We start from the raw sequence: 41,384 nt of genomic DNA, 5'->3' as shown, positions 1-41,384 counted from the left end.
GCGTCGTCGGCGGCGGGTTGATGATGGCGGCGGGCCTGTGCGGGGTGACGCGCGGCAACTTCCTGCTGGTGTTCGTCGCCCAGGGCGGGATCCTGGCGGCGGTGGTGTTCGGGCTGCGTGCGCTGGTCGAGGCGGCCCAGCGCGCGCTGTGACCGTCACGGGGCGGCCAGGAATGCGGCGATCTCGGCGCGGCGCGCCATGACGTCGCTGAAGCCGAGCTCGAGCAGGCGGCGCGTGTAAGCTGGCTCGAAGGCCAGGTACGAGAGGAGGTCCCAGCCGCGCTCGCCGGTGGCGCCGATGCCTCGCAGGAGGTAGCGGATGAACCGCGGGAACTCGTCGTACTGGTCGACCGCGAGGCGCCCGAGGTCCTGCGAGGGCTGCAGCGCGAGCACGGGGATCGGGCGCAGGCGGCCCGGGATGTCGGCGTGGCGCGTGCGGGGCACGTGGGCGATGGTCTGATTGATGCGCTCGAGCAGCTCGAGGTCGGCCTCGAGCGAGTCGAGGAACACGGCGTTGAGCAGGACGCCGACGATGTCGGCGACGGCGAGCCGCTCGCTGCGCGCCTCGTCGTTGAGCCGGAGGGTTTGATCGGCGGTGCGGGCGTAGCGGATCCCGATCGCCAGCAGGCGATCGGCGCCGAGATGGATCGCGGGGCTGGTGGGCGCGTGCATGCGCACGCAGCCGTCGCCGAAGGGGACGCCGTCGATCGGCACCGGCGGGAAGAACATCGGGATCGCGGCAGAGGCGAACACGTGCTCCAGGCGCAACTTCGTGCGCCGGCCGAGGCGAGTGCTCCGGACCCACGGTCGGGCGTCCGCGTCGGCCTCGAAGAAGCTGACGGCGGTGCCGGTGAGGTAGTTGGTGGCGGTGACGGCGAGCCCGCGCAGGCGGCCCGCGCTCAGGTGCTCGCCGATCCGCGCCAGCGGCAGACGGTCGGCCAGCAGGCCGCGCAGCGGCGCGGTGTCGAGGAGGAAGTTGGTCGGGCTCGCGCCGAAGAGGCCGCCGAGGCTGAGATCGCGGACCCAGCTGCTGCCGATCGCGGCGAGTCGGCGGGTGTCGGTGCGATACACCTGCTGGGGTGTGAGTCGGTGCCAGAAGTCGCGCAGCATCCGCCCGGCGCGGGGGAAGTCGTCGGCGTGCGCGGCCAGATACGCGGCGTTGATGGCTCCGGCGGAGACCCCGGCGATCACCCGGAAGGGCAGCTCCCGCACGCCGGCGACCTCGGCGAGAGCGTGTATGGCGCCTGCCTGGTAAGCGGCTCGCGCTCCGCCGCCGGTGAGGACGAGCCCGTAGGTGGCCACGTCGGCAGGCTAGCACCGGGGCGCGACGTGCGGGCATACTCCTGGCGCGTTGATCGATCCCACGAAGCCCGCCGAATCGGACGCGCACGGGCTGCGCGCCGCGTTTCACCAGCACTTCGGCGCGATCCGAGCGGCCGCCCGCCTGTTCGGGATCCCGTCGCCGCTGCTCGACGACGTCGCGCTGCAGACGTTCGTGATGGCCCACGGCCGCGGAGAGGACCTGCATGATCCGATCATTGGGCGCGCGCGGCTGATCACGCTGACGCGACGGGTCGCCGAGTGGTACCGCGAGGAGCTGCCGGCCACGGTCGCCGACGTGCCGCCGGAATTCCCCGGCGCGGAGGTGCTGGGGCGCTTCATCGCCGGTCTCACGCCGCAGGCGCGCGAGGTGTTCGTGCTGTCCGAGCTCGGTGGCCTGCGGGTCCCCGAGATCTCGGCCGAGCTCGGCGTCGGCTTCGAGGCGGCGCGGGCCCAGGTGGTCGAGCTCGTCCGCGACTTCGCGGCGGCCACGGCCGCGGCCGGTGCGGAGGAGGTGTTGCACGATCTGGTGCGCGCCCTCGATCCGCCGCCCGTGCAGCGCGAGTTGCAGCTCGCCGCGCTGGCGGCTCGCCTGGCGCCGCGGGCGCTGACGCCCGATGGCGCCGAGCCTGCGCATTCGCAGTGGGTGATGCCGATCAGCCTGCGGCGAGCCGAGAGCGGGCCGACGGCGGCGGCCGCCGCCGAGGACGCCGGAAGAGCGCAGATGACTGCAGGGACAGGTCCTTCGGGACAGCCTGGGGGCGAGGTCGCGGGAGGTGCGGGTCCGGGGCCAGGGTCGGCGCCAGGCAGTCCGATGGCCCCTGGGGCAGGTCCTTTGGGCCAGGGAACTGCTTCGCCGGGCGCTCCCGAGTCGCCGGGCGGTCCGTCGATCGTGCTGGCCGGTCTGGATCCGGGCGCACTGGTGGTCCCGTCGAGCGGGCAACCTGTCGTGTCCGGCCTCGGACCGGGGGCGCTGGTCGCTCCTCCTGGGCCGCCGATCGTCGTACCAGGGGCGGCCGCGTTGAACTCTGGCGCAGGGTCGCCGGGGCCTGGGGCGCAGATGGCCGCGGGGACAGGTGGCGCAGCGCCCAGCTGGCAGCCGCCGCCGGGAGTGCCGGGGCCTGGGGCGCAGATGGTCCCGGGGACAGGTGCAGCGCCGGTGTGGGGTCCGCCGCCGGGAGTGCCGGGGCCTGGGGCGCAGATGGCCCCGGGGACAGGTGGCGCGGCGCCGGCGTGGGGTCCGCCGCCGGGAGTGCCGGGGCCTGGGGCGCAGATGGCCGCGGGGACAGGTGCGCCGCCTGTGTGGGGACCTCCGCCGGGAGTCGCGCCGGCGGCACCGCCAGCGGGTGCGTGGGGGCCGGCAGGAGGTCCGGGGAATTCGGGTCCTGCGCCGCTGGCAGGGCAGGGGGGGGCGCCTGCAGGCGCGCCGCCCATCGTCGTTGCGCCGGGGCTGGCGGGGCCTGCAGCAGGGGTGCCGCCAATGGCCGCGGGGACAGGTCCTTTGGGCCAGGTGGCGGGTCAAGTGATGGCGCCCGGGACAGGTCCCTGGGGACAGGGACCGCCAGCCCCGGGTCAGGGGATCGCGCCGGGACCAGGTTTCGTCGGGCACCCGCCGCAGGGGCCGCTCGCGGGACAAACGCCGGGCGCAGGGACAGGTCCAGCGGGAGAACTGCCACCGGGGTCCGCGCCGGGTTGGGCGGCTTCGCAACAGGCGCCGGTCGGGGCGGCCGGTCTGGGACATCCGCAGCAGGCGCCGTTCGCGGGGGCAGGTCCTGTGATTGCGCCGCCGTTCGCGGGGGCAGGTCCTGTGATGGCGCCGGGGACAGGTCCTGGGGGACATCCGCAGCAGGCGCCAGGTCCTGTGATGGCGCCGGGGACAGGTCCTGGGGGACATCCGCAGCAGGCGCCAGGTCCTGTGATGGCGCCGGGGACAGGTCCTGGGGGACATCCGCAGCAGGCGCCGTTCGCGGGGGCAGGTCCTGTAATGGCGCCGGGGACAGGTCCGATCGGACAGCCGGCGCAGCCTCCGGTCGCCGCGCCGGGGCCGTGGGGACCTCCACCCCAGATGGCCGTGCAGGGCCCCTGGGGGCACCCCCAGAGCGGTCCGGCCGTTCGCCAGGCGCCGGCGGCTCCGCAACGGTCGCGCTCGATCGTGGCCGACCTGGACGTGCCCGAGCGCGATCTGACGGAGCGGCCGCGGCGGCTGGTGCCGGGGTCGTTCGCGCTGGTGTTGGTGAGCCTGCTGGTGCTGGGGCTCGCAGGCGGTGGTGGGTATCTCGCGTGGCGTCAGACGCAGGTCGAGCCGACGGTCGAGGCGCCTGTCGAACCGGAGCCCGCGCCGGTGGAGCCGCCGCCGGTCGAGGTGCCCGAGCCGGAGACGTTGCCGCCGGGGCCGGAGACGCCGCCTGCGCCGACGCCCACGCCGACCCCGCCACCGACGCCGCCGGCGACGAAGAGCGGCAAGGCGACGAAGTCCGACAGCGGCGGGACGAGCGGCAAGAAGCAGCCGGCCGAGAAGTCGAACTCGGGGACGAAGTCGGGGTCGGGCGGGGTCAAGAAGATCGAGCCGGTCGACGACCCGCTGGCGAAGCGCAAGGAGCAGGCCGAGGCGGCCGATCCGGGACGCGTGCTGGTCGAGCTCGAGTTCCTCAGCGCGATCGACAAGGCGCTGAAGGCCGGCAACTTCGCCCAGGCGCTGGCGTACGTCGAGCAGCACGATCGGGAGCTGCCGGGCGGACAGCTGGTCGACAAGTTCGACGAGCGACGGATCCGGGCGCTGTGCGGGATGGGACGCGCGAGCGAGGCGCAGTCCAAGGCGGCGCAGATCCTGGCCAAGCGGCCGGCGTCGAAGGTGAAGGCGGCGCTGGCCGATTCCTGCAAATGAGGGGACGTCGCCGGCGACGCCGCTGTCCCGAAGACCATGGTACTTGGGGCAAATGTGCAGCGGCGCCGCGGCCGTACGGGTGCATCACGGCCTGCCTCTCAGGACAGGTAATGTCGCCTCGCCGGGCGAATGGCGCCTTGAATCAAGGCGGCTTTTCGGACAGGTGTCGACGTTACGCCTGAGACGCGCGGGGACCGCTCCCGTGGAGATGCCGAGGTCCGCCCGATCCCGCTGCGGCGGTTGCCGGCTGGTGGCGCGACGAGCCAGCCGAGCTCGTGAGGCGGCCTGACGGTTATTCGCCGCATACAACGAAGCCGCGCCGTCCGCCGGTGAGGCGGAGGCGCGGCTTTTCTCGTCGGTGGCGAAGCCGCGCCGTCCGCCGGTGAGGCGGAGGCGGCTCTTCTCGTCGCAGCGGGTCTCAGGCGCGGCGGCGCGTGGCGCCCGGCTTGGCCTCGGCGGCGCCTTCGCGGGCGGGAGCGGCCTTGCCGGCGGGGAGCTTGGCCGAGATGTCCTTCATCAGGTCGCCGAGGCTGCCGAGGCCCTTGCCGCCGCCACTGGCCTTCTTGGCCTCCTTGGCGAACGACTTGAACGCGGAGCGCTCCTCGGCGGCGGCGACGCCCTGGATGCTGAAGCGCAGCTTGCCCTCGCCGCCGCCGCGACCGAGGACGACGACCTCGACGTCCTTGCCGACGGGGAAGGCGCGCTTCGGATCGGCGTTGGGCGGCAGGCCGAGCTCGCTGGTGGGGACGAGGCCGCGGCCGATCTCGGTGTCGACGAACACGCCGAAGTTGGTCACCTGGCCGACCTTGCCCTGCAGCACCTGCTCGGCGGCGGCGGTGCTGGTGGTCTCGGTCGACTGATCGGCCGCCTTCATCGACAGGCTGATCTTGAGGTCGGTCGGGCTGGTGCCGCGCGGCTCGACGGCGAGCACGCGCACCTTGACGGTCTCGCCGATCTTGATCACGTCGGCGATCTTGTCGACGCGGCCGTGGCCGAGCTCGGAGATGTGGATCATGCCCTCGATGCCGCCGAGGTCGACGAAGGCTCCGTAGGGCTGGATGGTCTGGACGATGCCCTCGAGCTCGGCGCCGACGACCAGGCGCTCGCGCACGGCCTTGGCCTGGTTCTCGCGCTCGTCCTTGAGGACGGCCTTGCGCGAGACGATGACCGATCGGCCGCCGTCGCGGATCTCGATGACCTTGAAGAACTGCTTGGTGCCGACGAAGCGCTCGAGGTCCTGGGCGAAGCCGAGGTCGACCTGCGAGGCCGGGCAGAACGCGCGCACGCTGCCGAGCTCGACCTCGAGGCCCGCCTTGACCGCCTTGGTGACGGTGGCCTCGACCGGCACGCCGCTCTGCAGCGCGAGCTCGAGCGCCTGGGTGTCGATGCCGCCCCTGCCGATCGCGACCACCAACTGGACGCCGTCGGCCGACACGGAGGCCACGGTGGCCCGCAGCTTGTCGCCGACCTTGACCTTGAGGTTGCCTTCCTTGTCGAGGAGCTGGGCGCGATCGATGCGCCCCTCGCTCTTGGCGCCGATGTCGAGGAACACGCTGTCGGCGCCGATCTCGACCACCGGACCCTCGACGAGCTGTCCGGGGCGCACGCGCTTGCTCAGCCTGGCGCGGGTCTGCGCGCCCTGGGCTTCGAACATCGCGGCGAAGTCTTCATCTTGCTGCTGGGCCATGGGGGGCCAAGCTTGGCAAAGCCGACCCCGCGGGACAAGTGCCGGGGCCTCACAAGTCGGCGCCGCCGGTGCGCGCCGTGAGCTGGGCCTAGCCCGGGCGCTTCTTGCCGGTCGTCTTGACCTCGAGCACGGGCGAGATGGGCTTGAGGTCGGGGAACGGCGGCAGGCCGTCAGTGACGGTGAGCGGGCGCCAATTCTGGACCACGTCGATGTAGCCGTCCTTGGTCAGCCGGATCTCGTGCGAGCGGTTGTCACCGACCGGGACGGTGATCTCACACGGCGAATTGCACTGGAATTCGCCGTCCACGTGGACCTTGGCGCCGTCGACGTTGGCCTTGATGAGGGCGCGGTTCTTCGGCAGACCCTCGGAGCCGACCGGCTGCGTGGCCTTGGTCTCGGCGGGCGGCGGCGTGGCTTCGGCGGGGTCGTCGCCGCCGCGCGTGACGAAGACGACCACGGCGAGCAGGACGGCGACGCCGGCGCCGATGCCGATGAACAGGTTGCGGTTCGACTCCTGATTCGGCATCGCGCCGGTCAGCGTGACCCGCTGGGGCCCGCCGGCGCCCACGGCCGCGAACGGCCCGGTGTGCTGGCTGCCGCTGAGCTCGGGGATGTGGACGACCCGGCCCTCCTCGGCGGCCCGCACGGCGCCGATCGCCTGACCGATGAGCTCGGCGAAGCGACCCGCGCTCTGGATCCGCTTGGTGCGATCCTTGCGGAGCGCCAGCTGGAGCAGCTTCGCGGTGAACTGTGAGCCGTTGCGCGGGGTCGGCACCTTGGCCCGCACGTGCTTGAGCATCGTCGCCATCGGGCTCTCGGCCGAGAACGGCGGCTTGCCCTCGATCATCTCGTAGAGGATGCAGCCGAGGGAATAGATGTCGGTGCGGTGGTCGAGGTCCCCGCCGTTGCATTGCTCGGGGGACATGTACTGCGGCGTGCCGAACACCTCGCCGGCCCGGGTGAGGCGCATGGCGTCGACGCCGCCGGCGATGCCGAAGTCGAGGACCTTGACCACGGTGCTGACGCCGACGGTCTCGATGAAGATGTTGTCGGGCTTGAGGTCGCGGTGGAAGATGCCGTTCTCGTGGGCCTCGCTGAGGCTCTCGGCGATCTGCTTGGCGAACTGCAGCGCCTGCAGCTCGGGGATCTTGCCCTGCTCGAGCCGCTCGCACAGGCTGGTGCCGGTGAGCAGCTCCATCACCATGTACGGCCGGCCGTCCTCGCACTCGCCGTGCTCGAACACGCGGATGGTGGAGGGGTGGCGCAGCTGGGCCGTGACCTCGAGCTCACGGCGGAAGCGGATGATGAACTTGTTGTCGGTGAGGCACTCGCGGCGGACCAGCTTGATCGCTACCCGGCGATCGACGCGGTGGTCGTGGGCCTCGAACACGACGCCCATGCCGCCCTCGCCGATCACGCCCAGGAGCTCGTAGCGGCCGTTGATGACGCGGCCGACGTCTTCGTTGAAAGTGACCTCGAGCGTCGACGAAGAAGCGGCGCTGTTGGCCATCTCGCTCTTGCTGAGCAAGGCGTTCGCGGGGCGGCTCTTCGGAATCGGGGGCATTCGTCGACTGGCTCGGGAGTGTATCGTCTTGTCGGCCACGCCACCATCGGCGCGAGGCAGAGGCTCAATTTCGCCAGCGGGGGCGCCGCCACTCAGCTGCCGTGGAAGCTGATGAACGGGTCCGGCGGGCTGTCCTGGCCGGCCTTGAGGTCGAGATGCAGGTGATTGGCGTGTGCCCGGTCGTGATCCGGTGTAAGGAGGGTGTGCACGAGCCCGCCCTGACTGGCGAGGCACACCAGGCCGAGGAGGAGGTCGGCGGCCGGCGCCCCGGCGGGCGGCGGGGCGCCAGGGCCGGCCTCCCGCGGCCCCGGGCAACGACGCAGGGTCCGCCGCGGATAGTGCTCCTCGACCTTCGCGGCCGGGTCACTCCCACGTCGCACCGCGTAAAGATCGAGCGCGAGGCCGAGGTTGTGCTGACTCCTCGGCTTCTGCTGCACGATCTTGCCCCGGCGCAGCGCGGAAAAATATTGCACCTCGGTGACGCCCCGGGCATGCAGCCACTCCGCCAGCGGCACCACAGCGGCGACGAGGCGACAGTCCCAAATTGCGTGGGCGTCGCGCTCGAGATCGGAGGTCCACGGGATCGTGAAGGTGACACCCGCGATCGGGCCGCGGAGTCGCACGGGGATCGCGACCTCGGGCGCCTCGTCGCGTTTGAGCGCGATGAACTCGACCTCGCGCTCGCGCAGGTAGTCGTGGCAGCGCGCGGCGTTCATCGCCATCAGCGCGGTCGCGTGAGGCGTCTGCGCCGGGGCCGCGGGCGTCCACGCGGGCGCCGCCGCGCCCGCGGCCGCCGGCTCCGGACGCGCCGGAGCGCCGGGGCGCGCAGCGGGCCGCGCGGCGGGCCGCTTCGCAGTCTGTCCCTGAGGACCTGTCTCCTTGCACCTGGCACTTGCGACCTGTACCAGAGCGCGGTTGCCGGCGTAGCCGTCGCTGCAATCGGGCGGGCGCGCGGCGGGCAAGCGCCACCGCGGCGCGTTCGACCAGCCGAGGCGGCCTCCCGCTGCGGCCTCGACGTCGGCGGGCACGAGCAGGGCGCCGACGAGAGCGACACTCAAGGTGGTCGCAAGGGCGCATCTGTGTGCATGTGTCATACCTCGCGCGATTGTGAGGCAAGCCGCGACCTCAAGCAAAAAAAACCCCGCCCGGGGCCTTCGGGTCGGGCCTAAGCTGACCGCCGAGGTCGCCCGGAAGCCATGGCCAGCGTCGATTCCAAGCAAGAGACCCCTGTAAACCCGGCTGCCAACGATGAAAACGCGCGCTACGTCGCGCGGCACAAGATCCGCGTGGTGACGGCGGCGGCGCTGTTCGACGGCCACGACGCCGCCATCGGGGTGATGCGGCGGGTGCTTCAGGCGGGCGGCGCCGAGGTGATCCATCTCGGTCACAACCGCGGCGCGGAGGAGGTGGTCGACGCGGCGATCCAGGAGGACGCGCAGGCGATCGCGGTCAGCTCCTACCAGGGCGGCCACATCGAGTACTTCAAGTACATGGTCGACCTCCTGCGCGCGAAGGGGGCCGGACACATCACCGTGTGGGGCGGCGGCGGCGGCGTCATCGTCCCGCGCGAGATCGAGGAGCTGCACGCGTACGGGGTGCGCCGGATCTTCAGCCCCGAGGACGGGCGGCGCCATGGGCTCACGGGGATGATCGACATGATCCTCGCGGGCGCCGACTTCGCCACGGCGCCGGCCGACCCGCTCGCCGAGCTCGCGGCGCTGTGCCAGCCGGGGGCGCTCGCTGCGGCCGATCACAAGAGTCGCCTGGCGCGGCTGATGACGGCGGTCGAGGCGGCCGTGGCCGCGGGCGGCGGCGACCCGCTGCTCACGGCGGTGCGCGCGGACACGGGGCAGGCGCGGGCGCCGGTGCTCGGCATCACGGGCACCGGCGGCGCGGGCAAGTCGTCGCTGACCGACGAGCTGCTGGCGCGGCTGCTGCGCGATCACCCCGACCGCCGGATCGCGGTGGTGTCGGTCGATCCGACGCGTCGACGCACCGGCGGCGCGCTGCTCGGCGACCGCATCCGCATGAACGCGCTGCGCGACCACCGGGTGATGATGCGCAGCCTGGCGACGCGAGCGGCGGGGGTCGAGCTGTCGCGCGCGACCGACGACATCGTCAAGCTGCTGCAGCGCGTCGGCTACGATCTGGTGATCGTCGAGACGTCGGGCATCGGTCAGGGTGACGCCGAAGTCACGCGAATCGCCGACCTCTGCCTCTACGTCATGACCGCCGAGTACGGCGCGCCCAGTCAGCTCGAGAAGATCGAGATGCTCGACGTGGCGCATTTCGTGGCGGTCAACAAGTTCGAGCACAAGGGCAGCAAGGACGCGCTCCGCGACGTCCGCAAGCAGGTCCGGCGCAACCGCGAGATCCCGTATTCGGTGGCAGACGACAAGCTGCCGGTGTTCGGCACCGTCGCCAGTCGATTCTTCGATCGCGGGGTCAACGGCCTGTACGCGGCGCTGTGCGCGGCGCTGAGCGAGCGCCGGGCGGACGCGCCGTGGGTGTGCTCGATCCCGGCGGCGCAGCGCGCGGTGGTCTCCGACACCAGTGATTTGATCCCGCCGGAGCGCCAGCATTACCTGGCGGAGATCGTCAGGCAGGTCCGCGGATACAAGGCGCGGGTCAAGCGACAGGTCCAGCTCGCGCGCGAGATCGGGGCGCTGACGACGGCGCAGCGGCTGCTGGCCGACGAGGTCGATTCACCGGTGTTCGCGCGCAAGCTCGAGGAGCTGCGCGGGCAGCTCGACAGCGACACGCGGCGGGCGCTCGAGGAGCTGCCGAAGCTGTTCGCGGCCTACCGCGAGCCGGAGTTCGTGGTGAAGATCAGGGCCGCGACGGTGCGCTATCCGACCCAGGTGCAGACGCTGTCGGGCACGACGCAGCCGCGCGTGGCGGTGCCCGGCGACGACGAGCCCGGCGCGCTGGTGCGGTTCGCGTTGCTCGAGAACCTGCCGGGGTACTTCCCGTTCACCGCCGGCGTGTTCCCGTTCAAGCGCGACGGCGAGGATCCGAAGCGGATGTTCGCCGGCGAGGGCGGGCCGGCGCGCACCAACGAGCGCTTCCATTACCTGTCGAGCGGCGAGCCGGCCAAGCGGCTGTCGACCGCGTTCGACTCGGTGACGCTGTACGGCTGGGACCCCGACGAGCGGCCGGACGTGTTCGGCAAGATCGGCGAGAGCGGCGTCAGCGTGTGCACGCTCGACGACGCCAAGCTGCTCTACAGCGGCTTCGACCTGTGCGATCCCGCGACGTCGGTGAGCATGACGATCAACGGACCGGCGCCGATCCTGCTGGCGTTCTACATGAACACCGCGATCGATCAGCAGGTCGAGCGCGAGGAGGCGAACATCGGCCGCCCGGTGACCGAGGAGGAGCGGGCGGCGATCGCCGATCGCACGCTGCAGGTCGTCCGCGGCACGGTGCAGGCCGACATCCTGAAGGAGGACCAGGCGCAGAACACCTGCATCTTCTCGATCGAGTTCGCGCTGCGGATGATGGGCGACATCCAGCAGTACTTCATTCAGAAGAAGGTGCGTAACTACTACTCGGTGTCGATCAGCGGCTATCACATCGCCGAGGCGGGGGCCAACCCGATCACGCAGCTGGCGTTCACGCTGTCGAACGGCTTCACGTTCGTCGAGTACTACCGGGCCCGCGGCCTCGCGGTCGACGAGTTCGCGCCCAACCTGAGCTTCTTCTTCTCGAACGGCCTCGACAGCGAGTACACGGTGATCGGCCGCGTCGCCCGCCGGATCTGGGCCATCGCCATGCGCGACCTCTACGGCGCCGACGAGCGCAGCCAGAAGCTCAAGTATCACATCCAGACGTCCGGTCGTTCGCTGCACGCGATGGAGATCGACTTCAACGACATCCGCACCACGCTGCAGGCGCTTTTCGCCTACTACGATCACTGCAATAGCCTGCACACCAACGCGTACGACGAGGCGATCACGACGCCGACCGAGGCGAGCGTGCGGCGGGCCATGGCGATCCAGCTCATCATCACCCGCGAGCAGGGCCTGGCGAAGACCGAGAATGTGCTGCAGGGCAGCTATATCGTCGACGAGCTGACCGAGTTGGTGGAGGAGGCGGTGCTCGCCGAATTCCTCCGACTCGACGAGCGCGGCGGAGTGCTGGGGGCGATGGAGCGACAATACCAGCGAGGCAAGATCCAGGATGAGAGCCTGCTCTATGAACAGCGCAAACATTCGGGCGATCTCCCGATCATCGGTGTCAACACCTTCATCAACCCCAACCGGTCGGGCGACGAGGAGGCGGCCGGCCTCAACTTGACGCGCGCGAGCCACGCCGAGAAGACGGCTCAGATCGACCGTCTACGGGCGTTTCAGGCCCATAACGCGGAGGCGGCCCCGGCGGCGCTCGAGCGGCTGCGGCACGTCGCGTTGTCGGGTGGCAACATCTTCGCGGCGCTGATGGAGACTGCACGAGTCTGCAGTTTGGGACAGATCTCCAGGGCGCTGTTCGAAGTGGGCGGCGAGTATCGTCGGTCGATGTGAGGACTGAGGATGCAGGTCAGGTGGGATGAAATTGATGTGATTGTGCAAATAGAGCCCACCCTGTTCCAAAGTCTTGTGCTAGCCTAGAGGCCATGTCCAAGTACGACGTGTCCCTGGTGTCCGCGGTCGAAGGCCGCAAGCGCCAGATCCTCGTGGATCTGTTGCGCCAGAACTCCGAGCTGACCCTCGGGGAACTGCATCAATTGTCTCGCGGTGAGCTCGGCAAGCTGCTCAGCACGATCACCGTCCAGGATCTCTTGCAGGGCACGGCCCGTGAGGCCGCCCCAGCCGCGGTCTCTCGCCCGGGGCGGCCAGGCCGCAAGCCGGTGGCGAAAGCGCCCGCCGAGTCGAAGGCGAAGGAGCCCGCCGCGGCGCCCGCCAAGGCGGCCAAGGGCGCCAAGGCTGAGCCCGCTGCCGAGGTGAACACGCGTACGCCGGCGGGCCGCGAGGCGTTCGACAAGGGCGTGTTCGAGGCGCTGAAGGCCATCGGCGGCCCCGCGGGCGCCGGAGAGATCCAGCGCCGCGTGGGCGGCACCAACATGCAGGTGCGCTCGGCGGTCAACCGGCTGATCGAGGCCGGCCAGGTCACCTGGACCGGCAAGGCGCGCGGCACTCGTTACCGCGTGGCGTGAGCCGGACAGTCCTGCTCGGACCACTGGAGCCGGTCGGCGAGTCGCTGGAGCGACCGCCGATCGGCTTCGTTGCGCAGCAAGTTGCACACGTGGCGCCGGTCGTGGTTGCGCTACGCTGACGACGTGGGACGCCTGACCCGAACCCTCGTCCACCTGTCCACCTTCGCCGGATTGGCCGTGCTGCTGGTCGGTTGTTCGCGCGAACCCAAGGGAACGACCGCGGGTATCGAGACGACGTCGACGGCGACGCCGACCGGCAGTGACAGCGAGACCTCGACCGGCAACCCCACCGGCGCCACCACGTCGACGGCGACGTCGGAGCCGACGCCGACCACGACGATGAAAGACGATATCGGCGGCATCGGCGGGCAGTGCAACCTGTTCGCGCAGGACTGTCCGCCGGACCAGAAGTGCACCGCGTGGAACGAGGACGGCGGGCCGTTCCCCAACGGCACCCGCTGCGTGCCGGTCGACCTCAACCCGGCGCTGCCGGGCGAGGACTGCCTGGTGCCGGGCAAGTTCGGCGACGGCATCGACAACTGCGACAAGGGCTCGATTTGCCTCGACCTCGAGAACACCGGCAAGGCGACGTGCGTGGCCTACTGCACCGGCACGATGGACGCGCCGGTGTGCCCGCACGCCGAGGACCGCTGCGCGTTCCTGTTCGAGCCGACGGTCCCGGTGTGCTTCAGCAAGTGCGACCCGCTGCTGCAGGACTGCAGCCCCGGCGAGACGTGCGTGCCCAACGAGGCCGCGCTCGGCGCCCCGCACTTCGTCTGCATGCCGCGCGTGTTCCCCCAGCTCGGCAAGTACGGCGATTCGTGCTACGCGCTGTCCGGCTGCGATCCGGGCAACCTGTGCATCTTCGGCGAGAACCTGCCGTCGTGCAAGACGCCGTACTGCTGCTCGGTGTGGTGCGACCTCGATTCGCCGGACAGCTGCAAGGAGTTCGATGAGACGCTCAGCTGCGTGCCGTGGTTCGAGCCCGGCGCGGCCACGCCCGGCTACGAGAACGTCGGTATCTGCGGGATCATGCTGTAGGCGTCACAGCGCCTGCGGGTCCTCGATCGCCGCGGGCGCGCAGTCGGGCGGCGCCGTGCGCGGGTTGCAGCGCGACGGCGTCCCGCCCGGGAGCTCGAACACGTAGTCGTATTTGTCGCCCTTCGGCGGCGGGTAGTCGGTGCTGATGAAGTGGGCGCCGCTCGCCAGCGCCGCCTCGGCGCGGGCCGTGTCGCCCTGGCTCGGCTCGACGTTGTCGGCGTCGGCGCGCGTGCGTACGAGGTGGCCGGCGGCCGCCACCGCCTCGATCTGCGCCGCCTCGGCGATCGGGTCATTGAGCGAGTGGACCGCCGCGAACGGCAGCGAGACGTCGCCGAATGCGTCGGGGAACAGCAGCCGCCCTGCCGTGGTCGTGCCACCCGCCGTGTACGCGTCGCGCCACTGCCCGCCGTCGTGGAGGACCAGCAGCAGCTTGCCGCGCGCGTCGTCGAGGGCCGGCCAGCCGTTCGCGGCGAGGCCGTCGCGCAGGTTGACCGCGGCGCCCTGCACGTCGTCGGGCACGACCAACCGCTCGCGCGGCCACACCGCCAGGATCTGCGACTCGAGGGTCGCCAGCAGCGCCTGCGCGTCGGCGGGCTGAAACGGGCTCTTGAGCTCGAGCATCACGTACAGCGGGTGATGGGCGAGATGTCCGTCCGACCATGTCTTCAAGGCCATCAAGCAGTCGACCAGGGTGGCGCAGGTCGACGTGGTGTCGAGGAGCTCGAGGTGATAGACGTCGATCGGCGCGTCGACGGCGGTGAAGTAGAGGTCGAGCTCGAACTTGCGGGCGCCTTGCTGCGCGAGCTGCTGGTCGAGCGGCAGGTGCGTGTAGTCCCACTCCTTGACGAGGGCGCCGGGGGACACGTGATAGCTGTTGTGGGTGCCGAGCGCTTGCAGGTGATTGATCCGCAGGCGCTCGTCGAATAGGCCGGTGGTGGTGCTCTCGCCGGTGGTCGGCGCGGCCTCGCCGGTGGTCGTGGTGACCTCGCCGGTGGCCGTGCTCGTGGTCGCCGCGGCGCTCGTGCCGGTGGTCGCGTCGGTGGTGGCGGCGGGTTCGCTGCAGGCGGCGAGGATCGAGGCGAGACAGCACAGCGGCACGAGTCGCGTCATGGCGCGATCGTAGCTGCGTCAGAACACGCAGTCGAGGGTGGCCTCGTGGACCACGGGGACGTCGACGCCGCCGCTCTGGAACGTCAGGTCGAGGCGGTACGGCTGATTGCAGAAGGCGCAGCCGGGGGTGGGCGGACCCTGCTGTTTCATCTGCTCCTGATCGAGCGACTGGCCGGCGCCCACCGGGCCGCTCTGGTCCGGCGCGACGGTGATGTCGTGGACGCTCGGCATGTTGTCGGGCGACAAGGTGATGGTCGCCTTCGTCAGCTCGGCGGAGGTCGCTGCGAGGCCCTGCGAATTGTCGTAGGTGACGGTCCAGAAGCCGAGGATGTTGTCGGGTTCGACGATCGGCATACAATTGGCGTAGATGGCGATGTCCTTCAGGGTGATCGCCAGCGCGTCGCCGCTCGGGGCCCCGGTGGTGCTGTCCGAAGGGTCAGTCGAGCCGGTGTCGCCATCGGTGGTGTCGCCGGTGGTCGTCGTGGTGGTCGTGGTCGTATCGGTGGCGTCGGTGGAGGTCGGCGCCGGGGTCGAGGTCGAGGTGGTGTCGAGCCCAGTGGTCTCGCCGATGCTGTCGCCGGTGGTGTCGGTCGTGGCGCCGGTCGTGGGCTCGGTGGCGGTCCCGGTCCCGCTGGAACCACCGGTGGTCGAGTCGGTGGTCGACCCGGTTCCGGTCGAGGCGCCGCCGTCGTCACCGCACGCGGCAATGAGGAGTGGGGCGATTAGGCCAAGCAGCGTGAGGGGTTTCATGGTGGCGGAGGGTGGCAGCCGTGACCGGGCCCCGCAAGCGCACGCCGCTCGGACCGTTGTTCCGCTGGAGATCGCCCCGGGTCGCGCCCGCGCGTCGACGCACTCGATCGCGGCGTCCGCGTGTGTAAGCATGAGCCCCGCCTCCGCGTTTGCGTGGCGTTTCCGCTCCCCCCTTTCACCCGAATGTGAATCGAGCGCTCCATGCGTGACCACGCCAACAAGCGACAGATCCGGCGCACCGGCCCGGCGGGCCTCTTCGCCGCGATGTTCTTCCTCCCGGCTTGCACTCCGAAGACTCCGCCTCCTGCGGCCGACACCGGGGCGACCCCCGAGGCTGCCGGGCAACCTGCCAGGCTCGACCTGTGGGCGGGCGTACCGGCGATCGAACCCGAGGCGAGCGATATCGCCGGCGAGTTGACGCCGACCGCCGGACCCAAGCCGCCGCCGAGCGTCAGCGAGAAGATCGAGCTGCCGTTCCCGCCGCCGGCGCCGCCGAGCAAGCAGACCCAGGACCTGGTCGAGGAGGGCCCGCTGAAGGTCCTGCGCACCAGCCCGACGGAGAAGGCGCCGGGGCTGGTCGGCTCGGTGAGCGCGGTGTTCAACCAGCCGATGGTCCCGCTGGCGTCGATCGACGACCTCAAGCTCGAGCGCTCGCCGCTGACCATCGAGCCGCTGCCGAAGGGCAAATTCCGCTGGCTCGGCACGCAGATGATCGCGTTCGAGCCCGAGGGCCGCATGCCGTACTCGACCACGTACACGGCCAAGGTCGTGTCCGGCGAGACGTCGACGCTCGGGACCAAGCTCGCCAAGGAGGTGAAGTGGCAGTTCACCACGCCGGGCCTCGAGGTCGAGACGCACTGGCCGGGCGAGTTCGGCGACGCCACGCTCGACACGCCGATCGTCATCCAGTTCAACCAGGCGATCGACCGCGACAAGCTGCTCGCGGCGCTGCGCGTGCGCGGCGGGGGCGGGGAGGTCAGCGTCAGCGCGGTGGCGCCGGAGCAGTGGGAGGGCCTGCCCGAGCCGTTCCGCTCGCAGGCCACGCGCGGCCCGAAGGAGCGCGTGATCGTGCTGCGGCCGACCGGCGCGCTCGCGGCCAACACGCTCTACACCGTCGAGATCCCGGCCGGTGTATACGGCGAGGGTCCGAACGCGAGCAAGGCGATCAAGCTCAAGGTGCGCACCTTCCCGCCGCTGACGCTGAGCGGCCCGCGGTGCTCGCAGCAGTACTACTGGGAGTGCAACCCGCAGGGCGGCATCCAGATCAGCGCGTCGACGCCGATCGTCAGCGACCCGGGCTTCGAGAAGAAGGTCCGGGTCACCCCTGAAGTGCCCGACCTCAAGGTCACGGTCGGCGGCGGGATCCACCTCGCCGGCGGGTTCCGCGGGCTCGGCACCTACACGATCGAGGTCGATGCTGGCCTGAAGGACATCCACGGCCAGGAGCTCAAGGCGCCGTACCGCAAGACGGTCACGCTGCCGGCGCTCGACGCCTCGCTGCAGTGGGCCGACCGCCCGGTCGACCCTGCGGTGCTCGAGCCGAGCCACTCCGGCGTGCTCGAGGCGCGCGCGACCGGCCTGACCTCGGTGGAGGTCCGGGCGAGGTCGTTCGAGCCGGCCGAGATCCGCAAGGTCCTGATCGACCGCCACGTCCGCTACGACGGCGAGTGGCCCGAGCCGCTCAAGAGCCCGACGTGGGACAAGATGTTCGACGTCAAGGACTCGCGGGTCGAGGCGTCGATCCTGCCGCTCGACGCCAAGGCGCTCGGCGCCGGCGCGGGCAAGTTCGTGCTGCTCGGCGCGCGCTCGAACCAGCTCGGCGGCAGCGGCTGGCACTACCGCCAGTCGCTGTCGCAGGTGGTCCAGATCACCCGCCTCGGCGTGACCGCGGCGCTCGACAGCGACAGCGGCGTCATCCTCGTCACCGACATCGAGACCGGCGCGCCGATGGCGGGCGTCGAGCTCGCGCTGCACAACATGGCGCTCGACGGTCCGGTGTGGTCCGGCAAGTCGGGCCCCGACGGCCTGGCCGAGCTGACCCACGGCACGATGTACGATCAGCCCTACATCCTCGCCCGCCACCAGGGCGAGGCCGCCTACATCCCGCTGCAGCAGACCGCGGACAATTCGTGGGGCTCGTGGATGAACGGCAACCGCGAGGACGAGCCGCGGATCTTCTTCTACAGCGATCGCCAGCCGTACAAGCCGGGCGAGACGGTGCACATGCAAGGCATCGTGCGCGAGGAGACGCGCGGCCCCGCGGGCAAGGTCCAGCTGTGGCGCGCCGGCACGACCGCGAGCTACACGGTGACCGGCCCGCGCGGCCACGAGGTCGCCAAGGGCGAGCTGAAGATCGGCCAGTTCGGCACCTTCAGCTTCGACATCCCGATCCCCGCCGACGGCGACACGGGCAGCTATCAGCTGCACGTCAGCTCGCCGGGCGGGCTGTTCTCGAACGAGCGCGCCTTCTACCACTCGTTCGAGGTCCAGCAGTTCCGCGCGCCGGAGTTCGAGGTCAAGGTCGAGCGCCCGGCCGAGGCCCCGCTGCTCTACGGCGACACGCTGCAGGCCGACATCAAGGCCAGCTACCTCCACGGCGCGCCGATGGTCGGCGCCGCGGCGACGTACACGCTGCGCCGCCAGGACTCGCCGTACCGCCCGCCGGGCAGCGAGAACGAGGCGTTCACGTTCGGCCAGGGCGGCTCGGAGTGGTGGATGCAGGGCGGCGGGTTCGGCTACGGCGGCTTCGGCCGCGGCAAGATCGGCTTCCCGACGCCGTACGGCAGCGGCATGCTGGTGCGCCAGGGCAGCGGCCAGACCGACGCGCGCGGCCTCCTCAGCGTGAGCCACGTGCTCGCCGCGGTCGAGACGCCGTGGGGCCAGAAGACGCCGGTGCCGCCGGCCGGGCCGAAGTCGGAGGAGCCGCCGGGCGCGTCGACGTACACGCTCGAGGCCAACGTCACCGACGAGAACCGCCAGGCGATCGCCGGCCGCGCGACCTACGTGGTCCACCCCGCGAGCGAGTACGCCGGCGTGCGCGCCGATCGCTCGGTCTACCGCGCGGGCGAGCGCGCCCGCCTCGAGGCCGTGGTCGTCGACGTCGACGGCAAGCGGATCGCGGGCCGCGACGTCGCGGTCAAGCTGGTGCGCAAGGAGACCTCGCGCGCCGCGGTGCAAGAGGGCGGCGCGTGGCAGTACAAGTACGAGACCGTCGACGTCGAGGTCGGCAGCTGCGCGCTGGTCTCGGCCGACGCGCCCGTCCATTGCGAGGTCGTGGTCGACAAGGCCGGCAGCTACGACATCCGCGCGCTGATCACCGACCCCAAGGGCCACAAGTCGCTGTCGAAGCACCCGTTCTACGTCTACGGCGAGGACGCGGTGGTGTGGCAGCAGGACCAGCACCGCGTCGACATGGTGCCGGACAAGCGCACCTACGAGCCCGGCGACAAGGCCACGGTGCTGGTGCGCTCGCCGTTCGACAAGGCGCGCGGTCTGGTGGTCATCGCCCGCGAGGGCATCGTCTCGCACCACACGATCGAGGTGGAGGGCGGGGCGGCGACCATCGAGGTGCCGATCGACGAGGCCCAGATCCCGCAGGTGCGCGCGTCGATCCTGCTGGTGCGCGGGCGCGTCGACGTGCCCGGCGCGCCGCCCGGACAGGACCTCGGCCGCCCGGCGTTCGCCGTCGGCCAGGTCGACCTCAAGATCGCGCCGACGCGCAAGCAGATCGCGCTCGAGGTCCTGCCCGAAAAGACAGAAGTGGCGCCGAAGGACACGCTGAAGCTCAAGATCAAGGCCAGGGACGCCGGCGGCGCGCCGCAGAAGGCCGCCGTCGCGGTGATGGTCGTGGACGAGGGCGTGCTCAGCCTGATGGGCTTCCAGACCCCGGACCCGCTGGCGTTCTTCCACCACGAGCGCGACCCCGGCGTCAGCCTGTTCGACATGCGTCAGTTCCTGGTGGCGAAGAAGGAGCAGGAGCCGCCGGCCCCGCCGCCGCCGCCCGACGAGGCGCAGATGGCTCCGACCGACGGTGATGTGTGGGGCGGCCTCGCCCTCAACGGCGTGGGCCGTGGGGGCGGCGGCACCGGCTCCGGCTACGGCGCGATGGCCGACAAGGGCGGGGCCATGCCTGCGGCCGCGCCCGCACCGACGATGCCGATGGCCGAGGCCAAGGTCGCCGAAGAGAGCGAGGAGCGGGCCGTCCCACAAATGGCCAAGCGCGCGCGCCAGGCCACCGCGACGGCGGCGCTCGACGCCAGCGTGGCGATGAACCAGCCGATCTCGCTGCGCTCGCTGTTCGCGACCACCGCGTACTTCAACGCCGAGGTCACGGTCGACGCCAGCGGCGAGGCGACCGTCGAGATCCCGATGCCGGAGAACCTGACCAGCTTCCGCATCATGGCGGTCGCCGTCGACCCCGATCAGGCCGATCGCTTCGGCTCGGGCGAGGCCTCCGTCAAGGTGCGCAAGCCGATCATGCTGCGGCCGAGCCTGCCGCGCTTCGCCAACTTCGGCGACAAGTTCGAGGCCTCGGTGATGGTCGACAACCAGACCAGCGAGCCGCAGGCGATCCTCGTCGGCACGCGCGGCAGCAACGTCGTCATCTCGGGCGAGCCCACGCAGGGCGTCGAGATCCCGGCCGGCGAGTCGCGCGAGGTCCGGTTCCCGATGGCCGTCGATCGCGTCGGCACCATGCGCCTGCAGTTCGCCGCGCTGTCGAACGGCGGCCGCGACGCCACCGAGCTGGCGCTGCCGGTCCACTATCCGGCCACGCGCCAGGCGTTCGCCGACTACGGGGTCACGAGCGACAGCATCTCGCGCGCGATCAAGGTCCCCGAGGACGCGCTGAAGGCGTTCGGCGGGCTCGAGCTGAGCATGAGCTCGACCGCGCTGACCGGCCTCGAGGACGCGGTCGACTACCTCATCGGCTACAAGTACGAGTGCACCGAGCAGCTGGCCAGCCGCCTGCTGCCGATCTTCGTGCTCGGCCCGGTGCTCGAGCAGTTCCCGATCGCCAGCGTCAGCGACCTGGCCAAGCGGCAAGCGCTCGGCGCCGAGGGCGTCGCGCGGATCCAGACGCGGCAGAACTGGGACGGCGGCTTCCGCTACTGGGACGAGGCCGCGCGCAGCTCGCCGTACCTGACCGCGTGGGTGACCTTCGCCTGGCTCGAGGGCAAGAAGGCCGGGTTCAAGGTCGACGACGGCGCCATCGATCGCGCGATGGCCTACCTCGACAACTTCGTGCGCAACGGCGAGGCGACGCCGTGGGGTCGCTACTACGATCACACCAGCCGGGCCTTCGCGCTGTGGCTGATGAGCCGCGACGGCCGCGGCAGCGACCTGTTCGAGCGCGTCTACGCCAAGCGCAAGGAGATGCCGCTGTACGCCCACGCGCTGCTGCTGGCGACGGCGCAGCGCTACGGCATGACCGGCCCGCGCGACGCGCTGCTGAAGGAGTTCAAGGCCAAGGTGGTCGAGAACGCCAGGACCGCGCACTTCGCCGAGAGCGCGCGCGAGGGCGACGACGGCTACGGCCTGCAGGTGCTCATGCACTCCGACGTGCAGACCGACGCGATCGCGCTCATGGCCCTGCTCGAGGTCGCGGCCGACGACCCGCTGCTGCCGAAGGTGATGGCGGGGATCCTCGACAGCCGCGACCCGCAGAAGGGCGGGCAGTGGGGCACCACGCACGCCAACGCGTGGGCGCTGCTGGCGGCCAGCCGCTACTTCACGACCATCGAGAAGGACGTGCCCGACTACGTCGCGCGCGTCTGGCTCGACACCGCGTTCGCCGGCGAGCGCGCGTTCAAGGGCCGCAGCATGGCGGTGGTCGAGCAGCAGATCCCGATGCAGAAGCTCGTCGAGCAGAAGCCGCGCGAGCTGCTGCTGAGCAAGGAGGGCCCGGGCCTCTTGTACTACCGCCTCGGCCTCCGCTACGCGCCCGCCGACCTGGCCATGAAGGCCGAGTCGCAGGGCTTCACCGTGCACCGCAGCTACGAGCCGCTGGCGCAGGGCGGCGACAAGCCCGACCCCGAGTCGGTCAAGAAGCTGGACGACGGCACCTGGCAGATCAAGGCCGGCGCGCTCGTGCGCGTCAACCTCACGCTCGTCGCCAAGGACCGCGCCAACTTCGTCGTCATCGACGATCCGCTGCCGGGCGGCTTCGAGGGCCAGAACGCCAAGTTCTCCACCACCCTGCGCGACGTGGAGGGCGGGGTGGAGAGCCAGTCGGTCGACAGCAGCGTCCCGTTCTTCGGCGAGCTCGGCGGCTGGTGGTGGTGGCGCCCGTGGTGGCGCTTCGACCACACCGAGATGCGCGACGATCGCATGCTGCTGTTCTCGAACCACATGCCGGCGGGCGTCTACACGTACAGCTACACCGCGCGCGCGACCACGATCGGCGAGTTCGAACTGCCGCCCGTGCGCGCCGAGGCGATGTACATGCCGGAGCTGTTCGGCCACGGCGCCTCGACCAGGGTGCGCGTGGTCGAGTGACCTCGTCCGCGTCCGGTCCCGCCCGGCGGCTCGCTCGCCGGCGGGACTGGTCGCGGTGCCCACCTCGTGCAACTCTCGGAGGACGATGACCGCGCCGCGCTCGCTCGTCCTCCTCCTCGCGCTCGCCGGCTGCGGCGGGCACGGCCGCGGCGGCAAGCGCGACGTCGCGCCGCCCGACGCCGCCGGCGAGGCCGCGCAGGTCAAGCTGTTCGACGACATGAGCGTCGAGAGCCGCACCGGCGGCGGCACCGGCAGCGCCGAGGCCCCGATCCCGCGCTGCGGCCCGCGCGACTCCTATCAATACGTCGCCCGTGAGTTCCGCTGCCCGGGCGGCGGCAATCCGTTCGACGGCGACGCCCAGGCCGCCTCCGCCGCGCGCACCGGCAGCCTCGGCCCCGACGCCCGCGGGCACATGATCGACGTGTACGAAGTGCCATGTCCCAAGGGGAAGGTGGAGGTGTTCGTCGACATGTACGGCTGCCCCGAGATGGAGGCGCAGCTGCTGCGCGATCGCAACCTCGCCGACCCACTCGAGCTCGACGTCCACTTCGCCGCCGGCCGCTACGACGAGGTCCGCACCCGCTGCATCGCCCTCGCCGACGAGGCCGAGCGCCGCGGCAGCAGCGAGGACTCGCCGTCTCTCAGCGTGTATCACTGCGGGATCTTCACGCCCGCGCTGCTGGTGCGCGCCGGCCTCACCGACCAGGCGGTGGTGGCCGCCGGGCAGACCTGTCAGTCGTACCCGCCGGTGTCGCCGCGCAGCAGCGTGCGCGTCGAGGTCCTGATCGGCATGGTCGACGCGATCGCCCGCATGTGGGCCGGCGACAAGGTCCCGGCCAGGGAGGGCGGCGAGCGCCTCCAGGCGTTGCTCCCGCAGCTGCTGCGCGCCTGCGCCGTCGATGCCGACACGTTCATGCGCGCCTTCGAGGCGGCGAGCGGTCCGTGACCGCGCGAGCACGCCGCGATCCGGGCGCCCGCTCGCGCGCGGTCACTGGCAGCCGCCGTCCCACTCGTGCGCGCCGATGCTGAGCGGCAGCGTGCGCGGGAGGCCGTCGATGTCGTCCGGCACTTCCGCGGTGATGTCGCGACCGCCCTGCGTCACCGTGCACGGGCTGAGGGCGTCGAGGACCATGTCGTCGTCGGGGCCGACGATGGTCTGCGCCAGCTTGAGGTTGTCGGCGGCGTTCGCCAGCCCGTCCTCGAACTCCATCACCGTCTTCCACTGTCGCATCGGGCTGCTCCCGTAGAGGGTCCAGTTGCAATCGAGCACGTTGTTGCGCGCGTTCTTCGGCACCGACCCGCCGCTGTTCGAGAAGACGCAAGTCGCGGAGATGTTTTCCGACTCGATCAGGTTGTTGTCGACGGTCGGCGTCGCGTTCATGCCCAACCAGATCCCGTAGGGGGTGCCGATGTCGACGTCCTGCAGGTAGATGCTGTTACCCAGGACCTTCGCCGCGCCGCCTTCCAGATAGATCCCGTACGCCTTGCCCAGCACGCCGGACATGTCGATCACGTTGTCGGCGATCAGGCCGTTGGAACTGACCGCCGTGACGGCGAACGAGGGCCTCGGGACGTCGACGACGTCGAAGCGGAAGCGGTTGGCGACGATGTTCGGGTCGCCGAAGTCGACGCGGATGCCGACGATCCGGGTCGAGGCGACGTCCTCGGTCGGTTCGATGACGTTGTTGCGGATGGTGGCGTCGCCCGCCACGAACAGCGCGGCCCGGTGCTCCCCGCGCGAGACGCCGACGTGGAAGCCGTCGAGCACCGTGCCGCCGGACACGCCGGCGGGGATCTCGATCGACCGGTGGGGATCGGAGTCGGACGACGGGAGCGCCACCGCCGACTCGTCGACGATTCGCGTGACGTACTGCGCCGGGTCGCGCTCGCCCCAGTCGGCCCGATAGCCGCCGTACAGCGAGACGCCGTCGAGCATCACGATGTGGTCGTCGTTGCTGTAGTCGACGGCGTAGTCGCCCTCGGCGACGCGGATGGTGTCGATGGTGCCCAGCTGCCCGGCCCTGTCGATGGCCCACTGGATCGTCCGCAGCGGCAGCTCGACGGTCCCGGGGTTGCCGTCTTGACCGTCGCCGCGCACGTAAAGCACGTTGGCCTCGCCGCCGATCCCGGTAGTGCTGCCGTCGCTGGTCGAGCTCTCGGTTGTGGTGTCGGTGGTCGTGGTGTCGGTGGTCGTGGTGTCGCCGGTCGTGGTGGTGTCGCCGGTCGTGGTGTCGACGGCCATCGTGTCGCCGGTCGTCGGCTGCTCGGTCGTGGTCGACGTGGTCGGGCTCGACGTGGCATCGGTGCCCATGGTCGTGTCGGGCGCGCTGGCCGACATCGTCGACTCGCCCGCCGACGTGTCGGGGCTCGTGGCGCCGGGTTCGGTGGTGCTCGAGGTGGACGCGCTGCCGTCACCTCCGCTGTCGCCACACGCCGGGCTCAGCGCCGCTGTTGCCGTCAACCCGAGGATCGATAACGCAGAAATTCGCATGCTTCGGAGCCTAACGAGGTACGCGTAGAACGGCAATAGCATGGGGTTACTCGCAAGAATGCGCCAATAATATGTTGTTCAATATTTCGTTTTGTACAACACAACGAAAACGCGGCGACGTGGAGACGTGTCGCCGGCGCGCTCCGGTCAGCCACGGGCCTGTCGTTCGCCGTCGATCACGGCCATGACCGCGGGTTCGTACGCGTTCGCCAGAACTCGTGGAGGCGCGCCCCGGCCCGCGCTCTCGCGCCCCGGGCCGCCCCACCGCGCGCGCTCGCGGGCGCGTCGACCTCGTCGGCGACCTCCGCGGTCAGCCCAGCTCGACCTGCAGGGCCCGCGCGAGCGCCTCGTAGTGGGCGACCTCGTTGTACAGCTGCGCCGAGATCCGGATCAGCCGGCGCGGCGGGGCCGGCCACGGCGGCAGCGGCACCTCGATGTTGTGGCGCAGCAGCAGCGTGTCCTGCAGCGCGTCGGAGGTGAGCGGCGTGACCGTCTGTCCTTCGGGACCTGGCGGAAGGGGCAGGCTGGCGAGGCTGCCGAGCATGTCCGCGGGGGCAGGTAGCGCGACGCCGAGGGCCGCGGCGACGATCTCGCGGCCGGCGCACACCAGGGCGTGGTTTCGGGCCTGTACTTCGGGCCAGCCGCCCGGCAGCAGCGAGCCGAGCTCGCGCAGGGCCGTGGGGACGCACAGCCACGGGGTGGGGTCGGCGGTGCCGGTCCAGTCGAACTCGGCGTGCAGGCGCGATCGCCCGCATGGGCCGGTGAAGCCGTGGCTGATCACGACGGGGTGGATCGGCCCCTGGCGATCGCGGCGGACGTGGAGGATCGCCGCGCCCTTGGGCGCACACACCCATTTGTGCAGGTTGCCGGTGTAGTACGCGGCCCCGAGGGCGTTCAGGTCGAGCGGCACCATGCCGGGCGCGTGCGCCCCGTCGACCAGGCAGTCGACCCCGCGCTCGCGCAGCGCGGCGACGATGGCGGCGATCGGCAGCACCAGGCCGGTCGGGCTGGTGACGTGGTCGACGATCGCCAGGCGGGTCCGCGGGGTGACCGCGGCCAGGATCGCCGCCAGCGCCGCCTCGGGGCCGGCGATGGGGAAGGGCAGGGCGGCCGTGACCACGCGGGCACCTGTCCGAAGAGCCACGTAGCGAGCTGCGTTGTTGCAGGCGTTGTAGCCGTGGTCGGTGACGAGCAGCTCGTCGCCGGCCGAGAAATCCAGCGAGCGGAGGACCCCGTTGACCCCCTCGGTCGCGTTGCGCACGAACACCAGGTCGAGCGGGTCGGCGCCGACGAACGCGGCGACGGCCTCGCGCGCGGCGTCGAGCGGCCCCTGCAGATCGCGGAGGAAGAAGCGCACGGGTTCCCGCTCCATGCGCAGTCGCAGCTCGTCCTGGACGGCGAGCACCGCGCGCGGGCAGGCGCCGAAGCTGCCGTGGTTGAGGAACACGACCCCGGGATCGAGGCTCCAGCGGCTCCGGAGGTCGGCTGCTGCGGGCGACATCCCCGATCCTTACCACGCCCGCCGCGGCGCATCCTCATTATACTGTCCAGGTGCTGCGCCGCGTCGTCGAGCAGATCTTCGGGGTCGCGTTACGGATCTTCTTCCGCCGGATCGAGCTCGACGGGCTCACCCGCGTGCCCACCGAGGGTCCGGTGATGTTCGTGCTCAACCACCCCAACGCGCTGATCGACCCGGCCTTCCTGCTGTGCCTGTCGCCGCGGCCGGTGTCGTTCCTCGCCAAGGCCCCGCTGTTCAAGACACCTGTCCTCGGGGCCATCGTCCGCGCGTTCGACTCGATCCCGATCTACCGCCGCCAGGACGAGGGCGGCCCGCGCGTCGACAACCACGAGACCTTCCGCCACGCCCGCGAGCTGCTGCTGCGCGGCCAGGCGGTCGCCATCTTCCCCGAGGGCACCTCGCACTCGGACCCCAACCTCAAGCCGATGAAGACCGGCGCGGCCCGCATTGCCCTCGGGACAGGTCTCGAAGACCTCACGATCATCCCGGCCGGCCTCTTCTACACCGCCAAGGCGCGGTTCCGCAGCGACGCGCTGGTCTACTTCGGCGCCCCGCTGAGCGTCCCGTACGCTCCGCTCGACGCCCGCGGCGAGCCGCCGCCCGGCGCGGTCGCGGCGCTCACGCGCGACATCGACGTGGCCCTGCGCGCCGTCACCTTGCACGGCGACGACCACGAGATCCTCGCGCTCGTCGAGCGCACCTCCGAGATCTTCGAGGCCGCCAGCGAGGAGGCGTGGAGCGTGTCCGAGGCGTTCGAGCTGCGCCAGCGCCTGCTGCACGGCCACGCCCGCCTGCGCCTCCGCGACCCCGCGCGCCTCGACGCCCTGGTCGCCCGCGTGCGCCGCTACGAGCGCGACCTCGAGGAGCTCGGCCTCGGCCCCAACCACCTCGCGCCGCACAACATCACCTTCTCCGCCAGCCTCCGCTACGCCCTCCGCAGCGTGTTCGCCCTCGGCGTCGTGCTCCCGCTCGCGCTCGTCGGCACCGCGCTGCACTACCTCAGCTATCGCGCCAGCGGCATGGTCGCCGCGCGCGTCGCCGGCGAGTACGAGGACATGGTCGCCACCGCCAAGCTGCTGGCGGCGATGACCTTCTTCCCGCTCACGTGGCTGCTCGTCGGCCTCGGCGCCGGCTACGCCTGGGGCCTGCACGCCGGCCTCGTCGCCGGGCTGCTGTTCGCGCCGACCTCCGGCTTCGCCGCGCTGCACTTCTGGGAGCGCTTCGCCACCGTGAGGTCCGCCGCGCACGGCCTCGCCATGTTCTTCCTGCGCCGCAATTTGCTCGCGCACCTGAGCAGCGAGCGCCAGGCGATCCGCCGCGAAATCCTCGCGCTCGCCCAGATCGCCGCGTGAGCGCGTGGCCGCGGGCCGGCCTGCCTGAATTGTCAGCGGGCTTACACAAAGATCCGTAACGCCGTGTCGAAATGCGCCGCGCCCGCTGTGCCGCGCGCATCCGCGCTGAGCTATAAGGGCCGGCTGTGAGCGCTCCGCACCACTCGGCCGACACGCCGGTCATGCGCCAGTTCCTGGAGATCAAGCGTCAGTTCCCCGACGCGATCTTGATGTTCCGGATGGGCGACTTCTACGAGATGTTCTTCGACGACGCGGTCACCGTCGGGCCCGTCCTGGAGATCGCCGTCACCTCGCGCGACAAGGGCGAGGTCGAGAACCCGGTGCCGATGGCGGGCGTGCCGTACCACGCGATCGGCGGCTACCTGCGCACCCTGGTCGAGCGCGGCTTCAAGGTCGCGATCTGCGAGCAGATGGAGACCCCCGAGCAGGCGCGCCAGCGCAAGGGTCCCAACAAGATCGTCCGCCGCGAGGTCGTCCGCGTCGTCACCCCCGGCGTGCTCGTCGACGAGGAGCACCTGCGCGGCGAGGAGCCCAACTACCTCGTCGCGCTGGTCCACGACGCCGGCGGCACCTACGGCCTCGGCGTCCTCGACGTCTCCTGCGGCGAGTTCTTCGTGGTCCTGTGCGAGGGCGCCGGCGCGGTGCGGGCCGAGCTGTCGCGCCTGGTCCCGCGCGAGATCGTGTGCGAGCCCGGGCTGCACCCGTGGCTCGGGCTCGAGCTCGGCCCGCTGTGCCCGCGCCTCGAGGCCCGCGATCCCGCCGCCGTCGGCGCCGCGCAGCTGGCCCGCGTCCGCAAGCTGCGCGAGGAGAGCGGCGGCGAGGCGTTGGTCCCGGTCGAGGAGCGGGCCGCCGCGCTCGCGCTCGCCTACGCCGAGGACACCCAGCCCGGCCAGACCTTGCTGCTGCACCGCCTGCGGCGCCAGGCCTTCGAGGCCCACCTCGTGCTCGACGACGCCTCGCTGCGCAACCTCGAGGTGTTCCGCACGCTCCGCGACGGCCAGCGCAAGGGCAGCCTGTTGTGGGCCGTCGACGCCACCCGCACCGCCATGGGCGCCCGCCTGCTGCGCGCCTGGCTCGGCGCCCCGCTGCGCGCGCTCGGGGCCATCCGCGAGCGCCACGACGCCATCGAGGCCCTGCTGGCCGAGCCGCGCGTGCGCGGCGACCTGCAGGACCGCCTGCGGGACGTCCGCGACATCGCCCGCCTGGCCGCGCGCGCCCGCCTCGGCACCGTCAGCCCGCGCGAGCTCGCGGCGCTGCGCCAGTCGCTCGGCGCGCTGCCCGGGGTCGCCGCGCTGCTGCACGAGCTGGCTCGCCGGCGCGCCCCGCTGCTCACCGAGGGACAGGTCCCCGGAGACATGCCCTCTGAAACAGGTTCCAAGGGGCATGTCCCGAGCGGCAGCCTGCCGGTCCTGCTCGACCTCGGCGAGGATCTCCTGCAAGACGTCCACGCCGCGCTGGTCCGCCTGCTGGTCGACGACCCGCCGGCGCACACCCGCGACGGCGGCATGATCCGCCCCGGCGCCGACCCCGAGCTCGACCGCCAGCTCGGCCTGCGCGACGGCGGGCGCGAGGCGCTGGCGGCCATCGAGGCCCGCGAGCGCGAGCGCACCGGCATCGCCAACCTCCGCGTCCAGCACAACCGCGTGTTCGGCTACTTCATCGAGGTCCTCAAGACCCACCTCGCGCGCGTCCCGGCCGACTACATCCGCAAGCAGACCACCGCCAACGCCGAGCGCTTCGTCACCGCCGAGCTGGCCGAGCACGAGACCGCGGTGCTCGGCGCCGTCGCGGCCGCGCTCGAGCGCGAGCAGGCGCTGTTCACCACGCTGCGCGAGCAGGTCTCGGGCGCCGGCGACCGCCTGCTGGCCGTCGCCGAGGCGCTGGCCCGCCTCGACGTGCTGGCCGGCCTGGCCGAGATCGCCGAGGACCACGCGTATGTCCGTCCGGACATGGTCGAAGAGCCAGTCCTCGACATCGAGGAGGGCCGCCACCCGGTCGTCGAGCGCATGCTCGACGCCGGCCGCTTCGTGCCCAACAGCCTCAACCTGCGCGCCTCCGCCGGGGCGAGCAACGGGGCAGGGCGGCTGGTCCTGCTCACCGGCCCGAACATGGGCGGCAAGAGCACGGCGATGCGCATGGCCGCCCTCGTGGCGATCCTCGCCCACGCCGGCGCCTTCGTGCCGGCCGTGCGCGCCCGCGTCGGCGTCGTCGACCGCGTGTTCACCCGCGTCGGCGCCGCCGACGACCTCGGCCGCGGCGAGAGCACCTTCATGGTCGAGATGCGCGAGGCTGCTCAGATCTTGAGCCAGGCCACCCCGCGCAGCCTCGTCCTGCTCGACGAGATCGGCCGCGGCACCGCCACCTACGACGGCCTCGCGCTGGCGTGGGCGATCACCGAGTTCCTCCACGACCAGATCGGCTGTCGGGCCCTGTTCGCCACCCACTACCACGAGCTCACGCAGCTGCAGGCGCGCCTCGTCGGCCTGCGCAACGCCCACGTCACCGTCCACGAAGAGCGCGGCTCGATCGTCTTCCTCCACCGCGTCGAGGCCGGCCCGGCCGAGCGCAGCTACGGCATCCAGGTCGGCCGCCTCGCCGGCTTGCCGGCCTCGGTGCTGCGTCGCGCGCAGAAGCTCCTGACCCGCCTGGAGCAGGCCCAGGGCGAGAGCCGCCCGCTGCCGCAGCTCGATCTGTTCGCCGCCCCGACCCCGCCGCCGCAGGCCGTCGACGCCGCGCCGCCGGCCCTGGCGGCCATCCTCGCCGACCTGCGGGCCCTGCACCCCGACGAGCTGAGCCCGCGCCACGCCCACGAGGCCCTGCGCCGGCTCCACGAGCGGCTCGTCGCCGTCGAGGGTGGTGCCTGAGGCCATGCGCGTCGTACGAGCCCCGCTTGTGCCAAGGAAGGCGCGAGGTGTCCCGGTCGTGCAACCAGTTCGTGATCGCAACGACACTCCCGCATTCGCGGACTCAACGCGCGCGCCCGTCCGCGGCAAGCTCGCCTGTATGCCCCTCGTGCGCCTCCGCCTGAGCGTCCTCGCCCTGGCGGCGACCTCGCTCGCCTGTCCCTCGCTCGTCCCGGACGACATGAGCACGGGCTCGGGCGACGACACCTCGACCTCGTCGCCCGCGCCGCCGGACCTCCCGCCACCTGGCCCCGAGGACATCGTCGTCGCCACCTTCAACGTCCACCTGTTCTTCGACATGGTGTGCGACAGCGGCCAGTGCGGCGGCGGGGCCTTCGAAGAGGTGTACTCGACGGCCGAGTTCAACTACCGCGCCGACCAGATCGCCGCCGCCATCGACGACCTGCAGGCCGACGTCGTGCTGCTGCAGGAGGTCGAGAGCCAGGACTGCCTCGACGCGCTGGTCGAACGCCTGCCACAGTTCACCACCGCCTACCTCGGCGAGACCGGCTTCACCGCCTCGATCGACACCGCGCTCCTCTCACGCCTGCCGCTCATCGAGATCCGCAGCCACGGCGCGGCCCCGATCCCGCTGCCCGGCGGCGGCTCCACCCACTTCGCCCGCGACTACCTCGAAGCGCACCTCGACGCCGGCGGCCACCGCCTCATCGCCTTCGTCGCCCACTTCAAGTCGAAGAACGACGACGACCCCGAGCGCCGGCTCGCCGAGGCCCAGGCCGCGCGCGACCTCATCGACCTCGCCGTCGACAACTACCCCGACGCGCTCGTGGTCATGGGCGGCGATCTCAACGACGTGCCCGAGTCGCCGCCGCTGCAGGCGATCGAGGCCGACGGCGGCACCTCGCGCGTGGCCGCGGAGCTCGGCGACGACGACTGGACCTACGTCTACGGCGGCGAGACCCGCGCCCTCGACCACCTCTACCTGTCGACCCGCAGCGGCGGCGGCACCTTCGTCGACGGCACCGCCCGCGTCCTCCGCGACCCCGGCCAGGACGGCTGGGGCGGCTCCGACCACGCCGCCGTGCGCGGCACCTTCCGCGTCGGCGGTTGACTCGACGAGCTCGCGGCGTGATGCCGTGACGGACCGGGGCAGGGGAGCCGTCGGCCGGTCCTCGCGCTCGCGCGAGCTCCGTGGCCGCGCGCGTGCCGGCCTGTGATACCGTTGCCGGCCTCGGCATGCGATCTTGGCCGGTCATCCCGCTGCTCGGCGCGCTCGCGCTGGCGTGCGCCCGCGAGGAGTTCGCCCCGCAGGGGCCGGTCGTGTGCGAGGGCGAGATCGACGTCCCCGATCCCGCGCTGCGGGTCTTGCTGCTCGACATCCTCGGCGACCCCGAGGCGCAGGACGACAGCACCACCGGCGAGCCCGCGCTCACGGCGGCGTCGCTCGCCGCGCTCACCGGGCTGCAGGCCGCCGAGCGCGGCATCGAGAGCCTCGAGGGCCTCGAGTGCGCCGTCAACCTCCGCACCCTCGGCCTCGCGCGCAACAAGATCGCCGACATCCGCCCGCTCATCAACCTCACCGAGCTGCGTGAGGTCGAGCTGTCGGAGAACCCGATCGAGCGCCACGACCCGCTCTCGCGCCTCGTCAACCTCGAGAAGCTCGTGCTCGGCGGCACCGGCGTGAAGTCGATCGCCTTCGTCGCCGGCATGCGGGCGCTGCGGCACCTCGACGTCGCCCGCGGCGAGGTCGTCGACATCGCCGCGCTGCGCAACCTCCTCGGCCTCGAGTCGCTCGTCCTGTCCGACAACAAGATCGCCGACATCGGCCCGCTCGCCGACCTCCGCCAGCTGTTCGCGCTCACCCTCGTCGGCAACGCCATCACCGACATCGGCCCGCTCGCCGCGCTCGAGCAGATCGAGTACCTCGACCTCGACGACAATCAGATCGCCTCGCTCGCGCCGCTGGCCGGCCTCACGCGCCTGCGCCGGCTCGAGGTCAACGCCAACGCCATCACCGACACCACCGGCCTCGCCGGCAAGCCCGACCTCGTCGACCTCGGCCTCGAGAAGAATCAGATCTCCGAGCTCGCCGAGCTCACCGGCCTCACCGGCCTCACCACCCTCGACCTCGACGAGAACGCCCTCAGGAGCCTCGACGGCGTCGAGGTCCTCACCCGGTTGCGCACGCTCTCGGCCCGGATCAACGCCATCTCCGACATCGACGCCGTCGCCGGCCTCGCCGACCTGCGGCGCCTCGACCTGCGCGACAACCCGGGCCTCGTCGACCTCACGCCGGTGTCCGGACTCGCATACCTCGACTACCTCGGCCTCGGCGGGCAGGGCGTCGCGCCCGACCTCGCGCCGCTCGCCGGCTTGCCGCTGCTGCGCCAGCTCGACCTCGTCGACGCCACCACCGCCGAGTACGACGTCCTCGCCACCTTGCCCGCGCTGCGGGTCTTGCGGCTCCTCAACGCCCCGCTCGACGCCGCCGACCTCACCGCCATCGCCGCCGCCACCGCGCTCACCACCCTCGACATCTCCGGCGCCCCCGTGACCGACCTCGGCCCGCTGGCGCCGCTCACGTCGCTGGTCGACTTCTCCGCCAACGGCACCCGGATCACCGCCCTGGGCCCCGTCAAGGACTGGCTCGAGCTCGACTTCCTCCGCGTCGCCCGCACCCCGCTGCAGAGCCTCGCCGGCGTCGAGACGGTGCTCGGCGTCGACCAGATCGACATCAGCGACACCGAGGTCGACGACATCGGCTTGCTGGTCGGCATCAAGGCGTTCCGCACGAACGACCGCCTCGACGCCCGCGGCGCCGCGCTCGACGACGGCGACTGCGACGACATCCTCGAGCTCCGCAACCGCGGCGTCCGAGTCTTCGCCGATCCCGCGTGCGAGTGACGCCTCGCCGCGCGACGCATCGTCGATGCGACGTCGACGCGTCGCCGTTCGTCGCGCACGCAGGTCCGTGACCGGGCGGTTCGCCGATCCGCGTGCGAGTGACGCCGGGCCGTGCGACGCATGTCGATGTCGCGCACGCAGGCCCGCGACCGGGCAGCTCGCCGATCCCGCGTGCGAGTGACGCCTCGCCGCGCGACGCTCGTCGATGCGACCTCGACGCGTCGCCGTTCGTCGCGCATCGCAGGCCCGCGCCGAACGGCTCGCCGATCCCGCGTGCGCGTGACGCCTCGCCGCGCGACGCAAATTTCCCGCCGCGGCCGGCCCGCGCTACACCTCCGGCATGCGCGACGCCGTCGAGCGCTTCCTCGAGCATCTCCGCGACGAGCGGCGGCTGTCGCCGCACACCTTGCGGGCCTATCGCGGCGACCTGCTCGACTTCCTGGCCCGCTTCGAGGCCCGGCGCGGGCGGCCGGCCGAGCTCGCCGATCTCGGCGTGCGCGAGGTCCGGGCCGACCTCGCCGAGCGCTTCGGCGAGCAGGCCGCCAGCACCTCCGCGCGCAAGCTCTCGGCCCTGCGCAGCTTCGCCGAGTTCCTGCGCCGCGGCGGCGAGCTGCCCGACAACGAGGCCGCGCTGGTGCGGCGACCCAAGCTGCCGCAGCGGCTCCCGGTCGCGCTCCCGGTCGAGGACCTCACCGACATGATCGACGGCCCCGGCCACGCCGACGGCCCGCTCGGCCTGCGCGACCGCGCGATCCTCGAGGTCCTCTACGGCGCCGGCCTGCGCGTCGGCGAGTGCGTCGCCCTCGACCTCGACCACCTGCGCTGGGACGGCGACGCCCTGACGATCCGCGTCGTCGGCGGCAAGGGCAACAAGGACCGCGAGGTGCCGCTCGGAGCCCCGGGCGCCGCCGCCCTGCGCGCCTGGCTCGCCGTCCGCGACGGTTTGCTGCCGCCGGCCCAGCGCATGGCGGAAGGGACAGGCTCCAAACGACATGTCCCGAAGGGCGAACGGGCGCTGTTCCTCGGCCGCCGCGGCCGCCGGATCGGCGATCGCAGCGTGCGCGGGCTGGTCTACCGCCGCTGCGAGGCGACCGGCGCGCGCGCCCGCGTCGGCCCGCACGGGCTCCGCCACAGCTTTGCCACCCACCTGCTCGAGGGCGGGTGCGACCTCCGCAGCATCCAGGCCATGCTCGGCCACGCCAGCCTCAGCACCACCCAGCGCTACACCCACCTCGACCTCGGCCGGATCGTCGACGTCTACGAGCGCGCCCACCCGCGCGCCCGCGCCGGCGCGCCCGTCGAGCCCGCGCCCGCGAAGGAGCGGCCGCGCCGATGAACCTGTCCTGCGGGACAGGTTCGCCTCCGGCTCGTCGCGCGAAGGATCCGCGCTCGGCGCCCCGCCGCCTCGCCGCCTGAAGCCCGCGAGGCGAGCTCCGACCTCGGTCGCCGCGCCGGGACAGGTCCGTCCACGACATGTCCGAAACACCATGCCTGCCGAGACATGCCCATTCGGACATGTCCTGAAGGTCTGACTCACATCGCCGCGTCGAGCAGCACCTCGGCGCTGCCGCGCTGCTTGCGTTCGAGGCGGTCGGTGGCGGTGCGGCGCACGCGGTCGTTGCGGACCGGCATCTTGCGCTCGTACCAGGCGCCGTCGATGTACACGTCGACGAACGGGGCCGGCAGCCCGAGCTCGCCCTCGCGGGAGTTCACGTTGGTCGCCACGTGGAAGTGGATGTGCGGGCCGCTGCTGTGGCCCGAGTTGCCGACCTTGCCGAGCTCTTGCCCGAGCTCGACCTTGTCGCCGACCTTCACGCGGACGCTGCCCGGGATCATGTGCCACAGCGACGACGCCTCGCCGAAACCGTGGTCGATGACGACGCCGTTGCCGCCGCCCTTGCCCTCGGCCCCCGGGCCGTTCTCGGCCACGTCGTTGATCGCGCGGATCACCGTGCCGGCCGCCGGGGCCAGCACCGGGTAGCCGTAGCAGTAGGCGTCCTTGTTGCCGCTGGTGCCGAGCGGCCGGCTGCGGCCGCCCTTCATCACCACCATGTCGTAAGCGAAGCGCTGGCCGCGGTGGTTGTGGTGGTAGTTGGTCATCCGCCGCGGTCCGCCGTGCACGACCGTCCACTCGCCGGTGCTCACGAAGTGCAGCCGCGTCACCGTCGAGTAGCGGCGCGCCGGGCCGACGATCTGCTCGAACGCCAGGTGCTCGCGGATCAGCAGGCGGTCGAGCGCGCGGTCGGGCGTGATGGCGAACTGATACAGCACCAGCCGGATCTTGCGGTCGGGCGCGCCGGCCTTGCCGCGGGCGTAGACCACCAGCCCCGAGTACCAGGTCAGGTCGCCCTCCTTGTGCACCTTCTCCTCGAGGATCCCGATCGGCTGGCCGTAGCGGGTGCGCAGGCGTTCACCCGTGGCCGCCAGCTCGGGCGGCCGGATCACCGTCTTGAGGCTGGGAGACATCCACGCGTGCAGCTCCGACACTCGCCCGAGCAACAGCCCGTTGATCAGGCGATCGGCCTCCGGCATCAGCTCCGACGTCGGCTTCAACTTGGCCTGGTCCGGCGGGCGCAGATCTTTGGGCTTGCAGCCGAACCCGGCCAGCAGCGACAGCGCGACGAGGAGGACCCGCAGGGGGTGCATGCGGCGCCATCCTAGCCGGGATCCGGCAGCCCGACAGGGCGCGCGGAGGCGCAGGGGGCATCCCCGAGCCCCCCAGGCGACGCGACCGAGAAGGTACGGCCGGACAGCGGACATACAGGCTCGTCCGGCGGCGCGCACGCAGCGGGCGCACGCGACGAACGGGCTTCTGGTGCCGGATGGCCGGGAATTTCATGCGCGATTTTGTGACGATCTTCACCTCGGCGGGCGCGCGGACGCGAGCATCCGGAGGTACGCTCGTTTTCGCCATGCGTCCCGCCACCGCCGTCGCCCAGCCGCTCCGTGGCCAGTACAGCCTCGCGCTGCACGGTTCCGCCGCGCTGCTGCCCGACGCCGGTGAGCCGGTCGCGCGCTGGCTGGCCGCGTGTCGCTGCGTCGCCGGTCGCTGGAGCGTGAGACTCGAGCTGCGGGGCGGCGGCCCGCGCGTCAGCGACGACCTCGACCTCGCGCGCGACGAGCAAGAGCGACTCCTCGCCTTGTGGGCGCGGCGCGATCAGGTCTGTCACTTCGAGCGCCTCGGCCTCGCGCCCACCGGCGACGGCGCCGCCATCCGTCGCGCCTACCTCGACACCTGTCGCCATCTGCACCCGGATCGTTACTACGGCAAACGCATCGGAACGTTCGCGGCGATCCTCGCCGAGCTCTTCGATCGGGCGCGGGCCTCCGCCGAGTTCCTCGGCGATCCGCGGCGTCGGGCCCGCTATCTGACGCAGTTGAAAGCCGCAGGCGAGGGAAGCGACGAGGTCGACGCCGACGCGCGTTGACCGATGTGTCTCTCCACACGGCTGTTTTTCGCGGCAGCTTGCGCCCCGAGCGTGGTAGGTCTGCGACCTCGTCATGGCCGAGCACGTCGTCGGTATCGACCTGGGGACCACCAACACCTGCGTCGCGATCGTCGAGCAAGGTGTCCCGAAGGTCATCCCCAACAAGGGCGGCTACCGCACCACGCCGTCGATGGTCGCGCTGTCGGAGAGCGGGCGGCGGCTGGTCGGCCACCTCGCCAAGCGGCAGGTGCTGACGAACCCGCAGAACACCATCTACGCGGCCAAGCGCCTGATCGGCCGCAAGTGGAACTCGACCGCCGGCCGCACCGTCGCCCAGACGTGCCCGTACACCATCGCCGAGGGCCCGCACGGCGACATCCGCCTCAAGATCCGCGACCAGGTCTACAGCGTCCCCGAGATCAGCGCCTTCATCCTGCAGGAGATGAAGATGATCGCCGAGGCCCACCTCGGCGTCGCGGTCGAGAAGGCCGTCATCACCGTCCCGGCCTACTTCAACGACAACCAGCGCCAGGCCACCAAGGACGCCGGGCGGATCGCCGGCCTCGAGGTCATCCGCATCATCAACGAGCCGACCGCGGCCGCCCTGGCCTACGGGTTCGGCAAGAACCTCGAGCGCAAGGTCGCGGTGTACGACCTCGGCGGCGGCACCTTCGACGTCTCGATCCTCGCCATCGGCCACGGCGTGTTCGAGGTCATCTCGACCGCCGGCGACACCTTCCTCGGCGGCGAGAACTTCGACCTGCGGATCATGCAGTACCTCATCGAGACCTTCGAGGAGGACACCGGCGTCAACCTCCGCGAGGATCGCATGGCGATGCAGCGGCTCAAGGACGCGGCCGAGAAGGCCCGCTGCGACCTGTCGAGCGCGCGCGAGGTGATCGTCGACCTGCCGTTTTTGCACACCAGCCCGAGCGGCAAGGTGTTCCACCTGCAGGAGCCGCTGACGCAGCAGCAGATCGAGGACCTCACCGAGGACCTGGTCGACCAGACGATCAAGATCTGCGAGCGCACGCTCGCCAGCGCCGGCGTCGATCGCAAGCAGCTCGACGACGTCGTGCTGGTCGGCGGCATGACCCGCATGCCGCTGGTGCAGCGCCGCGTCGCCGAGTTCTTCGCCATCGAGCCGTGCAAGGGCGTCAACCCCGACGAGGTCGTGGCCCTCGGCGCCGCCATCCAGGCCGCCGCGCTGGTCGACGAGCAGCACGACCTGCTGCTGCTCGACGTCACCCCGCACAGCCTCGGGATCATGATCGTCGGCGGCTACTTCCACCGCCTCATCGAGCAGAACACCACCATCCCGACCCGCGCCGGCCACGTCTTCACCACCGTGCGCGACAACCAGACGTCGGTGAAGATCCTGGTGCTGCAGGGCGAGAGCGAGAAGGCGGCCGAGAACGAGCTGCTCGGCGAGTTCATCCTCAGCGGCCTGCGCAAGGCCCCGCGCGGCCAGGTCGAGGTCGAGGTGACGTTCTCGATCTCCGTCGACGGCATCGTCAGCGTCGCCGCCAAGGACCTCGAGACCGGCCGCGAGCAGTGCATCACCGTCACCGCCACCAGCGGCCTCACCGAGGACGAGCTCAAGGAGCTGGTCAAGCAGTCGCAGGCCTACATGATCGAGCTGCGCGCCTCGGAGGAGCTCGAGCGGCGCCGCCAGCAGTGCGAGAAGCTGATCGACAGCATCCGCGAGCTGCTGCCCCAGGTGCAGGAGGCGATGTCGGGCACCCGCTTCGGCCGCGACGCGATCGCCAAGGCCGAGGCGGTCGTCCGCCGCGCCGAGGGCGAGCTCGCCCGCGCCGACGCCCGCGCGCTCGGCGACACGCTCGAGAGCCTCGACCGCACCGTCAGCATGTTCCGCAACGTCGCCCACAAGCGCTCCGAAGCGGCCCAGCGCTGAGCTGCCGGGTCAGCAAGGACATGTTCGAACGGGCATGTCCGAAGGGGTATGCTCAAAAGAGTATGTCCGATCGAGCATGTTCGCTCGCACATGTTCGAAGGTGTCGAGGCTCGTTCGCTGGCCCTTCCGGCGCGGTGTGTTGCGGGGGAGCGAGGCCGGCGGTGCGACGAGGACCTCTCGTGACGATCGCTGCCCGGCGTGTCGGCGGAGCTTCGTCGGCGTCGTCGGAGGCGAGGGGAGAGGCGAGGGGGACGAAGAGGAGCTCGCGGAGGCCTATGCGTCTGCCTGGCGCGTCGGGGCTGCGCATTCACCCTTCGAGTACGGCCTCGGCACCCCGAGCAGGCGAACGGTGCGCCGTGACGCCGCACGGATCGGCGAGCGCGAGGCGGATCGCCCGCGGCGCCGGCCTTGCGGGCGCGCGTGACCGAACCCGCGCCTCGCTCGTTCCCCGCGCGTGGGCGACGAGCGTGGCGGGCGAGCGGCCCCGCGCGCAAGGTCACGCCCCGCGCGCTTGTCTGGCGCGTCCGGCTGGCCTATTTCGCCCGCGATGACCGCTGCACAGTTCGAGGTGCGCGTCGAGGCGAACCGTCGCCTCTCGGGCGGCTACTTCCTGCTCGAGCTCGCGGCGGCGGAGGCGACGCCGGTCGCCGCCGCGGTCCCGGGCCAGTTCGTGATGCTGCGCGGCGAGTGGGGCAGGGAGCTGCTCAACCCGCGCGCCTTCTCGATCCTCGACGCGCCGGACGACCGGCGCTTCTCGATCCTCGCCAAGGCCTACGGCGAGGGCACGCGGCGGCTCAAGCTGGTCGAGCCCGGCGACCGCCTGGTCACCACCGGTCCGCTGGGCGTCGCGTTCCCGCGGCCGGCCCCCGGCGTGCGCGACCTGCTGGTCGCCGGCGGCGTCGGCCTGCCGCCGCTCCACTTCTACGCACGCATGGCCCATCGAGCAGGTCTCTCGGGACATGTCGAAATGTACTACGGCGGCCGCAACCGCGACGACCTGGTGCTGCTCGACGACCTCGAGGCGTGGAACGTCGCCGCCCACTTCGCCACCGAGGACGGCAGCGCCGGCGTCCGCGGCTACGTCACCGCCGCGCTGGCGCCGCGGCTCGACCTCGCCGCGCGCGAGGGCCAGGCGGTGCGCGTGCTCGCGTGCGGGCCGACGCCGATGCTGGCCGCCGTGCGTCGCCTGGTGCTGGAGCGCGGCGTGCAGGCCCACCTCTGCCTCGAGGAGAACATGGCCTGCGGCTTCGGCGTGTGCCTCGGCTGCGCCGTGCCGGTCTACGGCGCCAAACCCTACCGCTACTGCTGCACCGACGGCCCGGTGTTCGACGCCCGCGAGGTGCGCTGGCCATGACCGAAGGCATCGACATCACCACTTCGTGCGGCCCGATCGCGCTGCGGAGCCCGATCCTCGCCGCCTCCGGCTGCTTCGCCTACGGCCAGCAGTTCGCCGCCTTCACCGACCTGCGCGCGCTCGGCGGGATCTCGACCAAGGGCATCTCGCCGCTGCCGCGCCACGGCAACCCGCTGCCGCGGATCTGCGAGACCACCGGCGGCATGCTCAACTCGATCGGCCTCGAGAACGTCGGCGTCGAGGCGTTCCTGCGCGACAAGCTGCCGTTCTTGCGCGACCTCGGCGTGTCGGTGTGGGTCAACTTCTTCGGCGTCGACTTCGAGACCTACGTCGACTGCGCGCGCTCGCTGGGCGCGGGGCAGGGGATCGACGCGCTCGAGATGAACATCTCGTGTCCCAACATCAAGAAGGGCGGGATCGAGTTCGGCACCGTCCCCGAGGTCGCGCACCGGCTCACGCGCGCCTGCGTCGAGGTCTCGCGCGTGCCGATCATCGTCAAGCTGAGCCCGAACGTCAGCGACATCGTCGCCATGGCCGACGCGGTGCAGAAGGCCGGCGCCGCCGGCGTGTCGCTGATCAACACGATCACCGGCATGGCGATCGACGTGCGCACGCGGCGGCCGAAGATCGCCACCCGCTACGGCGGACTGTCCGGTCCGGCGATCAAGCCGATCGCCCTGCGCATGGTCCATCAGGTCGCGCGTGCGTTGCCGGACCTCCCGATCTGCGGCATGGGCGGGATCCTCAGCGGCGAGGACGCGCTCGAGTTCTTGATGGCCGGTGCCCACTGCGTGCAGGTCGGCACCGCCAACTTCGCCGAGCCCGGCGCGTGCGTGCGCATCACCGAGGAGCTGCGAGGGCTGCTGCGTGCGCTCAAGATCCCGTCGGTGCGCGCCGCCATCGGCAGCCTCGAGGCCCACGCCGCCGAGCCCGAGCACCTGCCCCAATCACCCTGGTCTTTCGGCTAGGCGGCAGGGTCCGCTGACGCGATCGCCGCCGATGCGGCGCAGTGCGCGAGCGCCGGTGCATGTAGGTGACGCGCTATTATTCGGTGCCGAGCGGTGTCTTGGCGGCCGTACGCATGCGTGTCCGCGAGGGGGCGCGTCCACGCGCGAGGGTCGGGGACCTCGCCGCCGCTTGCGACCAATTGCCGGCCTCGGATAGGCTGGCGGTCGCTGATGTCGGATCGTGAAATTCCCTGGCGGGCTCGCCTCGCGGCCGCAGTCCTCGACGTTTCACCCGACTGGGGCGCCAGCGCTGCGAGCAAGGCCCTCGGCGCGGCCGCCCGCGCGCGCCTTCCCCGGCCGCTGAGCCGCGCGTTCGTCTCCGCCTACGTCCGCTACTTCGGCGTCGATCTGGAGGATGTCGACCCGCGCGCGATGGAGGACGGCTACGACAGCTTCAACGCGTTCTTCACCCGGCGCCTGCGGCCCGGCGCGCGCCCTGTCGATTCGCGCGGGGACGTGCTCAGCGCCCCGTGCGACGGCCTCCTGCGCGGGATGGCGGCGATCGAGCGCGACACCGCGGTGGTCGCCAAGGGCCACGCCTACAC

At 71.6% G+C, this 41,384-nt stretch carries 25 protein-coding genes (1 of these 25 running past the window's edge); 16 read left to right on the top strand and 9 right to left on the bottom strand.

Annotation, left to right across the window (positions count from 1 at the left end):
• Positions 1 to 155 precede the first annotated feature (155 nt).
• Positions 156 to 1,301, bottom strand: coding sequence for a patatin-like phospholipase family protein (locus tag K7C98_RS28535; RefSeq protein WP_224194948.1), 1,146 nt, complete (start codon positions 1,299 to 1,301; stop codon positions 156 to 158).
• A gap of 49 nt (positions 1,302 to 1,350) precedes the next feature.
• Between K7C98_RS28535 and K7C98_RS28530 the strand changes: the two genes are divergently transcribed.
• Positions 1,351 to 4,203, top strand: a complete 2,853-nt coding sequence (locus K7C98_RS28530; protein ID WP_224194947.1) for a sigma factor-like helix-turn-helix DNA-binding protein — start codon at positions 1,351 to 1,353, stop codon at positions 4,201 to 4,203.
• Positions 4,204 to 4,621: 418 nt separating this feature from the next.
• Here K7C98_RS28530 and K7C98_RS28525 read toward each other — a convergent pair whose 3' ends face one another.
• The 3 genes from K7C98_RS28525 to K7C98_RS28515 all read right to left on the bottom strand — a co-directional run bounded on the left by K7C98_RS28525 (position 4,622) and on the right by K7C98_RS28515 (position 8,512).
• Positions 4,622 to 5,890, bottom strand: coding sequence for a 30S ribosomal protein S1 (locus K7C98_RS28525; RefSeq protein WP_224194946.1), 1,269 nt, complete (start codon positions 5,888 to 5,890; stop codon positions 4,622 to 4,624).
• 88 nt (positions 5,891 to 5,978) lie between these two features.
• A complete protein-coding gene (locus tag K7C98_RS28520; RefSeq protein ID WP_224194945.1) occupies positions 5,979 to 7,454 on the bottom strand; it encodes a serine/threonine protein kinase in 1,476 nt (491 codons plus the stop codon).
• A gap of 92 nt (positions 7,455 to 7,546) precedes the next feature.
• Entirely contained in the window at positions 7,547 to 8,512 is a 966-nt protein-coding gene (locus tag K7C98_RS28515; RefSeq protein ID WP_224194944.1) for a hypothetical protein, read from the bottom strand.
• Between the two features lie 138 nt (positions 8,513 to 8,650).
• On the opposite strand from K7C98_RS28515, the gene icmF reads away from it, so the two are divergent.
• The 3 genes from icmF to K7C98_RS28500 all read left to right on the top strand — a co-directional run bounded on the left by icmF (position 8,651) and on the right by K7C98_RS28500 (position 13,650).
• The gene (gene icmF, locus K7C98_RS28510) at positions 8,651 to 11,977 is read left to right on the top strand and encodes a fused isobutyryl-CoA mutase/GTPase IcmF (RefSeq protein ID WP_224194943.1); all 3,327 of its coding nucleotides are present in this window, start codon (positions 8,651 to 8,653) and stop codon (positions 11,975 to 11,977) included.
• Positions 11,978 to 12,069: 92 nt separating this feature from the next.
• Positions 12,070 to 12,609: a hypothetical protein gene (locus K7C98_RS28505; protein ID WP_224194942.1), complete on the top strand. Its 540-nt coding sequence runs from the start codon at positions 12,070 to 12,072 to the stop codon at positions 12,607 to 12,609.
• Between the two features lie 123 nt (positions 12,610 to 12,732).
• Positions 12,733 to 13,650 (top strand): hypothetical protein, encoded by a 918-nt coding sequence (locus tag K7C98_RS28500; protein ID WP_224194941.1) that lies wholly within the window; start codon positions 12,733 to 12,735, stop codon positions 13,648 to 13,650.
• A 3-nt stretch (positions 13,651 to 13,653) separates the two neighbouring features.
• Here K7C98_RS28500 and K7C98_RS28495 read toward each other — a convergent pair whose 3' ends face one another.
• Together K7C98_RS28495 and K7C98_RS28490 are read right to left on the bottom strand one after the other, a co-directional pair.
• Entirely contained in the window at positions 13,654 to 14,760 is a 1,107-nt protein-coding gene (locus K7C98_RS28495) for a Ca2+-dependent phosphoinositide-specific phospholipase C (RefSeq protein WP_224194940.1), read from the bottom strand.
• Between the two features lie 18 nt (positions 14,761 to 14,778).
• Complete coding sequence (locus K7C98_RS28490; RefSeq protein WP_224194939.1) at positions 14,779 to 15,510, bottom strand: hypothetical protein; 732 nt, start codon at positions 15,508 to 15,510, stop codon at positions 14,779 to 14,781.
• A 201-nt stretch (positions 15,511 to 15,711) separates the two neighbouring features.
• Between K7C98_RS28490 and K7C98_RS28485 the strand changes: the two genes are divergently transcribed.
• Positions 15,712 to 22,005: an Ig-like domain-containing alpha-2-macroglobulin family protein gene (locus K7C98_RS28485; protein WP_224194938.1), complete on the top strand. Its 6,294-nt coding sequence runs from the start codon at positions 15,712 to 15,714 to the stop codon at positions 22,003 to 22,005.
• Positions 22,006 to 22,090: 85 nt separating this feature from the next.
• Entirely contained in the window at positions 22,091 to 22,951 is an 861-nt protein-coding gene (locus tag K7C98_RS28480; RefSeq protein WP_224194937.1) for a hypothetical protein, read from the top strand.
• A gap of 42 nt (positions 22,952 to 22,993) precedes the next feature.
• Here K7C98_RS28480 and K7C98_RS28475 read toward each other — a convergent pair whose 3' ends face one another.
• Together K7C98_RS28475 and K7C98_RS28470 are read right to left on the bottom strand one after the other, a co-directional pair.
• A complete protein-coding gene (locus K7C98_RS28475; RefSeq protein ID WP_224194936.1) occupies positions 22,994 to 24,496 on the bottom strand; it encodes a DUF1565 domain-containing protein in 1,503 nt (500 codons plus the stop codon).
• A gap of 310 nt (positions 24,497 to 24,806) precedes the next feature.
• The gene (locus K7C98_RS28470; protein ID WP_224194935.1) at positions 24,807 to 25,997 is read right to left on the bottom strand and encodes an aminotransferase class V-fold PLP-dependent enzyme; all 1,191 of its coding nucleotides are present in this window, start codon (positions 25,995 to 25,997) and stop codon (positions 24,807 to 24,809) included.
• A gap of 50 nt (positions 25,998 to 26,047) precedes the next feature.
• Between K7C98_RS28470 and K7C98_RS28465 the strand changes: the two genes are divergently transcribed.
• From K7C98_RS28465 to K7C98_RS28445, 5 genes are all read left to right on the top strand, one after another.
• The gene (locus tag K7C98_RS28465; protein ID WP_224194934.1) at positions 26,048 to 27,367 is read left to right on the top strand and encodes a lysophospholipid acyltransferase family protein; all 1,320 of its coding nucleotides are present in this window, start codon (positions 26,048 to 26,050) and stop codon (positions 27,365 to 27,367) included.
• 125 nt (positions 27,368 to 27,492) lie between these two features.
• Positions 27,493 to 30,231 carry a DNA mismatch repair protein MutS gene (gene mutS / locus K7C98_RS28460; protein WP_224194933.1) on the top strand — a complete coding sequence of 913 codons (2,739 nt, stop codon included), beginning with the start codon at positions 27,493 to 27,495 and terminating at the stop codon, positions 30,229 to 30,231.
• 139 nt (positions 30,232 to 30,370) lie between these two features.
• Entirely contained in the window at positions 30,371 to 31,342 is a 972-nt protein-coding gene (locus K7C98_RS28455; RefSeq protein WP_224194932.1) for an endonuclease/exonuclease/phosphatase family protein, read from the top strand.
• 125 nt (positions 31,343 to 31,467) lie between these two features.
• Positions 31,468 to 33,135: a leucine-rich repeat domain-containing protein gene (locus K7C98_RS28450; protein ID WP_224194931.1), complete on the top strand. Its 1,668-nt coding sequence runs from the start codon at positions 31,468 to 31,470 to the stop codon at positions 33,133 to 33,135.
• Positions 33,136 to 33,475: 340 nt separating this feature from the next.
• Complete coding sequence (locus K7C98_RS28445; protein WP_224194930.1) at positions 33,476 to 34,471, top strand: tyrosine recombinase XerC; 996 nt, start codon at positions 33,476 to 33,478, stop codon at positions 34,469 to 34,471.
• A 197-nt stretch (positions 34,472 to 34,668) separates the two neighbouring features.
• On the opposite strand, the gene K7C98_RS28440 is transcribed toward K7C98_RS28445, so the two are convergent.
• Complete coding sequence (locus tag K7C98_RS28440; RefSeq protein WP_224194929.1) at positions 34,669 to 35,781, bottom strand: M23 family metallopeptidase; 1,113 nt, start codon at positions 35,779 to 35,781, stop codon at positions 34,669 to 34,671.
• Positions 35,782 to 36,047: 266 nt separating this feature from the next.
• Between K7C98_RS28440 and K7C98_RS28435 the strand changes: the two genes are divergently transcribed.
• From K7C98_RS28435 to asd, 5 genes are all read left to right on the top strand, one after another.
• Entirely contained in the window at positions 36,048 to 36,563 is a 516-nt protein-coding gene (locus K7C98_RS28435) for a J domain-containing protein (RefSeq protein WP_224194928.1), read from the top strand.
• A 73-nt stretch (positions 36,564 to 36,636) separates the two neighbouring features.
• The gene (gene dnaK, locus K7C98_RS28430) at positions 36,637 to 38,478 is read left to right on the top strand and encodes a molecular chaperone DnaK (protein WP_224194927.1); all 1,842 of its coding nucleotides are present in this window, start codon (positions 36,637 to 36,639) and stop codon (positions 38,476 to 38,478) included.
• A 547-nt stretch (positions 38,479 to 39,025) separates the two neighbouring features.
• Positions 39,026 to 39,832: a dihydroorotate dehydrogenase electron transfer subunit gene (locus K7C98_RS28425; protein ID WP_224194926.1), complete on the top strand. Its 807-nt coding sequence runs from the start codon at positions 39,026 to 39,028 to the stop codon at positions 39,830 to 39,832.
• On the top strand, positions 39,829 to 40,800 hold the full coding sequence (locus tag K7C98_RS28420) for a dihydroorotate dehydrogenase (RefSeq protein WP_224194925.1): 972 nt from the start codon (positions 39,829 to 39,831) through the stop codon (positions 40,798 to 40,800). The genes K7C98_RS28425 and K7C98_RS28420 overlap by 4 nt, the downstream gene beginning before the upstream one ends.
• A 210-nt stretch (positions 40,801 to 41,010) precedes the next feature.
• On the top strand, positions 41,011 to 41,384 hold the 5' end (the start) of the coding sequence (gene asd / locus K7C98_RS28415) for an archaetidylserine decarboxylase (protein WP_224194924.1). It continues 508 nt past the right edge of the window; 374 of the gene's 882 nt are visible here — the first part of the coding sequence; the start codon lies at positions 41,011 to 41,013; its stop codon lies off the right edge, out of view.

It is taken from the genome of Nannocystis pusilla, assembly GCF_020073745.1.
Lineage (GTDB): Bacteria > Myxococcota_A > Polyangia > Nannocystales > Nannocystaceae > Nannocystis > Nannocystis radixulma.
Note: the sequence above shows the minus strand (reverse complement) of the source record. Positions and strands in the feature narration are given on the sequence as shown.

Excerpts from the sequence above, each read along its gene's own strand:
- K7C98_RS28435 (WP_224194928.1), top strand. The coding sequence starts at position 36,048 with ATGCGTCCCGCCACCGCCGTCGCCCAGCCGCTCCGTGGCCAGTACAGC.
- K7C98_RS28495 (WP_224194940.1), bottom strand. The coding sequence starts at position 14,760 with ATGACGCGACTCGTGCCGCTGTGCTGTCTCGCCTCGATCCTCGCCGCC.
- K7C98_RS28485 (WP_224194938.1), top strand. The coding sequence starts at position 15,712 with ATGCGTGACCACGCCAACAAGCGACAGATCCGGCGCACCGGCCCGGCG.
- K7C98_RS28490 (WP_224194939.1), bottom strand. The coding sequence starts at position 15,510 with ATGAAACCCCTCACGCTGCTTGGCCTAATCGCCCCACTCCTCATTGCC.
- dnaK (WP_224194927.1), top strand. The coding sequence starts at position 36,637 with ATGGCCGAGCACGTCGTCGGTATCGACCTGGGGACCACCAACACCTGC.
- icmF (WP_224194943.1), top strand. The coding sequence starts at position 8,651 with ATGGCCAGCGTCGATTCCAAGCAAGAGACCCCTGTAAACCCGGCTGCC.
- K7C98_RS28480 (WP_224194937.1), top strand. The coding sequence starts at position 22,091 with ATGACCGCGCCGCGCTCGCTCGTCCTCCTCCTCGCGCTCGCCGGCTGC.
- K7C98_RS28475 (WP_224194936.1), bottom strand. The coding sequence starts at position 24,496 with ATGCGAATTTCTGCGTTATCGATCCTCGGGTTGACGGCAACAGCGGCG.
- K7C98_RS28425 (WP_224194926.1), top strand. The coding sequence starts at position 39,026 with ATGACCGCTGCACAGTTCGAGGTGCGCGTCGAGGCGAACCGTCGCCTC.
- K7C98_RS28420 (WP_224194925.1), top strand. The coding sequence starts at position 39,829 with ATGACCGAAGGCATCGACATCACCACTTCGTGCGGCCCGATCGCGCTG.
- K7C98_RS28470 (WP_224194935.1), bottom strand. The coding sequence starts at position 25,997 with ATGTCGCCCGCAGCAGCCGACCTCCGGAGCCGCTGGAGCCTCGATCCC.
- K7C98_RS28455 (WP_224194932.1), top strand. The coding sequence starts at position 30,371 with ATGCCCCTCGTGCGCCTCCGCCTGAGCGTCCTCGCCCTGGCGGCGACC.
- K7C98_RS28525 (WP_224194946.1), bottom strand. The coding sequence starts at position 5,890 with ATGGCCCAGCAGCAAGATGAAGACTTCGCCGCGATGTTCGAAGCCCAG.
- K7C98_RS28445 (WP_224194930.1), top strand. The coding sequence starts at position 33,476 with ATGCGCGACGCCGTCGAGCGCTTCCTCGAGCATCTCCGCGACGAGCGG.
- K7C98_RS28520 (WP_224194945.1), bottom strand. The coding sequence starts at position 7,454 with ATGCCCCCGATTCCGAAGAGCCGCCCCGCGAACGCCTTGCTCAGCAAG.
- K7C98_RS28505 (WP_224194942.1), top strand. The coding sequence starts at position 12,070 with ATGTCCAAGTACGACGTGTCCCTGGTGTCCGCGGTCGAAGGCCGCAAG.
- K7C98_RS28450 (WP_224194931.1), top strand. The coding sequence starts at position 31,468 with ATGCGATCTTGGCCGGTCATCCCGCTGCTCGGCGCGCTCGCGCTGGCG.
- K7C98_RS28440 (WP_224194929.1), bottom strand. The coding sequence starts at position 35,781 with ATGCACCCCCTGCGGGTCCTCCTCGTCGCGCTGTCGCTGCTGGCCGGG.